37 protein-coding genes (1 of these 37 cut by a window edge) are annotated in these 41,318 nt (G+C 63.5%); 24 read left to right on the forward strand and 13 right to left on the reverse strand.

Annotation, left to right across the window (positions count from 1 at the left end; translation table 11 throughout):
* Together CCOS865_RS05200 and zapE are read left to right on the forward strand one after the other, a co-directional pair.
* On the forward strand, positions 1-697 hold the 3' portion of the coding sequence (locus CCOS865_RS05200; protein WP_119138543.1) for a tryptophan--tRNA ligase. It extends 653 nt beyond the left edge of the window; 697 of the gene's 1,350 nt are visible here — the last part of the coding sequence; the start codon falls outside the window, past its left edge; the stop codon is at positions 695-697.
* An 83-nt stretch (positions 698-780) separates the two neighbouring features.
* Positions 781-1,875 carry a cell division protein ZapE gene (gene zapE, locus CCOS865_RS05205; protein WP_119138545.1) on the forward strand — a complete coding sequence of 365 codons (1,095 nt, stop codon included), beginning with the start codon at positions 781-783 and terminating at the stop codon, positions 1,873-1,875.
* Positions 1,876-1,986: 111 nt separating this feature from the next.
* Here the strand turns inward: zapE and CCOS865_RS05210 are convergent, their stop codons facing one another.
* Positions 1,987-2,883: a GlxA family transcriptional regulator gene (locus CCOS865_RS05210; RefSeq protein ID WP_167469016.1), complete on the reverse strand. Its 897-nt coding sequence runs from the start codon at positions 2,881-2,883 to the stop codon at positions 1,987-1,989.
* A 282-nt stretch (positions 2,884-3,165) separates the two neighbouring features.
* Positions 3,166-4,206: an NADP(H)-dependent aldo-keto reductase gene (locus tag CCOS865_RS05220; protein ID WP_119138549.1), complete on the reverse strand. Its 1,041-nt coding sequence runs from the start codon at positions 4,204-4,206 to the stop codon at positions 3,166-3,168.
* 261 nt (positions 4,207-4,467) lie between these two features.
* Between CCOS865_RS05220 and rplM the strand changes: the two genes are divergently transcribed.
* The 7 genes from rplM to CCOS865_RS05255 all read left to right on the forward strand — a co-directional run bounded on the left by rplM (position 4,468) and on the right by CCOS865_RS05255 (position 9,335).
* Positions 4,468-4,896, forward strand: coding sequence for a 50S ribosomal protein L13 (gene rplM / locus CCOS865_RS05225; protein ID WP_119138551.1), 429 nt, complete (start codon positions 4,468-4,470; stop codon positions 4,894-4,896).
* A gap of 13 nt (positions 4,897-4,909) precedes the next feature.
* Complete coding sequence (gene rpsI, locus CCOS865_RS05230; RefSeq protein ID WP_119138553.1) at positions 4,910-5,302, forward strand: 30S ribosomal protein S9; 393 nt, start codon at positions 4,910-4,912, stop codon at positions 5,300-5,302.
* 262 nt (positions 5,303-5,564) lie between these two features.
* Complete coding sequence (petA, locus tag CCOS865_RS05235) at positions 5,565-6,158, forward strand: ubiquinol-cytochrome c reductase iron-sulfur subunit (RefSeq protein ID WP_119138555.1); 594 nt, start codon at positions 5,565-5,567, stop codon at positions 6,156-6,158.
* The gene (locus CCOS865_RS05240) at positions 6,158-7,369 is read left to right on the forward strand and encodes a cytochrome b (protein WP_119138557.1); all 1,212 of its coding nucleotides are present in this window, start codon (positions 6,158-6,160) and stop codon (positions 7,367-7,369) included. The genes petA and CCOS865_RS05240 overlap by 1 nt, the downstream gene beginning before the upstream one ends.
* A complete protein-coding gene (locus CCOS865_RS05245; RefSeq protein WP_119138559.1) occupies positions 7,369-8,148 on the forward strand; it encodes a cytochrome c1 in 780 nt (259 codons plus the stop codon). Before CCOS865_RS05240 ends, CCOS865_RS05245 begins: the two co-directional genes overlap by 1 nt.
* A 121-nt stretch (positions 8,149-8,269) precedes the next feature.
* Positions 8,270-8,893 carry a glutathione S-transferase N-terminal domain-containing protein gene (locus tag CCOS865_RS05250; RefSeq protein ID WP_119138561.1) on the forward strand — a complete coding sequence of 208 codons (624 nt, stop codon included), beginning with the start codon at positions 8,270-8,272 and terminating at the stop codon, positions 8,891-8,893.
* 10 nt (positions 8,894-8,903) lie between these two features.
* A complete protein-coding gene (locus CCOS865_RS05255; RefSeq protein WP_119138563.1) occupies positions 8,904-9,335 on the forward strand; it encodes a ClpXP protease specificity-enhancing factor in 432 nt (143 codons plus the stop codon).
* Positions 9,336-10,264: 929 nt separating this feature from the next.
* Here the strand turns inward: CCOS865_RS05255 and CCOS865_RS05270 are convergent.
* From CCOS865_RS05270 to CCOS865_RS05280, 3 genes are all read right to left on the reverse strand, one after another.
* Entirely contained in the window at positions 10,265-11,554 is a 1,290-nt protein-coding gene (locus tag CCOS865_RS05270) for a serine/threonine transporter (protein ID WP_119138567.1), read from the reverse strand.
* Between the two features lie 194 nt (positions 11,555-11,748).
* Positions 11,749-12,945: an amino acid aminotransferase gene (locus CCOS865_RS05275; protein ID WP_119138569.1), complete on the reverse strand. Its 1,197-nt coding sequence runs from the start codon at positions 12,943-12,945 to the stop codon at positions 11,749-11,751.
* A gap of 131 nt (positions 12,946-13,076) precedes the next feature.
* Positions 13,077-14,102 (reverse strand): Ldh family oxidoreductase, encoded by a 1,026-nt coding sequence (locus CCOS865_RS05280; RefSeq protein ID WP_119138571.1) that lies wholly within the window; start codon positions 14,100-14,102, stop codon positions 13,077-13,079.
* A gap of 147 nt (positions 14,103-14,249) precedes the next feature.
* Between CCOS865_RS05280 and CCOS865_RS05285 the strand changes: the two genes are divergently transcribed.
* From CCOS865_RS05285 to cobA, 14 genes are all read left to right on the forward strand, one after another.
* Positions 14,250-15,122 carry a MurR/RpiR family transcriptional regulator gene (locus tag CCOS865_RS05285; RefSeq protein ID WP_119138573.1) on the forward strand — a complete coding sequence of 291 codons (873 nt, stop codon included), beginning with the start codon at positions 14,250-14,252 and terminating at the stop codon, positions 15,120-15,122.
* A gap of 27 nt (positions 15,123-15,149) precedes the next feature.
* The gene (locus CCOS865_RS05290) at positions 15,150-15,902 is read left to right on the forward strand and encodes a transporter substrate-binding domain-containing protein (protein ID WP_119138575.1); all 753 of its coding nucleotides are present in this window, start codon (positions 15,150-15,152) and stop codon (positions 15,900-15,902) included.
* A 94-nt stretch (positions 15,903-15,996) separates the two neighbouring features.
* A complete protein-coding gene (locus CCOS865_RS05295; RefSeq protein WP_119138577.1) occupies positions 15,997-16,716 on the forward strand; it encodes an ABC transporter permease in 720 nt (239 codons plus the stop codon).
* Positions 16,713-17,423, forward strand: coding sequence for an ABC transporter permease (locus CCOS865_RS05300; RefSeq protein ID WP_119138579.1), 711 nt, complete (start codon positions 16,713-16,715; stop codon positions 17,421-17,423). The genes CCOS865_RS05295 and CCOS865_RS05300 overlap by 4 nt, the downstream gene beginning before the upstream one ends.
* 16 nt (positions 17,424-17,439) lie before the next feature.
* Positions 17,440-18,684 (forward strand): NAD(P)/FAD-dependent oxidoreductase, encoded by a 1,245-nt coding sequence (locus CCOS865_RS05305; protein ID WP_119138581.1) that lies wholly within the window; start codon positions 17,440-17,442, stop codon positions 18,682-18,684.
* Between the two features lie 25 nt (positions 18,685-18,709).
* The gene (locus CCOS865_RS05310; RefSeq protein WP_119138583.1) at positions 18,710-19,492 is read left to right on the forward strand and encodes an amino acid ABC transporter ATP-binding protein; all 783 of its coding nucleotides are present in this window, start codon (positions 18,710-18,712) and stop codon (positions 19,490-19,492) included.
* A 418-nt stretch (positions 19,493-19,910) separates the two neighbouring features.
* Entirely contained in the window at positions 19,911-20,723 is an 813-nt protein-coding gene (locus CCOS865_RS05315; RefSeq protein WP_119138585.1) for a gamma-glutamyl-gamma-aminobutyrate hydrolase family protein, read from the forward strand.
* Between the two features lie 447 nt (positions 20,724-21,170).
* Positions 21,171-22,082 (forward strand): 5-dehydro-4-deoxyglucarate dehydratase, encoded by a 912-nt coding sequence (gene kdgD, locus CCOS865_RS05320; RefSeq protein WP_119138587.1) that lies wholly within the window; start codon positions 21,171-21,173, stop codon positions 22,080-22,082.
* 104 nt (positions 22,083-22,186) lie between these two features.
* Positions 22,187-23,554 carry an MFS transporter gene (locus CCOS865_RS05325; RefSeq protein WP_119138589.1) on the forward strand — a complete coding sequence of 456 codons (1,368 nt, stop codon included), beginning with the start codon at positions 22,187-22,189 and terminating at the stop codon, positions 23,552-23,554.
* Positions 23,555-23,631: 77 nt separating this feature from the next.
* Complete coding sequence (gene garD / locus CCOS865_RS05330) at positions 23,632-25,185, forward strand: galactarate dehydratase (protein WP_119138591.1); 1,554 nt, start codon at positions 23,632-23,634, stop codon at positions 25,183-25,185.
* Positions 25,186-25,232: 47 nt separating this feature from the next.
* Entirely contained in the window at positions 25,233-26,813 is a 1,581-nt protein-coding gene (locus CCOS865_RS05335) for an aldehyde dehydrogenase (NADP(+)) (protein WP_119138593.1), read from the forward strand.
* A gap of 1,151 nt (positions 26,814-27,964) precedes the next feature.
* Complete coding sequence (locus tag CCOS865_RS05345; protein WP_119138595.1) at positions 27,965-29,176, forward strand: nitrate/nitrite transporter; 1,212 nt, start codon at positions 27,965-27,967, stop codon at positions 29,174-29,176.
* 9 nt (positions 29,177-29,185) lie between these two features.
* A complete protein-coding gene (locus tag CCOS865_RS05350; protein ID WP_119138596.1) occupies positions 29,186-30,856 on the forward strand; it encodes a bifunctional protein-serine/threonine kinase/phosphatase in 1,671 nt (556 codons plus the stop codon).
* Between the two features lie 27 nt (positions 30,857-30,883).
* The gene (gene cobA, locus CCOS865_RS05355; RefSeq protein WP_119138598.1) at positions 30,884-31,636 is read left to right on the forward strand and encodes a uroporphyrinogen-III C-methyltransferase; all 753 of its coding nucleotides are present in this window, start codon (positions 30,884-30,886) and stop codon (positions 31,634-31,636) included.
* A gap of 62 nt (positions 31,637-31,698) precedes the next feature.
* Here cobA and CCOS865_RS05360 read toward each other — a convergent pair whose 3' ends face one another.
* The 8 genes from CCOS865_RS05360 to ppsA all read right to left on the reverse strand — a co-directional run bounded on the left by CCOS865_RS05360 (position 31,699) and on the right by ppsA (position 39,883).
* A complete protein-coding gene (locus tag CCOS865_RS05360; protein WP_119138600.1) occupies positions 31,699-32,733 on the reverse strand; it encodes an OmpA family protein in 1,035 nt (344 codons plus the stop codon).
* A 110-nt stretch (positions 32,734-32,843) separates the two neighbouring features.
* Positions 32,844-33,410, reverse strand: a complete 567-nt coding sequence (sigX, locus tag CCOS865_RS05365) for an RNA polymerase sigma factor SigX (RefSeq protein ID WP_101321319.1) — start codon at positions 33,408-33,410, stop codon at positions 32,844-32,846.
* A 114-nt stretch (positions 33,411-33,524) separates the two neighbouring features.
* Positions 33,525-34,349: a mechanosensitive ion channel family protein gene (locus tag CCOS865_RS05370; protein ID WP_119138602.1), complete on the reverse strand. Its 825-nt coding sequence runs from the start codon at positions 34,347-34,349 to the stop codon at positions 33,525-33,527.
* Positions 34,350-34,351: 2 nt separating this feature from the next.
* Entirely contained in the window at positions 34,352-34,603 is a 252-nt protein-coding gene (locus CCOS865_RS05375) for a CrfX protein (protein WP_119138603.1), read from the reverse strand.
* A gap of 89 nt (positions 34,604-34,692) precedes the next feature.
* Entirely contained in the window at positions 34,693-35,688 is a 996-nt protein-coding gene (locus tag CCOS865_RS05380) for a zinc transporter ZntB (protein ID WP_119138605.1), read from the reverse strand.
* Between the two features lie 27 nt (positions 35,689-35,715).
* Positions 35,716-36,207, reverse strand: a complete 492-nt coding sequence (rraA, locus tag CCOS865_RS05385) for a ribonuclease E activity regulator RraA (protein WP_119138607.1) — start codon at positions 36,205-36,207, stop codon at positions 35,716-35,718.
* Between the two features lie 208 nt (positions 36,208-36,415).
* Positions 36,416-37,411, reverse strand: a complete 996-nt coding sequence (locus CCOS865_RS05390; RefSeq protein WP_119138608.1) for an alpha/beta fold hydrolase — start codon at positions 37,409-37,411, stop codon at positions 36,416-36,418.
* A gap of 96 nt (positions 37,412-37,507) precedes the next feature.
* Positions 37,508-39,883 carry a phosphoenolpyruvate synthase gene (gene ppsA, locus CCOS865_RS05395; RefSeq protein ID WP_119138610.1) on the reverse strand — a complete coding sequence of 792 codons (2,376 nt, stop codon included), beginning with the start codon at positions 39,881-39,883 and terminating at the stop codon, positions 37,508-37,510.
* A 177-nt stretch (positions 39,884-40,060) separates the two neighbouring features.
* On the opposite strand from ppsA, the gene ppsR reads away from it, so the two are divergent.
* Complete coding sequence (gene ppsR, locus CCOS865_RS05400) at positions 40,061-40,879, forward strand: posphoenolpyruvate synthetase regulatory kinase/phosphorylase PpsR (protein ID WP_119138611.1); 819 nt, start codon at positions 40,061-40,063, stop codon at positions 40,877-40,879.
* The last annotated feature ends 439 nt before the right edge of the window (positions 40,880-41,318 follow it).

Genomic DNA, 41,318 nt, shown 5'->3' on the forward strand with positions numbered 1-41,318 from the left:
CGCCAAGGACATGAAAGACGCGATCTCGCGCATCGTCACCGACTCGCGCGCACCGGGCGAGGCCAAGGACCCGGACAATTCGCACCTGTTCACCCTGTTCCAGGCCTTCTCGACGCCGGCGCAATCCGCCGAATTCCGCGACGAGCTGTTGCAGGGCCTGGGTTGGGGCGAAGCCAAGCAGCGCCTGTTCCAGCTGCTCGACGGCCAGTTGGCCGCGCCGCGCGAGCACTACCTGCAGCTGATCGCCCGCCCGGCCGACCTCGAGGACATCCTCCTGGCCGGCGCCGCCAAGGCCCGCAAGACTGCCACCCCGTTCCTCGAGCAACTGCGCGAGGCGGTAGGCCTGCGCTCGTTCCGCAGCAGCGTGCAGAACACCGGCGAAGTGAAGAAGAAGGCCGCCAAGAGCGCCCGCTTCGTCAGCTTCCGCGACGAAGACGGCAGCTTCCGCTTCCGCCTGCTGGCCGCTGACGGCGAGCAACTGCTGCTCTCGCGCAGCTTCGCCGACGGCAAGAGCGCCGGCGCGGTCAGCAAGCAGCTGCAGCAAGGTGGCGACGCCGACGTGCGTGTCGACGGCCTGGGCTTTGCCCTGTGGCTGGACGGCGAGCACGTGGCCGACGGGCCGCAGTTGGCCGACGCCGACGCCCGTGACGCCGCCGTCTCTGCCCTGCGCCAGGCACTGCAACCGCAACAGGACTGAGGCATTTCGCCGCAAGTCTGATTGCCATTATGCGGGCCCGTCGCTACAGTGACGGCCCGCTTTTGTTACCTCGCTAACGAATTATGACGCCCTTAGAACGATATCAAGCAGATCTGAAACGTCCCGATTTCTTCCATGACGCGGCGCAGGAAACAGCGGTGCGTCATTTGCAGCGTCTGTACGACGATCTGATCGCGGCGCAGAACAACAAGCCCGGCATGTTCGGCAAGCTGTTCGGCAAGAAGGACCAGACCCCGGTCAAGGGCCTGTACTTCTGGGGCGGGGTAGGCCGGGGCAAGACCTACCTGGTGGACACCTTCTTCGAAGCGCTGCCGTTCGAGCAGAAGATGCGCACCCACTTCCACCGCTTCATGAAGCGCGTGCACGAAGAGATGCGCACCCTCAAGGGTGAGAAGAACCCGCTGACGGTCATTGCCAAGCGCTTCTCGCAGGAAGCCCGGGTGATCTGCTTCGACGAATTCTTCGTCTCCGACATCACCGACGCGATGATCCTCGGCACGCTGATGGAAGAGCTGTTCAAGAACGGCGTCTCGCTGGTGGCGACCTCCAACATCGTCCCGGACGGCCTGTACAAGGACGGCCTGCAGCGGGCGCGGTTCCTCCCGGCAATCGCCATGATCAAGCAGTTCACCGACGTGGTGAACGTCGACAGCGGGGTCGACTACCGCCTGCGTCACCTGGAGCAGGCCGAGCTGTTCCACTTCCCGCTGGATGCCGCCGCGCACGAGAGCCTGCGCCAGAGCTTCAAGGCGCTGACGCCGGAATGCACCCAGGCCGTCGAAAACGACGTGCTGATGATCGAGAACCGCGAGATCGTCGCCCTGCGTACCTGCGACGACGTCGCCTGGTTCGACTTCCGCGCCCTGTGCGACGGGCCGCGCAGCCAGAACGACTACATCGAACTGGGCAAGATCTTCCATGCCGTGCTGCTGAGCAATGTCGAGCAGATGGGCGTGGCCACCGATGACATCGCCCGGCGGTTCATCAACATGGTGGACGAGTTCTACGACCGCAACGTCAAGCTGATCATCTCTGCCGAGGTCGAGCTGAAGGACCTGTACACCGGTGGCCGCCTGAGCTTCGAGTTCCAGCGGACCCTGAGCCGGTTGCTGGAGATGCAGTCGCACGAGTTCCTGTCGCGCGCGCACAAGCCCTGACAGCAGCTGCACGCTTCACGCTGCAAGCGACAAGAAAAAGCCAGAGCAGTCCGCGAACTGCTCTGGCTTTTTCTTTTCTCTGCCCTTGAAGCTCAACGCTTGGTGCTGCCTTCAAGCCTCTTGCATGAACTGCTGGCGATACTGGTTAGGCGACAGCTCGGTGTGCTGACGGAACAGCCGGGCAAAGAAGCTGGCATCGTCATACCCCACCTCGTAACTGATGGTCTTGATGCTCTTGCGGGTGCTCGACAGCAGGCCCTTGGCCGTCTCGATGCGCAGCCGCTGCAGGTAATGCAGCGGCTTGTCGCCGGTGGCGGTCTGGAAGCGGCGCATGAAGTTGCGAATGCTCATGCCGTGGTTGCGGGCCACGTCCTCGAAGCGGAACTTGTCGGCGAAGTGCTCTTCGAGCCAGTGCTGGATCTGCAGGATGATCAGGTCCTGGTGCAGCTTCTGCCCGCCAAAGCCCATGCGCCCAGGGGTATAGCTGCGCTGCACTTCATAGAGGATGTCGCGGGCCACGGCGCGGGCCACGTTGGCCCCGCAGAAGCGCTCGATCAGGTAGATGTACAGGTCGCAGGCCGATGTCGTGCCGCCGGCGCAGTACAGGTTGTCGGCGTCGGTCAGGTGCTTGTCCTGGTTCAGGCGCACCTTGGGGAAGCGCTCGGCGAAGCTGGTGAAGAAGCGCCAGTAGGTGGTCGCCTCCTTGCCATCGAGCAGGCCGGCCTCGGCCAGCCAGAACACGCCACTGGCCTCGCCGCAGAGCACCGCGCCACGCGCATGCTGCTCACGCAGCCAGGGCAGGACCTGGGGGTACTGTTGCAAGAGGTTGTCGAAGTCGTCCCAGAACGCCGGGAGGATGATCACATCGGCATCGCCCAGGCCGCCGTCGACCGGCACCTGCACATTGCTGAAGCTGTCCACCGGTTGCCCATCGGGGCTCACCAGGCAGATCTCGAACATCGGTTGCAGGCCCAGGCCCAGCTGTTTGCTGTAGCGCAGGCTGGCCAGGTGGAAGAAATCCTTGGCCTGCATCAGTGTCGATGCGAACACGTTATCGACAGCCAGAATGCTGACGCGCCGCAGTGAAGCGGGGGGTTGGGTAAACATCATTGTCATTGTTCTTATAGGGTAGAGTGGTCAATCACCGGCTGGATCGTCTTATTTTTTGGCGATTGTGTCTACCCCGCTGGATCCACGCCGCCTGCTTCGCGGGTAAACCCGCTCCCACAAGGTCTGCAGTCCTCCCTGTAGGAGCGGGTTTACCCGCGAAGCAGGCGCCGCAGTGTTCGATCAGGGCGCCGGGTTTGGCTGATCCTGGTGCACCGCCTCGATCGCTGCCAACAGCTCGTCACTGAGCACCAGTTCGGTACTCGCCAGGTTGCTCTCCAGTTGCTCCAGGGTCGTAGCGCCAATGATGTTGCTGGTCACGAACGGCTGCCGGGTGACGAACGCCAGGGCCATCTGCGCAGGGTCCAGGCCATGCTCGCGGGCCACCTGCACATAACGGCTGCAGGCCGCGACCGTCTGCGGGTTGGAGTAGCGAGAAAAGCGGCTGAACAGGGTCAGGCGGGCGTTTTCAGGTCGTGCACCGTTCTCGAACTTGCCCGAGAGCATGCCAAACGCCAGCGGCGAGTAGGCCAGCAACCCGCACTGCTCGCGGATCGCGACTTCCGCTAGGCCCACCTCGAAGCTGCGGTTGAGCAGGTTGTAGGGGTTCTGGATCGACACCGCACGCGGCCAGCCGCGGCTCTCTGCCAGGTGCAGGAACTTCATCGTGCCCCACGGGGTTTCATTGGACAGGCCGATGTGGCGGATCTTGCCGGCACGCACCTGCTCGTCGAGCACCTCGAGGGTTTCTTCCAGCGGCGTGAAGTGGTCCTGCGGCAGGTGCTGGTAGCCCAGCTTGCCGAAGAAGTTGGTGTTGCGCTCCGGCCAGTGCAGTTGGTACAGGTCGATGCGGTCGGTGTGCAGGTGCTTGAGGCTTTCGTCCAGCGCGGCAACGATGTGCTGGCGGTTGTGCTTGAGCTGGCCGTCGCGGATATGGCTGATGCCGTTGCCGGGGCCGGCCACCTTGCTCGCCAGGATCCAGTCGTCGCGGTCGCCGTTGGCCTTGAACCAGTTGCCGATGATGCGCTCGGTGGCGGCGTAGGTTTCCGGGCGGGGCGGCACCGGGTACATCTCGGCGGTGTCGATGAAGTTGATCCCGCCGGCCTTGGCCCGGGCGATCTGCTCGAAGGCCTGGGCCTGATCGTTCTGCTCTCCCCAGGTCATCGTGCCCAGGCACAGGGCGCTGACGTTGAGGTCGGTACGGCCGAGCTTGCGGTGTTCCATGCGGGTGACGCTCCTTGGGGAAATAAAAACCCATCAAATCAGGTTGAAATTTTTTCCGCAATCTGGATAATTCTGCCCCTCTCCGTTCTGCGGAAGTGATGCACTGCTTAACGAGAGTAACCCCGCCGAATATTGGACGTGCCCGACCCGAGCCCCCAATAGCGTCCGTATCCGGCTGCGCGCTTGCTTGTCAAGCTGTGCACTATCCAGTAAGATTCGCCGTCTATTTTTCGCTGGGCGGCCTCTGAGGCTTTAGAGATAATGAAAACTTTTACTGCTAAACCAGAAACAGTAAAGCGCGACTGGTTCGTCGTCGACGCCGCTGGTCAGACCCTGGGTCGTCTGGCTACCGAAATCGCTCGTCGTCTGCGTGGCAAGCACAAAGCTGAATACACCCCTCACGTTGACACCGGCGACTACATCGTCGTCATCAACGCCGAGCAGGTACGTGTCACTGGTGCCAAAACTACTGACAAGATGTACTACTCCCACTCCGGCTTCCCAGGTGGCATCAAGGAAATCAGCTTCGACAAGCTGCAAGCCAAAGCCCCTGAGCGTATCATCGAGACCGCGGTCAAAGGCATGCTGCCTAAGAACCCGCTGGGTCGCGACATGTATCGCAAGCTGAAAGTGTACAAGGGTGCTGTTCACCCACACACTGCTCAGCAGCCACAAGAACTGAAGGTCTAAGGGGTAGTTCATTATGTCGGCGACTCAAAATTACGGCACTGGCCGTCGCAAGACCGCAACCGCTCGCGTTTTCCTGCGTCCAGGTACCGGTAACATCTCGATCAACAACCGTCCTCTGGACACCTTCTTCGGTCGCGAAACCGCTCGCATGGTTGTTCGCCAGCCGCTCGAGCTGACCGAGAACGTTGCCAAGTTCGACATCTACGTCACCGTTTCCGGTGGTGGTGTCAGCGGTCAAGCCGGTGCGATCCGTCACGGTATCACCCGCGCTCTGATGGCTTACGACGAAACCCTGCGCCCGGCCCTGCGCCGCGCTGGCTTCGTTACCCGCGACGCCCGTGAAGTTGAGCGTAAGAAAGTGGGCCTGCGTAAAGCACGTAAGCGTCCTCAGTACTCCAAGCGTTAATTTCGCTTCGGCAGTCGAAAAAAGCCCGGTTCCTTGGAACCGGGCTTTTTTTATGTCTTGAACTAACCTGTCAGCATGTCGGTGACGCGTTGCCATATAGACGCAGATCAAGCAAAGCGAGGGTTGTAGCCCGGCCAGGGGGTAATCACCTTGTCAGCGTGTGGATTTGTTTCTTACCATGGCGACCACTTTTCAACGCCACAGACTTAACTAAATAGAGGCCTGGTTCAACAGGCCATAGCAGCTGATGGGAGAGGACTGAATGAGTAATGACGGCGTCAACGCAGGCCGGCGCCGCTTCCTCGTAGCCGCCACGTCCGTGGTGGGTGCAGCGGGGGCTGTGGGGGCTGCGGTACCGTTCGTGGGGTCATGGTTTCCCAGTGCCAAGGCGAAGGCTGCCGGTGCACCGGTGAAGGTCAACATCGCCAAGGTTGAGCCGGGTCAGCAGATGGTCGCTGAGTGGCGGGGTCAGCCGGTATTCATCGTGCGGCGAACGGAAGAGATCCTCGGGAATCTCAAGAAAATCGCCGGCGAGCTTTCCGATCCAGAGTCGAAGGCATCGGTGCAGCCGACCTACGTCGACCCGCAAGTCCGCTCGATCAAACCTGAAATTCTCCTCCTCGTCGGCCTCTGTACCCACCTGGGCTGCTCGCCGACGTTCCGCCCTGAAGTGGCGCCGGTCGACCTCGGTCCGAAATGGGTGGGCGGTTACTTCTGCCCCTGCCACGGCTCCCACTACGACCTCGCTGGGCGCGTGTACAAATCGCAGCCGGCGCCCCTCAACCTGCCAGTGCCTCCGCACTCATACGAGACGGACGACATCATCGTCATCGGCGTCGATCAGGAGAACGCATGATGAGCAAGTTCATGGAGTGGATCGATGCGCGCTTCCCCGCGACCAAGATGTGGGAAGACCACCTGAGCAAATATTACGCGCCGAAGAACTTCAACTTCTTCTACTTCTTCGGCTCGCTGGCGTTGCTGGTGCTGGTCAACCAGATCGTCACCGGTGTCTGGCTGACCATGAGCTTCACGCCGTCGGCCGAAGAGGCGTTCGCCTCGGTCGAGTACATCATGCGCGACGTCGAGTACGGCTGGATCCTGCGCTACCTGCACTCCACCGGCGCGTCGGCGTTCTTCATCGTGGTCTACCTGCACATGTTCCGTGGCCTGCTGTATGGCTCGTACCAGAAGCCACGCGAGCTGGTCTGGCTGTTCGGCATGCTGATCTACCTGGCGCTGATGGCCGAGGCGTTCATGGGCTACCTGCTGCCCTGGGGGCAGATGTCGTACTGGGGTGCCCAGGTGATCATCTCGCTGTTCGGTGCCATCCCGCTGATCGGTGATGACCTGACCCAGTGGATCCGCGGTGACTACCTGATCTCCGGGATCACCCTGAACCGCTTCTTCGCCCTGCACGTGATCGCCTTGCCGATCGTCATCCTGGGCCTGGTGGTGCTGCACATCCTGGCCTTGCACGAGGTCGGTTCGAACAACCCCGACGGGGTCGATATCAAGAAGCACAAGGACGAGAACGGCATCCCGCTGGATGGTATCCCGTTCCACCCGTACTACACCGTCAAGGACATTGTCGGGGTGGTGGTGTTCCTTTTCGTGTTCTGCGCCGTGGTGTTCTTCTTCCCGGAAATGGGCGGTTACTTCCTGGAAAAACCCAACTTCGAGCAGGCGAACGCGTTCAAGACGCCCGAGCACATTGCGCCGGTCTGGTACTTCACGCCGTTCTACGCAATCCTCCGAGCGGTGCCTGACAAGCTGTTTGGCGTGATCGCCATGGGCGCCGCCATCGCTGTGCTGTTCGTGTTGCCCTGGCTCGACCGCAGCCCGGTGCGCTCCATGCGCTACAAGGGGTGGCTGAGCAAGGTCTGGCTGCTGGTGTTCTGCGTGTCCTTCGTGATTCTCGGTGTGCTCGGGGTGTTGGCGCCGACGCCGGGGCGGACCCTGCTGTCGCAGGTCTGTACCGTGCTGTATTTCGCCTACTTCCTGCTGATGCCGTTCTACACCAGGCTCGAGAAGACCAAACCGGTTCCGCAAAGGGTGACGGGCTGATGAAAAAGCTGATTGCAGTATTGTTCCTGGCGCTCATGCCTGCCTTGTCCTTTGCCGCGGAACACGGCCTGGAGCTGGACAAGGTCGATGTCGAACTGGCCGACAAAGCCGCCCTGCAAGACGGTGCGCGCACCTTCACCAACTATTGCATGGGCTGCCACAGCGCCAAGTTCCAGCGTTACGAGCGGGTGGCCGATGACCTCGGCATCCCGCACGAGCTGATGCTGGAAAACCTGGTATTTACCGGCGCCAAGATCGGCGACCACATGAAGATCGGCATGCAGCCCGCCGATGCCAAGACCTGGTTCGGTGCGGCGCCCCCCGACCTGACCCTGGTCGCACGGGTGCGTGGCAACGACTGGTTGTATTCGTACCTGCGCAGCTTCTACCAGGACCCGTCGCGGCCGTATGGGGTCAACAACAAGGTCTTCCCCAACGTCGGCATGCCCAACGTGCTGGTCGGCCTGCAGGGCAACCAGGTGATTGGCTGCAAGCAGGTGCAGAGTGTGGTCGATGGCAAGAAGCAATATGACCCGCTGACCGGCAGCCCATTGACCCATGAAGCGTGTGACCAGCTGACCATCGAGCCGAAATCCGGTACCCTGACGCCTGAGCAGTTCGACGAGAAGGTCAAGAACCTGGTGACCTTCCTGGCCTATTCGGCCAACCCGGTCAAACTTCAGAGCCAGCGCATCGGTACCTACGTGTTGCTGTACCTGGCTTTCTTCTTTGTCTTCGCCTACTTGCTCAAGCGCGAATACTGGAAGGACGTGCACTGATCACGCAGTAGTTTCTGGTTAGTTGAACGCGCCCTGGGGCGCTCTTCGCAAACCGCGGAGGGTGCCTCAGGGCGCGTTTGCATTTCAGTTTCACAAGCATCCCCATGCGAGGAGGCGCTTCATGGGCGTAACCAACAGGTTAGCCTGCTATTCCGATCCCGCTGATCACTACTCTCACCGCGTGCGCCTGGTGCTCGCGGAGAAGGGCATCAGCGTGCAGATCATCGACGTCGATCCTGGTCGTCTGCCACCCAAGCTGGTTGAAGTGAACCCCTATGGCAGCGTGCCGACCCTGGTCGATCGCGACCTGGCGCTGTACGAATCGACCGTGGTCATGGAATACCTCGATGAGCGTTATCCACACCCACCGCTGCTGCCGGTCTATCCGGTCGGGCGCGGCAACAGCCGTCTGCTCATGCACCGTATCCAGCGCGACTGGTGCGCGCTGGTCGACCTGCTGCTCGACAAGCGCAGCGCCGAGCCGGCACGGGCACAGGCGCGCAAGGAATTGCGCGAGAGCCTGACAGGCGTGGCGCCGTTGTTTGGCGAAATGGCCTGCTTCATGAGTGATGAGCAAAGCCTGGTCGATTGTTGTCTATTGCCCATACTCTGGCGTTTGCCGGTGATGGGTATCGAATTGCCGCGGCAAGCCAAGCCGCTGCTTGATTATATGGAGCGACAGTTCGCCCGCGAGCCTTTCCAGGCGAGCCTGTCTGCTGCTGAACGTGAAATGCGCAAGCTTTAAGGAGCCGTTGATGAACTCCAGTCGCCCCTATCTGGTTAGAGCACTGTATGAGTGGATCGTCGACAACGATTGCACCCCGCACATGCTGGTCAATGCCGAGTTTCCGGCGGTCCAGGTGCCACAGGGCTTTGCCAGTGATGGTCAGATTGTCTTGAATGTCTCCCCCAGTGCGGTGCGTAGCCTGCACATGGACAACGAGGCGGTCAGCTTCGAAGGTCGCTTTGGTGGGGTTGCCCATTCGCTGTACGTGCCGGTTGGCGCGATCCTGGGGATTTACGCCCGGGAGAATGGCCAGGGCATGGTCTTCGAGCTGGAGCCTTCGCTGATGGAAGGTGACGAGTTCGAGGATGAAGCGGTCGAGCCGGATGACCAGGGTCCCCCGGAAGGTGGTGGGCAACCGCCGCGTCCGACCGGACGGCCTAGCTTGAAAGTGGTCAAGTAACAAAAAAGGCGATCCGCAGGGGTCGCCTTTTTTTGGTTTTTCCACGGATTATCGAGCTTATCCGTTTGCTGTGGTGCGGCCACTGGCCCCTTCCGCCCTTACGGCGGGTCACTTTTTTTCTTGGAAAAAAGTAACCAAAAACCGCTTGCTCCTGCATCCGGCCCTTCGCTGCGCTACGGGTTCCCTCACTCCGGTCTTGCTCCCGTGAGGACCGCGCCGGACGGGCCTTCCTGGCCCGCGGCGCTTGCCGGCCATCCATGGCCGTCACCTCACTCCGCAAGACCTCCGTTCGGCCTCCTGAAGTCGCGGTAGATCAAGATCACAAGCCAGATCAAAGGCCAGATCAAGGGCCAGGGCAACGGCTGGCGAATCGCTGCGCTCTCGCGGGTTTATAAGGGCGGTACAGCGCGTCAGCGCCAAAATTTGCATTGGCAGTTCCGGCCCCATCGCGGGCAAGCCCGCTCCTACAGGTTCTCTGCTGGCCGTAAGGCCGCTGCGGTACCTGTGGGAGCGGGTTTACCCGCGAAGAGGCCAAGCTATCCACCACCATTGCCACTATCGAAGATAACGCCAGCCCAGGCGCTACCCGTAACTTGGCGACCTCAGGAGGCCGAACGGAGGTCTTGCGGAGCGGGGTGACGGCCAGGAAGGCCGGCAAGGGCTGCGGGCCAGGAAGGCCCGTACAGCCCGGTCCTCGCGGGAGCAAGGCCGGAGTGAGGGAACCCGCAGCGCAGCGGAGGGCCGTATGTGGGAGCCAGCGGTTTTTGGTTACTTTTTTCCAAGAAAAAAAGTGACCCGCCGTAAGGGCGGAAGGGGCCATAAGCGCCACCAAATCAAATGGATAAGCCCCCCAACGCCCACCGCACGCGCAAAAAAATGCCCGGATCGCAACACACGATCCGGGCACCTTTGCTAGCCAAGGCTAGCCATCAGCCAAACACGCTGTCCCACAGCGAGTACACCACCGAGCTGATCGCCACCAGCCCGACAAACACCACGAACAGGTTGGACATCGCGCCGCTGTACTTGCGCATCGACGGCACCTTGCGGATGGCGTACATCGGCATCAGGAACAGGATCGCCGCGATCACCGGGCCACCGAACGATTCGATCATGCCGAGGATGCTCGGGTTGAGCGTGGCAACGATCCAGCAGACCACCAGCATCAGCGCCGCGACCATGCGGTCCAGGGCTTTGGCGCCCGGACGCAAGCCGGTCTTGGCGATGATGCCCTTGAGGCCTTCGCTGGCACCGATGTAGTGGCCCAGGAACGACTTGGCGATGGCAATGAAGGCAATCAACGGCGCCGCAAAAGCGATGGTCGGGTTGCTGAAGTGGTTGGCCAGGTACGACAGGATCGACAGGTTCTGCGCCTTGGCCTCGGCCAGCTGGGCGCTGTCCAGGGTCAGCACGCAGCTGAACACGAAGAACAGCACCATCGCCACCATCAGCAGGTGGGCGCGCGACAGGATCTGCCCGCTGCGCTCATCGGCATGCTCGCCATAGCGACGCTTCTGGTCGACGGCGAAGGCCGAGATGATCGGCGAATGGTTGAACGAGAAGACCATCACCGGAATCGCCAGCCAGACGGTGTGCAGGAAGGCCGAGCCCGTCGGTACCTGCATCGCGGTATCGAGGATGCCGCCGCTCCAGTGCGGGACCAGGTACAGGGCCAGCAGCGCCAGGGCGACGATGAACGGGTAGACCAGCAGGCTCATGACCTTGACCGTGGCCTGCTCGCCGCAGCGCACGATCGCCAGCAAACCGAGGATCAGCACGAACGACAGCAGCGCCCGCGGTGGCGGGGTCATGTGCAGCTGGTGTTCCATGAAGCTGGTGACGGTATTGGTCAGCGCCACGCTGTAGATCAGCAGGATCGGGAAGATGGCGAAGAAGTACAGCACGGTGATCAGCGCGCCGGCCTTGAGGCCGAAGTGCTCTTCGACCACCTCGGTGATGTCGCCGCCACGCCCTGAGAGGACGAAACGGGTCAGGCCGCGGTGCGCGTAGTAGGTCATCGGGAAGGCCAGCAGCGCCAGGATCAGCAGCGGCCAGAAGCCGCCCAGGCCGGCGTTGATCGGCAGGAACAGGGTGCCCGCGCCAATGGCCGTGCCAAACAGGCCCAGCATCCAGGTGGTATCTTGTCTCGCCCAGCTGCCAAGGGTGGCGCTGGTGGTTTGTTCGAAGCGTTGTTCGACGCTAGGGGCCTGCTCGTTCATCCGGGTGCAACTCCACTCGCAAGACTGCAACAGGCTGAGAGTGGCGAAACAGACGTATCGCACCCCTCAACCGAAAAAGAGGGGCGCGATTGTGCACTGAAAGGTTGCACTTGCGAAGCCCCGTCCGAGGGACGGTTGCACTTGTCATGACAAGAGAGGTGTGACTTGGGGCTGCTGCGCAGCCCCAATGACGCTTACTGCTGGACCTTGGCGAACGCCTCGGCCACGCGGCGCAGGTTGGCCGGGCGCAGGCCCGACATGCACACCCGGCCGCTGTCGATCAGGTACACGCCAAACTCGTCACGCAGGCGACGGACCTGCTCGACGCTGAAGCCGGTGTAGCTGAACATGCCGCGCTGACGCAGGAAGAACTGGAAGTCCTGGCCTGGCAGCAGCTCGCCGAGCAGGTCGACCAGGCCCTGGCGCATTTCCAGGATGCGCTTGCGCATCACTTCGACTTCCGCCACCCACTGGGCATTCAGTGCAGCATCACCCAGCACGCCGGCCACCAGTTGCGCACCAAAGGCGGGCGGGCTGGAGTAGTTGCGGCGCACGGTGGCCTTGAGCTGGCCCAGCACGCTTTGTGCGCTGTCCTGGTCGTCGCAGACCACCGACAGGCCCCCTACCCGCTCGCCGTACAGCGAGAAGATCTTCGAGAACGAGTTGCTGACCAGGCACGGCACGCCGGCGCGGGCCATTTCACGAATGGCGTAGGCGTCTTCGAGCAGGCCTTCGCCAAAGCCCTGGTAGGCGATGTCGAGGAACGGGATCAGCTGACGCGCCTTGACCACTTCGACCACTTGCTGCCATTGACCCTGGTCGAGGTCGACACCGGTCGGGTTGTGGCAGCACGGGTGCAGCAGGACCACGCTGTTTTCCGGCAGGGTCTGCAGGGTGGCCAGCATGCCGGCGAAGTCGACGCCACGGGTAGTGGTGTCGAAGTACGGGTAGCTGTGGACCTTGAAGCCCGCGCCCTCGAAGATCGCCCGGTGGTTGTCCCAGGTCGGATTGCTGACCCAGACTTGCGACTGCGGGAAGTAACGCTTGAGGAAGTCGGCGCCAACTTTCAGCGCACCCGAGCCGCCCACCGTCTGCACGGTGGCCACGCGACCGCCGGTGACTGCCGGGTGGTCGGTACCGAACAGCAGCGCCTGGATCGCCTGGCGGTAGCTGGCCAGGCCTTCCATCGGCAGGTACAGCGACGCTTCGTGAGGCTGGCCGGCCAGGCGTTTTTCCACCTCGGCCACGGCGGCCAGTTGCGGCACGACGCCGGCCTCATCGTAGTACAGGCCGATACTCAGGTTGACCTTGTCGGCACGCGGATCGGCCTTGAAGGTCTCCATCAGCGAGAGAATCGGATCACCGGCATAGGCATCGACATGTTTGAACACAGCGCACAGCTCCTTGGATCAGGACAGTTCGAAAAAAGGCTTCAGCGAGGATACCCGGAGTCGCGGTGAAGAAACATCACCTGAGTGCAAGAGGGTCAGTGCAAGGCTGCACGACCCCTCCCGCGAAGGCCTCAGACGAGCAGTTGCTTGAGCCCTTGCAACTCGTCTTCGCTCACCGCCACCCCGTCACGCAGCGCCACCTCACGCTCGCGGTAGCGTCGCTCGCCCGGCATGCGCGTCAGGCCCACCGCCTGCATCTGCTCGACCAGCTCACGGCTGCGCTGGGCAAAACGGTCGCCCTCGGCCTTGCTCGGGTCGATGACGATGATCAGTTGCCCGGTCCACGGCGTCTTCGCGCCAGGATGACCCGACCAGTCGAACTCCCACGAGAAGTTGCCACCGGTCAACGCCGCCGCCAGCAGCTCGACCATCATCGACAGCGCCGAGCCCTTGTGCCCGCCAAACGGCAACAACGCCCCGCCCTCGAGAATCGCCTTCGGCTCGCAGGTCGGCTGGCCGTCGGCATCCACGCCGATGCCCGGCGGCAACAGTTGCCCCTCGCGCGCGGCGATCTGCACGTCACCATGGGCCATGGCACTGGTGGCCATGTCGAACACGATCGGATCGCTCCCTGCGCACGGCGCGGCAAAGGCGATCGGGTTGGTGCCGAACAACGGCTTGCGCGCGCCATGCGGCACCACGCAGGTCATGCTGTTGACCACGCTGAGGGCCACCAGGCCTTCATCGGCGAACGGTTCTACATCTGGCCACAGCGCGGCGAAATGGTGCGAGTTGTGGATCGCCAGCACGGCGATCCCCGCACTGCGCGCCTTCTCCACCAGCAAGGCCCGGGCCGCTGCCAGGGCCGGCTGGGCAAAGCCACCACCGGCGTCGACGCGCACATAACCCGAGGCGACGTCGCTCACCTGCGGCTCGGCCTGGCCATCGACCCAGCCACTGGCCAAGGTCGAGACATAGCCGGGAATGCGGAACACCCCATGACTGTGGGCGCCATCACGTTGCGCACTGGCGCAGTTGTGCGCCAGTGCGGCAGCCACCGGCTGGCTGCAGCCGTGACGTTGCAGGATCGCTTGCAACAGGGCCTGCAGCTCGGCCAAAGGCACGCGCACGACAGGGCTGGTGGAAGGTGCGGACATCTGAAGCTCCTTTGTTGAATTTATGGGAAGCACAGCGTTGGCAATGACAAAAACTTTCATGCATGTGACAGCTATCTGTCAAATGTTGACTTGATGACAGAAAAGATCCATTTTCTATTCCACGCCTCACCCAGCCCGGAGCACGCCATGAGCCAATCGATCAAGCAACGCCTGGAAAGCAGCCTGAACAGCGCTGCCGCCTCGGGCCGGACGATCGCCAGCTACATGCTTGCCAACCTCCATGAGCTGCCCTTCCAGACCTCGGCCAGCATCGCTGAAAAGCTCGGCGTCAGCGAGTCCAGCGTTGGCCGCTTCTGCCGCTCGCTCGGTTATGCCCATCTCAAGGCGCTCAAGCAGGACCTGCAAAGCGACCTCGGCGACGGCCCGTGGCTGGTCGGAGACCGTTTGCAGGAATACCGCCAGACCCACGACGAAAGCGCAAGCGCCGGCAGCCTCGAGCTGGAAATCGCCGCGCTGGTGCGGGTTCATGAATACAGCCGCAGCGAAGCCTGGCACCGGGTCGCCGAACGCCTGGCGCAACGGCCGCGGGTGTTTATCGCCGGGTTCCAGACCGAACGCGGCGTCGCCCAGTGCATGACCCACCTGCTGCACTACCTGCGCGATGGCGTACAGAGCGTCGACGGCAGCGCCGGGCACTTCGGTGAAGTGCTCCTGGGCAAGCCCGAGAACAGCGCCCTGGTGGTGTTCGAGGCGCGCCGCTATTCCCGCCACGCCCTGCTGCTGTGCCAGAAGGCACGCCAGGCGGGCATCCCGGTCACGCTGGTGACCGACACCTTCTGCGACTGGGCCGATGCCAACGCCGACGAGGTGTTCCGCATCCCCACCGAGTTCAATCTGTTCTGGGAGTCCACCTCGGCGATGCTGTCGTGGGTACACCTGATGGTCAACGAGGTCTGCAAGAAGCTCGGACCTGATGTTGAAAGACGCCTGGAAGCAACTGCCGCTCTGCATAACGAATTCGTCGGCTACACCTCGTGGCCAGCGGACAAACAACAATAACAATCGTGCAACATCTAGAGGTGCGAGATGAACAAGACCCTGGCTGTGGTGGGCGCGTGCGCCCTGTTGCTGGCCGGCGCCGCGAGCGCCGAAACCCTGCGGTTTGCCACTGAGGGCGCCTACCCGCCCTTCAACTATGTCGATGCCGATAACAAACTGCATGGCTTCGACATCGATATCACCCATGCGCTGTGCGAGCAGATGAAGGTCGAGTGCACGCTGGTCGCGCAAGACTGGGAAGGCATCATCCCGGCGCTGATGGCGCGCAAGTACGATGCCGTGGTCGCGTCGATGATCGACACCGAAGAGCGGCGCAAGAAGATCGCCTTCACCGACCATTACTACCGCACCCCGCTGACCGTCGCCGTGGCCAAGGACAGCCCGATCAGCGATGCCCAGACCGACTTCAAGGGCTACAGCGTCGGCGCCCAGTCATCGTCGACCCAGGCCATCTATGCCGAAGACGTGTACGCCAAGGCCGGCGCCGACGTGAAGCTCTACCCGACCATGGACGAGGCCAACGCCGACCTCGCCGCCGGGCGCCTGGACGGGGTGATCGCCGACAAGTTCCCGCTGCTCGACTGGCAGAAGAAGAACGGCCAGGACTGCTGCAAGATCCTCGGCGACGTCAGCCAGACCAAGGCCGATGCGGCAATCGCCGTGCGCAAGGAGGACGAAGCCCTGCGCCAGCGGCTGAACAAGGCCCTTGGCGAAATCGTCGCCAACGGCACGTACCAGAAGATCGCCGCCAAGTACTTCGAATTCGACATCTATAACTGAGCCGCTGCCAGCTGACGTTCCGCGCAACTACGTGGGGGCGGCACGCCTGCCCCCATGCTAGTCCATACGCGCTCACTTGAAGTGGGGATCCTCCATGCTCGATCAACTGTCCTTGCTGTCCTTCGCCAGCGGCGGCTGGGGCCAGGCGCTGCTCGCCGGCGCCCTGGTGACGATGTCCCTGGCCCTCGCCTGCCTGCCCATCGGCCTGCCGCTAGGGCTGGCGGTCGCCCTCGCGGCGCGCTCGCGCAAACGCCTGCCGCGGGCCTGGGCGACGACCTTTTCCACGGTGTTCCGTGGCCTGCCCGAGCTGCTCACGCTGCTCATCATCTATTACGGCTGCCAGATCGCCGCGCAAAAGCTGCTGGCCGCCATGGGCTACGAAGGTGAAGTGCTGATCAACACCTTCCTGGCCGCGATGATCGCCTTCAGCCTGGTGTTCGCCGCGTTCTCCAGCGAAATCTGGCTGGCGGCCTTCAAGACCCTCCCCAAGGGGCAACTGGAAGCCTGCGCGGCACTCGGCCTGAGCAAGCGCACCGGGTTCTTCAAGGTGGTCCTGCCGCAACTGACGCGCATTGCCCTGCCTGGGCTTTCGAACAACTGGCTGTCGCTGCTCAAGGACACTTCGCTGGTGTCGACCATCTCGCTGGTCGACCTGATGCGCCAGACCAACCTGGCCGTCAGCGTGACCAAGGAGCCGATGTTCTTCTATGGCGTCGCCTGCTTGGGCTACCTGCTGTTCTCGGCGCTGTCGGGGCGGGTCTTCGCCTTTATCGAACGGCGCTGCAGCCGTCACCTGCAAGGAGCACGGGCATGAGCCTGGAACAACTGATCGGCCTGGTGCTCGACCCGCAACTGCTCGAACGCTACGGGCCGCGCTTCATCGATGGCCTGCTGGTGACCGCCAAGCTGGTGGCGATCTCCTTTACCCTGGGCGCCGTACTCGGCCTGCTGCTGGCCTTGGCGCGGTTGTCCAAGCAGCCCCTGGTAAGCCGCCTGGCTGCAGGCTACATCTATTTCTTCCGCGGTTCGCCGCTGCTCGCGCAACTATTCCTGCTGTACTACGGCCTCGGCTCGCTGAAGGGTTTCTGGCAGGACCTGGGGATGTGGTGGTTCTTCCGTGAGGCGTGGTACTGCGCCCTGCTCGCCTTCACCCTGAACACCGCCGCCTACCAGGCCGAGATCTTCCGCGGCAGCCTGCTGGCCATTGCCCCCGGCCAGTACGAAGCGGCACGTGCCCTCAACCTGAAACGCTCCACCACCTTCTTCAAGGTGATCATGCCGCAGTCGCTGCTGGTGGCCATCGGCCCCTTGGGCAACGAGCTGATCCTGATGATCAAGGCCAGCGCGATCGCCTCGCTGGTGACGATCTACGACCTGATGGGCGTGACCAAGCTAGCCTTCTCGCGCAGCTTCGACTTCCAGATCTACCTGTGGGCCGCCGTGCTCTACCTGCTGATCGTGGAAATCGTCCGGCGCACCCTGAAACACCTGGAAGGCCGCCTGGGCCGCCACCTGAACTGACCGAAGGATACGCTCCATGCATTGCCAAACCATCGTACTGGGCGCCGGCATCGTCGGCGTCAGCACCGCGCTGCACCTGCAGGCGCGTGGCCGCCAGGTGATCCTGATCGACCGCGACGCGCCAGGCAGCGGCACCAGCCATGGCAACGCCGGGCTGATCGAGCGCTCCAGCGTCATCCCCTACGCCTTCCCACGCAACGTTGGCGCGCTGCTGCGCTATGGCCTGAACCGCCAGCCCGACGTGCGCTACAGCCTGCTCCACCTGCCCAAGGCGGCGCCGTGGCTGCTGCGCTACTGGCGCCAGTCGGCGCCGGGGCGCCTGGCCGGTGCCGCGGCCGACATGCTGCCGCTGGTGCAGCGCTGCGTCGAAGAGCACGACCTGTTCATCGAGGCCGCCGAGCTGGGCGGCCTGGTCCAGGCCAAGGGCTGGATCGAGGTGTACCGCGACCCGGCGCTGTTCGACCAGGCCAAGGACGAGGTCAAGGGCCTGGCGCGCTATGGCCTGCGCTACGAGATCCTCGAACGCGACCAATTGCAGGCCCGTGAGCAGCGCCTGGGCAGCGACGTGATTGGCGGCATCCACTGGCTCGACCCGAAGACCGTCAGCGACCCCGGCGCCCTGACCCGCGGTTACGCCGCCTTGTTCGTCAAGCGTGGCGGGCAGTTTCTGCATGGCGACGCGCGCAGCCTGCGCCAGCTCGACGGCCACTGGCAGGTCACCAGCCAGCGCGGGCCGGTTAGCGCAGACGAAGTGGTGGCCTGCCTGGGGCCGCAATCGGCCGAGCTGTATGCGCCGCTGGGCTACCACTTCCCGCTGGGGATCAAGCGCGGCTACCACATGCACTACGCGACCCGTGGCGATGCCCGGCTGGAGCATTCGGTGTGCGACACCCAGGGCGGCTACGTGCTGGCGCCAATGGCCCGCGGCGTGCGCCTGACCACCGGGATCGAGTTCGCCGCCAGCGATGCGCCAGGCAACGAAATCCAGCTGCAGCGCTGTGAAGCCCTGGCCCGGCAGCTGTTCCCGGCACTCGGCGAGCGCCTCGACGACACGCCCTGGCTGGGCCGCCGCCCGTGCATGCCGGACATGCGCCCGGTGATCGGCCCGGCGCCCCGGCACAAGGGCCTGTGGTTCAACTTCGGCCATGCCCACCACGGCCTGACGCTTGGCCCGGTCACCGGCCGCCTGCTCGCCGAACTGGTCACCGGGCAAACCCCCTTCACCGATCCTGCGCCCTACAGCGCCGCACGCTTCGACTAAATGAATCCAGCGGGAGAACAACAACATGACCGCCCCTCTCAGCCTTGCCAGCATTGCCCCTGAACCCGACCCGCGCCCGGTGTTGATCCGCATCGAGGGCCTGAACAAGCACTACGGTGCCTTCCATGTATTGCGCGATATCGACCTGCAGGTTCGCGAAGGCGAACGGATCGTGCTCTGCGGCCCGTCCGGGTCGGGCAAGTCGACGCTGATCCGTTGCATCAACCGCCTGGAGATCGCCGAGCAAGGCACGGTGCAGGTAGCGGGTGTCGACCTGGCCAGCAGCCAGCGCCAGGCCGCGCAGATCCGCAGCGAGATCGGCATGGTGTTCCAGCACTTCAACCTGTTCCCGCACATGAGCGTGCTGGACAACTGCCTGCTGGCGCCGACCAGCGTGCGTGGCCTGTCGCGCAAGGATGCCGAGGAGCGCGCGCGGATGTACCTGAGCAAGGTCGGCATCGAGAGCCAGGCGCATAAATACCCCAGCCAGCTGTCGGGCGGCCAGCAGCAACGCGTGGCGATCGCCCGGGCGCTGTGCATGAAGCCGCGGATCATGCTGTTCGACGAGCCGACCTCGGCGCTCGATCCGGAGATGGTCGCCGAGGTGCTCGATGTGCTGGTCAAGCTGGCCGATACCGGCATGACCATGCTCTGCGTGACCCATGAGATGGGCTTTGCCCGGCAGGTGGCGGAGCGGGTGCTGTTTCTCGAGGGCGGGCAGGTGATCGAGGACAGCCCGCCGCAGGTGTTCTTTGGCCAGCCCAAGACAGCGCGGGCGCAGGCGTTTTTGAAGCAGATCCTGCATTGATGTAGGCAGTGATGGCCTCTTCGCGGGGCAAGCCCGCTCCCACAGGATCTCCGCTGACCGAAAGAGCGACACTATCCTGTGGGAGCGGGCTTGCCCCGCGAAGGGGCCGTAAGCGGCGATATATCACTTGGATCATTGCACGGCTGCAATGATCCAACTGCGTCGTTCAATATATTTACCAAAAACCCCGCCAAACCCTTGCCAGCCAAGGCCCCGCCGCCCTACACCCCCCGAAAACCGGCGCCAAACCGCGCGCCACTCGTTTGACATATTAAACGGCTCTGGCAAGCTATGAGTAAGCCCCGACCGGCATCGTCTCCCCTGCGAGCCGGCAGTGCTCGGGGCCCCAGGTCGTACACGAGGCCAAGGCCGTGCGCCTGCACAACAACGACAGGAAGCACCTGTCCCAAGGTGACATATGTCCAACAGCAACATTGGCAACAAGCAACCTTCCCTGCGCAAACCCGTCGTCCTGATGACCATGGGCAGCCAAGAGCGCAAAGGCCATGACTATCAGGTCATGACCCACAAATACATCACCCCGCTGGTCGACTTCGCTGACTGCATGCCCGTCCTGGTACCGACCTGCTGCGGCACCGAAGACCTCGAGCGCTACCTCGACCTGGCCGACGGCGTATACCTGACCGGCGCGGGCAGCAACATCGACCCGGCCCTCTACGGCCAGGAGAACGAAACCCCCGGCAAGGCCCAGGACAAGAACCGCGACCTGTTCGACATCCCCCTGGTGCAACTGGCCCTCGCCCGTGGCCTGCCGATCTTCGGCATCTGCCGTGGCATGCAGGAAATCAACGTCGCGCTGGGCGGTGACATCTACCAGAAGGTCTACGCCGAGCCAGGCTTCAACGACCACCGGGAAAACCCCGACGATCCGGTCGACGTCCAGTACCAGCAAGTGCACGCGGTGAAGATCAAACCCGGCAGCTGGCTGCGCGATGCCCTCGGCACCGACGAGATTCGTGTCAACTCGCTGCATGGCCAGGGCCTGCGCAACCTCGGTGAAGGCCTCGAGCCGATCGCCGTGGCCGAAGATGGCCTGGTCGAGGCGATCCACGCGCCGAGCATTTCGCCCTTCCTGTTTGCCGTGCAATGGCACCCAGAGTGGCAAGCGGCCAAGAACCCTGACTCGATCAAGATGTTCCAGGCCTTTGGCGATGCGTGCCGCGCCCAAGTGCGCAAGACCCAGGTGAACAAACGCCACCAGGCGGCCTGAACCCTCGTTTCGTTAGTTTGATCGCGGGGCAGCGCAAGGCTGCCCCTGCTTCTCCGGTCACCCTCTGCTGGTCCCAGAACACCTCCCGTTGAAGCGGGTGGCGGGCTTGTGCCTGTCCCTGCGATCCTTTTTTTGCCCCCACTCAAGACATACGACGACTGATTTTGATCAGCCGTCGTTTTTTATTGCGCCTGCAAAATCCTCCCTGACTGTACCGACGCAATCGCGGGCAAGCCCTCTCCTACGGGGTTTCGCGCCATTCTTGAATGACTGCGCGGTACCTGTAGGAGCGGGCTTGCCCGCGATTGCGTCGCTGCCTGCCGAACACAAAACTACCTCCATCCAAGAAAAATATGCACGAGGGGGCTAGTCATCGTACAAGTTGTACGATAACTTACCTCTCACATTGATTCTCCACCCCCAAAGCGCCATAGGATGCCAATAACAATGAATCCACTTGAACTGCAATCCATCCTCTCCCACGGCCTGCTGTCGTTCCCGGTGACCGACTTCAACGCCCAGGGCGACTTCAACAAGGCCGGCTACATCAAGCGCCTGGAATGGCTCGCACCCTATGGCGCCACTGCCCTGTTCGCTGCCGGCGGTACCGGTGAGTTCTTCTCCCTCGCCGCCAGCGAATACAGCCAAGTGGTCAAGACCGCAGTCGATACCTGCGAGCACTCGGTGCCAATCCTCGCCGGTGTCGGTGGCTCCACCCGCCAGGCCATCGAGTACGCTCAGGAAGCCGAACGTCTGGGCGCCAAAGGCCTGCTGCTGCTGCCGCACTACCTGACCGAAGCCAGCCAGGACGGCGTTGCCGCCCACGTCGAAGCCGTGTGCAAATCGGTCAAGATCGGCGTCGTGGTCTACAACCGTAACGTCTGCCGCCTGACCGCCCCGCTGCTGGAGCGCCTGGCCGAGCGTTGCCCGAACCTGATCGGTTACAAGGACGGCCTGGGCGACATCGAACTGATGGTGTCGATCCGTCGTCGCCTGGGCGACCGCTTCAGCTACCTGGGTGGCCTGCCAACCGCCGAAGTGTATGCTGCTGCCTACAAAGCCCTGGGTGTACCGGTGTACTCCTCGGCGGTGTTCAACTTCGTGCCGAAGACCGCGATGGACTTCTACCACGCCATCGCCCGCGAAGATCACGCCACCGTTGGCAAGCTGATCGACGACTTCTTCCTGCCGTACCTGGACATCCGCAACCGTAAATCCGGCTATGCCGTGAGCATCGTCAAGGCAGGCGCCAAGATCGCCGGCTACGACGCAGGCCCGGTGCGTACGCCGCTGACCGACCTGACCGGCGAAGAGTACGAAATGCTCGCTGCCCTGATGGACAAGATGGGCCCGCAATAAGCGACCCCCGCGACCTGTAAAGGCCGCAAGCCGGAGCCGGGATGTCCCCCGCTCCGGTTACAACTCGTTAGCCCGCACAAAAATAATTAGTGGGAGTACCCCGCATGCAAGCGACCAAAAAGACGCATAAACGCTACCTGATCCTGTTCATGCTGTTTCTGGTGACCACGATCAACTATGCAGACCGAGCCACCATTGCCATCGCAGGTTCAAGCCTTCAGAAAGACCTAGGTATCGATGCAGTAACCCTTGGATATATCTTTTCTGCCTTTGGATGGGCTTACGTGGCTGGCCAGATTCCTGGCGGCTGGCTGCTGGACCGGTTCGGTTCAAAAAATGTCTATGCGTTCAGTATCTTCACCTGGTCGTTGTTCACTTTGCTGCAGGGCTTTGTCGGCGGGATGCCGGTAGCCTGGGCGGTGGTCACCCTGTTCACCCTGCGCTTTCTCGTCGGCTTCGCCGAAGCGCCTTCGTTCCCGGGCAATGCGCGCATCGTCGCAGCGTGGTTCCCTACAGCGGAACGCGGCACTGCATCGGCGATCTTCAACTCGGCGCAATACTTCGCCACCGCACTGTTCGCCCCGATCATGGGCTGGATCGTGTTCAGCTTCGGCTGGGAGCATGTATTCGTGGTCATGGGTGCGCTCGGTATCGTGTTCTCCATGGTCTGGCTGAAGACCATCCACAACCCCAAGCAGCACCCAGGGATCAGCCAGAGTGAACTCGAGTACATCGAGCAGAATGGCGGCCTGGTCGACATGGACCAGAAACGCGGCAACGACGGCCCGAAATGGGGCTACATCAAACAACTGCTGACCAGCCGGATGCTGCTCGGCGTCTACCTCGGCCAGTACTGCATCAACGCCATTACCTACTTCTTCCTGACCTGGTTCCCGGTGTACCTGGTGCAGGAGCGTGGGATGACCATCCTCAAGGCCGGCATCATCGCCTCGTTGCCCGCCATCTGTGGCTTCATCGGCGGCGTGCTGGGTGGGGTCCTGTCGGACTGGCTGCTGCGTCGCGGCAACTCGCTGACCTTCTCGCGCAAACTGCCGATCGTCTGCGGCCTGATGCTCTCCACCACCATGGTCTTCTGCAACTATGTTGAGGCTGAATGGATGGTGGTCGGCTTCATGACCCTGGCATTCTTCGGCAAAGGCATCGGCGCGCTGGGCTGGGCGGTGGTCGCGGACACTTCACCCAAGCAGATCGCGGGTCTGTCCGGGGGCCTGTTCAACACCTTCGGCAACATCGCCTCGATCACCACACCGATCGTCATCGGCTACATCATCAGCGCCACCGGCTCGTTCAAGTGGGCCCTGGTGTACGTCGGCGCCAACGCCCTGGTAGCGGTGTTCAGCTACCTGGTGATCGTCGGCCCGATCAAGCGGATCGAGCTGCGTGACGTGCCCAATGACGAACCGCTTGCGACGCCACCGGCCAGCAACCAACTGGCCAGCTCGCGCCACTGAGTGAACACGCCTGCGCCGACTGACCGAGGCGCAGGCGTTTGTACCAAGCCTGATAGAACTACAAGAAGGGCCTGACCATGCAGTTGATCGAACATTCCGACTCGCCCCGCTACGTCCGCCTGCACGACGACGACAATGTGGTCGTCGTGGTCAATGACGGCGGCCTGGGCGAAGGCGCCCGCTTCGCCGACGGCCTGACCCTGGTCGAAGGGGTCCCGCAGAGCCACAAGGTCGCCACCGTCGACATCCTCAAAGATCAGCCGGTACGCCGCTACGGGCAGATCATCGGCTACGCCCTGGAAGACCTGCGCAAAGGCAGCTGGGTCCAGGAGAGCCAGCTGGCCATGCCGGCCGCACCCGAGCTGGACAGCCTGCCGCGTTGTGACGCCGTACCCGACCCTCTGCCGCCGCTGGAGGGTTTTACCTTTGAGGGCTACCGCAACGCCGACGGCACCGTTGGCACGCGTAACATCCTCGGCATCACCACCACCGTGCAGTGCGTGACCGGCGTGCTCGACCATGCGGTCAAGCGCATCCGCGACGAACTGCTGCCCAGATACCCCAACGTCGACGACGTGGTCGCCCTCACCCACAGCTACGGCTGCGGCGTGGCGATCAACGCCCGCGATGCCTATATCCCGATCCGCACCGTACGCAACCTGGCGCGCAACCCCAACCTGGGCGGCGAAGCGCTGGTCATCAGCCTTGGCTGCGAGAAGTTGCAAGCCGGCCAGGTGATGCACGACAACGACCCGTCGGTCGACCTCAGCGAGCCTTGGCTGTACCGCCTGCAGGATGCCAGCCTGGGCTTTGTCGAGATGATCGAGCAGATCATGGCGCTGGCCGAAACGCGCCTGATCAAGCTCGACCAGCGTCGCCGCGAAACCGTGCCCGCCAGCGAGCTGATCCTGGGCATGCAATGTGGCGGCAGCGATGCCTTCTCCGGCATCACCGCCAACCCGGCGCTGGGCTATGCCTCCGACCTGCTGGTCCGCGCCGGCGCCACCGTGCTGTTCTCGGAAGTCACCGAAGTGCGTGACGCCATCTACATGCTCACCTCACGCGCGGAAAACCCGGCCGTCGCCGACGCGCTGGTGCGCGAGATGGACTGGTACGACCGTTACCTGGAACAAGGCGCGGCGGACCGCAGTGCCAATACCACGCCGGGCAACAAGAAAGGCGGCCTGTCGAACATCGTCGAGAAGTCCCTCGGCTCGATCGTCAAGTCGGGCAGCGGCGCTATTCAAGGCGTGGTCGGCCCGGGCGAGCGCATCGAGCGCAAGGGCCTGATCTTCTGCGCCACACCGGCCAGTGACTTTGTCTGCGGCACGCTGCAGCTGGCGGCCGGGATGAACCTGCACGTGTTCACCACCGGCCGCGGCACGCCGTATGGCCTGGCCATGGCACCGGTGGTCAAGGTCTGTACTCGCACCGAGCTTGCCCAGCGCTGGCCCGACCTCATCGACATCGACGCCGGGCGCATCGCCAGCGGCCGGGCAACCATCGAGGAGCTGGGCTGGGAGTTGTTCCACTACTATCTGGACGTCGCCAGCGGCCGCAAGCAGACCTGGGCCGAAAAGCACAAATTGCACAACGACATCACCCTGTTCAATCCCGCGCCGATTACCTGAACACCGGTATCGACGCCTGCTCACTTACCTTTCCACAGGAGCACACAATGCCTGAGATCCTCGGCCACAACTTCATCGCCGGCCAGCGCAGCGCCGCCGGCCCGAAACGCCTGCAGAGCCTCGACGCCACCAGCGGCGAAGCCCTGCCCTACAGCTTCGCCCAGGCCACCGAAGGCGAAGTGGACCAGGCCGCCCGCGCAGCCGCCGGCGCCTTTGTCGAATTCCGCCAGCTGCCGCCAGCGCGCCGTGCCGAGTTCCTCGACGCCATCGCCGCGGAACTGGACGAGCTGGACGACGCCTTCGTCGCCATCGTCTGCCGTGAAACCGCCCTGCCCGCCGCCCGTATCCAGGGCGAGCGCGGCCGTACCAGCGGCCAGATGCGTTTGTTCGCCCAGGTCCTGCGCCGCGGCGACTTCCTCGGCGCGCGCATCGACCAGGCCCTGCCTGATCGCCAGCCGCTACCACGCGTCGACCTGCGCCAACTGCGCATCGGCGTCGGCCCGGTCGCCGTGTTTGGCGCCAGCAACTTCCCGCTGGCCTTCTCCACCGCCGGTGGCGACACCGCCGCGGCCCTGGCCGCCGGCTGCCCGGTAGTGGTCAAGGCGCACAGCGGCCACATGGCCACCGCCGACCTGGTCGGCTGCGCCATCAACCGCGCCGCCGAGCGTACCGGCATGCCCAAGGGCGTGTTCAACATGGTCTTCGGCGGTGGCGTCGGTGAGTGGCTGGTCAAGCACCCGGCGATCCAGGCAGTGGGCTTCACCGGTTCGCTCAAAGGCGGCGACGCGCTGTGCCGCATGGCCGCCGAGCGTCCGCAGCCAATCCCGGTGTTCGCCGAGATGTCCAGCATCAACCCGGTGATCATCCTGCCGGGCGCGCTGGCCAAGCGTGGCGAAACCATCGCCCGTGAGCTGGCCGGTTCGGTCTGCCTCGGCGCCGGCCAGTTCTGCACCAACCCGGGCCTGGTGATCGGCCTGCAGTCGGCCGAGTTCAGCACCTTGCTGGCCAATGTCGGCCAGGCACTGGACGCTCAGGCGGGCCAGACCCTGCTCAACGCCGGTGGCCTGCGCAGCTACGTCAGCGGCCTCGAGCACCTGCAGGCACACGCGGGCATCGAGCACCTGGCAGGCCAGCCGCAGGAAGGCGCACAAGCCCGTGCCCAGCTGTTCAAGGCGGACGCCCGCTTGCTGATCGACGCTGACCCACTGCTGCAGGAAGAAGTGTTCGGCCCTACCACCGTGGCGGTCGAGGTCAAGGACAACGCTCAACTGCGCGACGCCCTGCTGGGCCTGCGCGGCCAGCTGACGGCGACGCTGATCGGCGAGCCGGAAGACTTCGAAGCGTTCGCCTGGCTGGTGCCGCTGCTGGAAGAGAAAGTCGGGCGGATCCTGGTCAACGGGTACCCGACCGGTGTCGAGGTGTGCGATGCGATGGTGCATGGCGGGCCGTACCCGGCGACGTCCGATGCGCGTGGGACGTCGGTGGGCACCTTGGCCATCGATCGCTTCCTGCGGCCGGTGTGCTACCAGAACTACCCGCAGGTGCTGCTGCCTGAGGCGCTCAAGGACAGCAACCCGCTGGGGCTGCGGCGCTTGGTCAATGGGCAGTGGAGTGAAGGCTCGCTGTGATGCTCGACGGATAGGTTTACGCCTGTTCGTCTAGGCCTCGAGGCGCCTGGTGCACTGCATCAGGCGCTTTTTTATGCTTCACGGCTTGGGCTTGGGCTTGGGCTTGGGCTTGGGCTTGGGCTTGCAGATTGTGGGCTTATCCATTCGATGTGCGGGCGCTTATGGCCCCTTCCGCCCTTACGGCGGGTCACTTTTTTTCTTGGAAAAAAGTAACCAAAAACCGCCGGCTCCCACATACGGCCCTCCGCTGCGCTGCGGGTTCCCTCACTCCGGCCTTGCTCCCGCGAGGACCGGGCTGTACGGGCCTTCCTGGCCCGCAGCCCTTGCCGGCCTTCCTGGCCGTCACCCCGCTCCGCAAGACCTCCGTTCGGCCTCCTGAGGTCGCCAAGTTAGGGGTGGTGCCTGGGCTGGCGTTATCTTCGATAGTGGCAATGGTGGTGGATAGCTTGACCTCTTCGCGGGTAAACCCGCTCCCACAGGGACCGCAGTGGCCTTACAGTCAGCAGAGAACCTGTGGGAGCGGGCTTGCCCGCGAAGAGGCCGGAACTGCCCATGCAAATTCTGGCGCTGACACGCTGTACCGCCCTTATAAACCAGCGAGAGCGCAGCGATTCGCCAGCCGTTGCCCTGGCCCTTGATCTGGCTTTTGATCTGGCTCGTGATCTTGATCTACTGCGACTTCAGGAGGCCGAACGGAGGTCTTGCGAAGCGAGGTGACGGCCAGGAAGGCCGGCAAGGGCTGCGGGCCAGGAAGGCCCGTACAGCCCGGTCCTCGCGGGAGCAAGACCGGAGTGAGGGAACCCGCAGCGCAGCGAAGGGCCGGATGTAGGAGCAAAGAATTTTTTGGTTACTTTTTTTTTCGACTGAAAAAAAGTGACCCGCTGTAAAAGCGGAAGGGGCCAGTAGCCCCACCACAACCAATGGATAAGCCCACCACTCCCCCACCCCCTAAAAAACACCTCACACCCCCGAGCAAAATTGGCCCGGCTCTTGCTCACTAAATCCCCCAGGTAGCCAACGGCGGTTGCCCCCCTTACCGACAAAGACGTCGCTCCCCCCTCCACCCACGTGGACCGGGTAGCGGCGTCTTTTTCGTTCCGGCCCTGCGCAGACAGGGCATGACTACCGTTGCAAGCCGCGCGAGGTGTTCGATGAGTACCAGTTTCTGGAAGTCCGGGCATGTGCCCACCCTGTTCGCCGCGTTCCTCTACTTCGACCTGAGCTTCATGGTCTGGTACCTGCTGGGCCCCATGGCGGTGCAGATCGCCGCTGACCTGCAACTGACCCCGCAACAGCGCGGCCTGATGGTCGCCACGCCGATCCTGGCCGGCGCCCTGCTGCGCTTCGGCATGGGCATGCTGGTCGATCGGCTGTCGCCCAAGACCGCCGGCCTGATGGGCCAGGTGGTGGTGATCGTCGCGCTGGCCTGCGCCTGGTACCTGGGCGTGCACAGCTACGAACAAGCCTTGTTGCTCGGGGTATTCCTCGGCTTCGCCGGCGCCTCGTTCGCCGTGTCGCTGCCGCTGGCCTCGCAATGGTACCCGCCACAGCATCAAGGCAAGGCGATGGGCATCGCCGGCGCCGGCAACTCCGGCACCGTGTTCGCCGCCCTGCTGGCACCGGCCCTGGCCGCCGCCTATGGCTGGAACAACGTGTTCGGCTTCGCCCTGATCCCGCTGCTGCTAACCCTGCTGGTGTTTGCCCTGCTCGCCCGCAATGCACCACAACGGCCCAAACCCAAAGCCATGGCCGACTATTTCAAGGCGCTCGGCGACCGCGACAGCTGGTGGTTCATGTTCTTCTACAGCGTGACCTTTGGCGGCTTCATCGGCCTGGCCAGCGCCCTGCCCGGCTACTTCAGCGACCAGTACCAACTGAGCCCGGTCACCGCCGGTTACTACACCGCCGCCTGCGTGTTCGGCGGCAGCATGATGCGCCCGCTCGGCGGCGCCCTGGCCGACCGTTTTGGCGGCATCCGCACCCTGCTGGGCATGTACGGCGTGGCCGCGGTATGCATCGCCGCGGTGGGCTTCAACCTGCCCAGTGCGACGGCAGCACTGGCGCTGTTCGTCAGTGCCATGCTCGGTCTGGGCGCCGGCAACGGCGCGGTGTTCCAACTGGTGCCACAGCGCTTCCGCCAGGAGATCGGCGTGATGACCGGGCTGATCGGCATGGCCGGCGGCATCGGCGGCTTCGTCCTCGCCGCCGGCCTGGGCATGATCAAGCAACACACCGGTGACTATCAGCTCGGCCTGTGGCTGTTCGCCAGCCTTGGCCTGCTGGCCTGGTTCGGCCTGCACGGCGTCAAGCAACGCTGGCGCACCACCTGGGGCTCGGCCGCAGTGACTGCGGCGCGGGTCTGAGGCCGACTGATGAGCCTGCACCTGAGCTTCGCCCACGCCACTGCCACCGGCCCGCGCAGCGAGAACCAGGACGCCCTGCGCCTGGTCACGCCAGCGCCGGAGCTGGCCGCCAGCAAGGGCTACCTGTTCGCCCTCGCCGACGGCGTCAGCCAGTGCGCCGACGGTGGCCTGGCGGCGCGGGCCAGCCTGCAGGCGCTGGCCCTGGACTACTACGCCACGCCCGCCACCTGGGCAGTGGCGCAGGCACTGGATCGCCTGCTGCTGGCGCAAAACCGCTGGCTGCGCGCCCAGGGCAGCGGCCAACCGCTGCTGACCACCCTCAGTGCGCTGGTCATGCGCGGGCAGCGCTTTACCCTCGCCCACGTCGGCGACTGCCGCGCCTATCGCTGGGCCGACGGGCGCCTGCAATGCCTGAGCGAGGACCACGTCTGGGACCAGCCCGGCATGCAGCACGTGCTCAAGCGCGCCCTGGGCCTGGACCAGCACCTGCTGGTCGACTACCTGGAAGGTGAACTGGCTGCCGGAGAAGCGTTCCTGCTGGTCAGTGACGGTGTCTGGGCCAGCCTTGGCGACCAGGCCATTCTGACCATCCTGCGCGAGCAGCCCGACCTGCAGCAGGCCGCCGACACCCTGGTGGCCAGCGCCCACCACCGTGGCAGCCAGGACAACGCCAGCGCCGTGTTGGTGCGTGTCGACCAGCTGGGCCCGGCCAACCTGGGCGACACCCTGGCGCAATTGCAGCAATGGCCGGTGCCCGGCCCGTTGCGCGCCGAGCAACTGATCGACGGTTGGCGGGTCGCGGCGCAGCTGTCGCGCAGCCGCCAGTCGTTGCTGTACCGGGTGCATGACGCGCAGTCCCAGCCGTGGCTGCTGAAAACCCTGCCGAGCGGTCACGAAACACAGCCCGGCGCCGTGCAACGGCTGCTGCAGGAAGAGTGGTTCCTACGCCGCGTGGCGGGCCGGCACTTCCCCGAGGTGCATGCGGCCACTCACCGCCAGCACCTGTACTACCTGATGCGCGAATACCCTGGGCAAACCCTGGCCAGCCTGCTGGCCGAACACGGCCCGCTGCCGCTCGCGCAGTGGCTGGAGATCGCCCGGCAGCTGCTTCAGGCGGTTGGCGTGCTGCACCGGCGCAACCTGCTGCACCGCGATATCAAGCCCGACAACCTGCACCTGGGCAGCGACGGCCAGGTGCGCCTGCTCGACTTCGGCCTGGCGTACTGCCCGGGGCTGTGCGAGGACACCGCGCACGAACTGCCCGGCACGCCCTCGTTCATCGCCCCGGAAGCCTTCGACGGGCAACCCCCCAGCCCACGCCAGGACCTCTATGCCGCAGGCGTGACGCTGTACCAGCTGCTCACCGGGCACTACCCCTACGGCGAAATCGAAGCGTTCCAGCGACCGCGCTTTACCAGCCCGGTGAGCCCCGCCCGCTATCGCCCCGACCTGCCGGAGTGGCTGCAACACAACCTCGAACAGGCCGTGGCCGCCAACCCTGCCCAACGCTTCGAAACCGCCGAGCAGTGGTTGCTGCTGCTCGAACGTGGCGAGTTGCAAGCGCCCGCCGGCCGCCCCCGGCCGCTGCTGGAGCGCGAGCCGTTGAAGGTCTGGCGGACCTTGGCCCTGCTGTCCCTGCTGTTCAACCTGATACTGCTGTTCGTCCTGTTCAAGGGCTGAGCGGCGCTGCTGATGAGGAACGCCCCAATGCGTGCAAAAGTCTGGCTGGTAGGTGCTGGCCCTGGCGACCCTGAACTGCTCACGCTCAAGGCCGTGCGCGCCTTGCGCGAAGCGCAGGTGGTGATGATCGACGACCTGGTCAACCCGGCGGTGCTGGAGCACTGCCCTGCGGCGCAGGTGATCGCGGTGGGCAAGCGCGGCGGATGCCGCTCGACCCCGCAAGCGTTCATCCAGCGCCTGATGCTGCGCCATGCGCGCCAGGGGCGCTGCGTGGTTCGGCTCAAGGGTGGCGACCCGTGCATCTTTGGCCGCGGCGGCGAAGAGGCCCTGTGGTTGCAGGAGCAGGGCATCGAAGTGGAGCTGGTCAATGGCATCACCGCGGGCCTGGCCGGCGCTACACAATGCGGGATTCCGCTGACCTTGCGCGGTGTCAGCCGCGGCGTGACGTTGGTGACTGCGCATACCCAGGATGACAGCCCGCTCAATTGGGTGGGGCTGGCCCAAGGTGGGACCACCTTGGTGGTGTACATGGGCGTGGCGCGGCTGGAGGAGATCCGCCAGGGCTTGCTGGCGGCCGGCATGGCGGCCACGACGCCGGTGGCGATGATCGAGAATGCTTCGCTGCCCAGCCAGCGGGAGTGCCGTAGCCAGCTGCAACGGATGGGCACGGACGCCGCAGCGTTTGCCCTGCGCAGCCCGGCGGTGCTGGTGATTGGCGAGGTGGCAGGTGGCGTGGCCAGCGCAGTGCTGGACCCGGTCGTGGCCCAGGCGAGCGCCTGAGCACAAATCGCAGGCAAAGAAAAACCCGGCCTAGGCCGGGTTTTTCGTGAACCTCAAACCAATTACTTGGACTGAGCTTCAACCTGCGCTTCAACGCGACGGTTTACAGCGCGACCTTCTTCGGTGGCGTTGTCAGCAACCGGACGGGTCTCACCGTAGCCAACCGATTCAACACGGTTGGATTCAACACCGTACTGCTGGGTCAGGACTTGCTTGACAGCACCAGCACGACGCTCGGACAGCTTCTGGTTGTACGCGTCTGGACCGACGGAGTCAGTGTGACCTTCCACGGTGGTGGTGGTCGACGGGTACTGCTTCATGAAGTCAGCCAGGTTCTTGATGTCGCCGTAGCTGTTAGGCTTGACGACCGACTTGTCGAAGTCGAACTTGACGTCCAGCTCAACACGTACGACTTCGGCAACAGCCGGGCAGCCGTCAGCGTCAACGGTAACGTTGGCAGGGGTGTCTGGGCACTTGTCGACGTTGTCGCACACACCATCGTTGTCGCTGTCGGAGCACACTTCAGCTACTGGAGCTGGAGCGACTTCGGCTTGCTTCGGGCTACCGCCGAAGTTCAGGCCGATACCGACGCTTGGTGCCCACTCGGTGTCACCTTGGTCGATGTTGTACTGGGCTTCAACGCCAGCACGGGCGTAGAACATGTCGGTGATGTACCACTTGGCACCGGCGCCAACGTTGGCGAAGGTGGAGTGGTTACGACCGCCACGGCCGGTCTGGCCCAGGGACTGGTGCGAGAAACCAGCGGAAACGTACGGACGGATAGCGTCGTACGGGTTGTTGAAGTGGTAGAGGGCGTCCAGGGCGGTGTTCGAGCCCTTGATGTTCTTGCTGTCTTCGCCACGAGCGTTGTGCACTTCGTCGTAGCCCAGACGCAGTTCAACGTCATCGGTCAGGAAGTAACCGATCGAACCACCGAACAGGTTGCCGTCGTTCTTGAAGTCGCGCTGGCTGTCGAAGAATTCTTTCTTGTAGAAGCCTTCGACTTCCACGGCGCCTGTGCCTTGTGCCATAGCGCCAATCGAGGTGGCGGCTACGAGCGAACCAATGGCCAAGCCCAAGGTGTTTTTCAATTTCATCCGTTAAATCCCCATCTGGTGATAGTTAAGCGGTCCCACCACAATCCGGGGGACAACTCGACGGCAAGTCTAGCAGAACTCGCCGGTGGTTTAGAGACATTTGCAGACGACTAAGTTTCAACCTCACCCGCAAATTTCTCTCTAAGCTTGTCGAGCGCACGCTTGTAACGCATTTTGGTTGCGCTCAAGCCCATGTGCATGATATCGGCGATTTCCTGGAACTCCAGCTCTGCGACAAATCGCAGCACCAGGATCTCCCGGTCGATCGGATTGACATGCACAAGCCATTTGTCCAGGCCACCCTTTTCCTCAGGTTTCGGTGCCTTGTCTTCTGACGCCTCTTCAATAGGGTCAAGACTCAGGGCATCCATCAGCCTGCGTTTACGACGCTCCTTGCGGTACTGGGTAATGCACTCGTTGTAGGTGATGCTGTAGAGCCAGGTCTTGAACTTGGATTTACCCTCGAAGTTCTTCAACCCGTACAACACCTTCAGCATCACTTCCTGACAGACATCGTCAGCATCCCGGTCGTTCCCCAAATAACGCGCACAGACGTTGAACAGGGTCCGCTGGTAGCGCCGCATGAGCTCCTCATAGGCGCGGGTAACGTGAAACAGCTCCTCATGCGAACGCGCCACCAACTCCTCGTCGGTGAGTTCGTGGGGGTCGTAGCGCATGGGCGGCGAATGAACTTTATTCAAAACGGATCTGGCCGACAGTCGGGTCAAGTCGCCACTCGGCCCCCCAGGGACCGGTTTTCGCGGCGGCATACATTAACAGCTTTTGCGCGGTTAGCGGCTATCGACTCGCTGCTCGAGCAGTTCCCGATTGGACAGCGACACCAGTTCGCCATCATCGGTGAGCAAGGTCGTCTTGACCGTGCCGATCTCCTCGATCTGCCCTTCGACCTCTCCAATCCGGACCTGCTGGCCGACCTGGTAGAGTTCGCGAACGTAGATTCCGGCGAGAATCTGGCCGGCGATTTCCCGACTTCCCAGCCCCATTGCCAATGCAATTGCCAGACCAACGGTTATCAGACCAATTACGATCACATGGTTCAACAGATCGGTCTTGACCTCGAGCTGGCTGATGGCCACCGAGATCGCGATGATGATTACCAGGCCCTGGGCGATACGCCCGACGCCGGCGGCATATTCCAGCCCGATCCCTTCGGCGGCGCCGCGGGTCAGGCCGTTGACCAGTTGCGCGAGCATCACCCCGGCCAGCAGCACCAGCGCCGCACCGAACACTTTCGGCAGGTACAGGGCGAGCATGTCGAGGGTGGCCGAAACCCGCTCAAGGCCGAGCGATTCCGCGGCCGAGACGAGGAAGATGAGCAGCACGAACCAGTACACGATCTTGCCGATCAGGGTCGAGATCGGCACCTGGATGCCGGCCCGGCTGAGCATCTTGGTCATGCCGGTGCCTGCCATCAGGCGGTCCAGGCCGAACTTGGCGAGCAGCTTGGAGAGCAGTGTGTCGAGCAGCTTGGCCACCACGAAACCGAGCAGCACCACGACCAGCGCGCCGAACAGGTTGGGGATGAAGTTCGCTACCTTGGTCCAAAGGGCGGTCATGGCCGTGACCAGGCTCTGGGTCCAGAGATCGAGTTCCATATTCAATCAGCCTTATCAGCTTTGCTGCCAGCGGCAGGGTTGCGGCGCACCGGCGCGACATGCGCCGAGCCATTATTGACGGCGATCATCAGCGCCTGGCCCCAGCGGCCAAGCATGCTGAACAGGTCGCCCGCACCAACCTGGCGGTTGGCGGTCTTCAGTACGCGACCCAGGCATGCAGCGTCGTCCCGGTCCTGGCCGGACGGCGACGCGTTGAGCAGGTCACGCAGGGATTGTTCAAACGGATCGTGCATAGGCACCTCGCGCAATGTCAGTCAAAGACGAGGGCGCCACGCGATGGGTCACACGCGTGAGCGGGGCAAGTGTTTCCAAATGCACGCGATCAGACCCAACGCAGCCGGCGGAACAGCCACCACTGGCCCACCGCGAGCCCCAGCACCAGCAGGCTGGCGAACAGGAAGCCATACGGGCTGCTGGAGCCAGGGATACCGCCGACGTTGATCCCCAGCAAGCCGGTGACAAAGCTCATGGGCAGGAAGATGCAGGTAATGATGCCGAAGCGGTACATGGTCCGGTTCATCCGCTCGCTGCGCCGTCGGTCCTCGCTCTCCAGCACCAGCGCCGCGCGCTCGCGGGCCAGTTCGAGCTCTTCGAGGTAGCGAATCAGGCTGTTGTTCAGCTCGTTCCAGTAGTCGGCGTCGGCCTCGGCGAACCAGCTCCACTTGTTGCGCGTGAGCTGCACGTAGATTTCGCGCTGGGGCGCGAGAAAACGCCGCAGCCCGGCGGCACGCCGACGGATCTGCTGCAGGCTGCCATGCTCCGGGGTATACCGTTCGTCGGATTCAACCTTTTCTTCTTCGAGATCGACCAGTTCGGACAGGTCGCTGACCAGTGCCTGGACCTTTTCGGTCAACAGCTCAGCCATCAGCAAGAGCAGCTCGGACGCCGATTTCGGCCCCCTGCCCTCGTCCAGCAGCTGGAGAATCTCGTCGCTGGCACGCAACGGCCGCAGGCGCAGCGAAATCACCCGCTGGGCCTCGGCGAAAATGCGCACCGAGACCATGTCTTCAGGTTCGGCGCCGGGGTTGAGGTTGACCCCGCGCAAGAACAGCAACATCTGCTCGTTGACCAAGGGCAACAAGCGTGGACGGGTGTTTTCTTCCAGGAGCAGGTCGCAACTGAACTCGCTCAGGCCACTTTCACGCAGCAACCAGCTGCGGGTCTGCGGGTGGCTGCGGTCCCAGTGCAGCCAGAGGCTTTGCTCCGGCTGCAGGTGCAGGTCATCCAGTTCGGTCCGAGCGATAGAACGCGCGCCACCTCTACCATCGAGCACCAGGGCATGGACCAGCCCCCACTGCGCGTTGTCTTCCTCGAACATTCAAGCTCCATCAGCGCGCGCGGCGCATCACTCCGGCATTTTCAGCGGGCTTGGCGAGACGATCACGCCATTGTTGTCGGCATACACGTACTCGCCTGGGCGGAAGGTCACGCCGGCGAACGTCACCACGACGTTGAGGTCGCCCAGGCCGCGCTTTTCGGTTTTCAGCGGGTGGCTGGCCAGCGCCTGGACGCCGACGTCGGTCTGCACCAGGACATCCACGTCACGCACGCAGCCGTAGATCACCAAGCCTTCCCAGCCGTTCTTGGCGGCCTTCTCGGCAATCATGTCACCGAGCAATGCACAGCGCAGCGAGCCGCCGCCATCGACCACCAGCACCTTGCCGGTGCCGTCGAGTTCAGCCTGGGCCTTGACCAGCGAGTTGTCTTCGAAGCACTTGATGGTGACGATCTGGCCTCCGAACGAGTCGCGGCCACCGAAGTTGCTGAACAGCGGTTCGAGTACCTGGACCAGCTCGGGATAGGCATCGCACAGGTCGGGCGTTACGTAATGCTGCATGGCAGAGCTCCTGTCAGACATAACGAAAGCAAGGGGTGCCTGCAAGGCTACACCGGGGAAGGTGGTGCAGTCATCCGGGACCGGTCGGTCAGCTTGCTTTTCGCCCGTTCGGGCCTCTTCGCGGGTAAACCCGCTCCCACAGGGTTCGGCGCACGTCCCTGTGGGAGCGGGTTCACCCGCGAAGAGGCCCGAGCAGGCGCTGTACAGTTCAGGCCACTGGGACAGGTGATTCGGAAGCCAACGTCGCCCCTCGCACCGGCGCCTCCGGATCACGCAACCAGCCCTCGACCAACGGCCAGACCTGCGCCTGCGCCGCCTTGCTCACCAGCATGTCGACATGCCCGAACGCCTCGAAGCCCTCCTCACGCCCCAGCCGCAGGAACTGCTTGCGCTCACCGCCCAGCTGATCGAACAGCTTGCGACAGGCCCACACCGGGTCCTGGAAGTCTGCCGCGCCCGCCACCGCCAGCACCGGCACATCGACCTCTGCCAGCCCCGCCCACCAATCGCCATCCTTGCCACCGAAACGCCCGAACAAGCCATGCCAGCGCATGCTCTCCAGGGCTAGGCCGATCGGCTCGTCTTCCGGCCCGCGCTTGAGCCGCGAGCCGGAGATCTGCGCGAAGCGCTTGAGCACGACCCGCGCGCCCCACTCCACCGTCGGCACCTTCAGCGGCCAGTACACCCGGCTGACCTGGGTGCCGAAGAACGCCGCGCTGGCGACCCACTCAGGCTCCAGGTAACCACCGCCCAAGGCTGCGGCCAGGGTCGTGCCGCCGAGCGAATGGCCAATCCAGTGCGGCGCCTGCCCGGCCTGTTCGTGGACGAACGCGGCAATCAGCGGCAGGTCGTAACGGGCGTAGTCGGCTACACGATTGTGCCGCCACTGGCGGTTGCGCGGTGACAGGCCATGGCCGCGCATCTCGGGGATCCACACATCGAACCCGGCCCGGGCGAGAAACGCACCGAGGCCGATGCCCTTGGGTGAAAACCAGAAACGCCGGTTGGAAAAACTGCCGTGCAAGAGAATCACCGGCACGCCGGGCGCACGGTTCAGGTCCGCCAGGCCCAGGCGGGTCAGGGCCAGCTCGACGCTGGGGTCAGGGCTGTTGCCGGCCTTGATCCGGTACACGTCTTCGCTGAGGTCGCCGCGGCGTTCGGCACTTTGCAAGGCCACGGGGAAAAGTGTGCTGCTGCTTTGCATAAAGGACTTGTATGAAAAAGGGCGGGAACCATCGCTGGAACACGCCCCGAAAAAAACGGGCGCAGGCACGCAACGCGTGCCTGCGCAGTGGCTGGATCAGGCCGGGCTTTGCCCTTCGGCCAGGAAGAACCAGGTCTCGAGTACCGAATCCGGGTTCAGCGACACGCTTTCGATGCCCTGCTCCATCAGCCACTTGGCCAGGTCCGGGTGGTCCGATGGGCCCTGGCCACAGATGCCGATGTACTTGCCGGCCTTGTTGCACGCCTGGATGGCGTTGGCCAGCAGCTTCTTCACCGCAGGATTTCGCTCGTCGAACAGGTGGGCGATGATCCCCGAGTCACGGTCCAGGCCCAGGGTCAGCTGGGTCAGGTCGTTGGAGCCGATCGAGAAGCCGTCGAAGTACTCGAGGAACTCTTCGGCGAGGATCGCGTTGGACGGCAGCTCGCACATCATGATCACGCGCAGGCCGTTGTCGCCACGCGCCAGGCCGTTTTCGGCCAGCAGGTCGACCACTTGGCTGGCTTCGCCGAGGGTGCGCACGAACGGCACCATGATCTCGACGTTGGTCAGGCCCATTTCGTTGCGCACACGCTTCAGCGCACGGCATTCGAGCTCGAAGCAGTCTCGGAACGACTCGCTGATGTACCGCGAGGCGCCGCGGAAGCCGAGCATCGGGTTCTCTTCTTCCGGCTCGTACAGCTTGCCGCCGATCAGGTTGGCGTACTCGTTGGACTTGAAGTCCGACAGGCGCACGATGACCTTTTTCGGGTAGAACGCGGCAGCCAGGGTGCTGATGCCTTCGACCAGTTTCTCGACATAGAAACCGACCGGGTCGGCGTAACCGGCAATGCGCTTGTCGACGCTGTCCTTGAGCTCCGGCGGCAGGCCGGCGTAGTTCAGCAGCGCCTTGGGGTGCACGCCGATCATGCGGTTGATGATGAACTCCAGGCGCGCCAGGCCGACACCGGCGTTGGGCAGCTGGGCGAAGTCGAAGGCGCGATCGGGGTTGCCGACGTTCATCATGATCTTGAACGGCAGCTCAGGCATGGCGTCGACCGAGTTCTGCTTGATGTCGAAGCCCAGCTCACCTTCGAAGATGAAGCCGGTGTCGCCTTCTGCGCAGGACACGGTAACGCCCTGGCCGTCCTTGAGCAGCTGGGTGGCGTTGCCACAACCGACCACGGCCGGGATACCCAGCTCACGGGCGATGATCGCCGCGTGGCAGGTACGCCCGCCACGGTTGGTGACGATGGCGCTGGCGCGCTTCATGACCGGCTCCCAGTCCGGGTCGGTCATGTCGGACACCAGCACGTCGCCTGGCTGGACCTTGTCCATCTCGGACACGTCCTTGATCACGCGGACCTTGCCGGCGCCGATGCGCTGGCCAATCGCACGGCCCTCGACCAGCACGGTGCCCTTCTCTTTGAGCAGGTAGCGTTCCATGACGTTGGCGCTGGCGCGGCTTTTCACGGTCTCAGGGCGTGCCTGGACGATGTACAGCTTGCCGTCGTCGCCGTCCTTGGCCCACTCGATGTCCATCGGGCGCTGGTAGTGCTGCTCGATGATCATGGCCTGCTTGGCCAGTTCGTTGACTTCGTCGTCGGACAGGCAGAAGCGCGCACGCTCGGCACGGTCGACTTCGACGGTCTTCACCGAACGACCGGCCTTGGCTTCATCGCCGTAGACCATCTTGATCGCCTTGCTGCCCAGGTTGCGGCGCAGGATCGCCGGGCGACCGGCCTGCAAGGTGTGTTTGTGGACGTAGAATTCGTCAGGGTTGACCGCACCCTGCACCACGGTTTCGCCCAGGCCGTAGGCGCCGGTGATGAACACCACGTCACGGAAGCCCGACTCGGTGTCGAGGGTGAACATGACGCCGGCGGTGCCGGTTTCGGAGCGGACCATGCGCTGCACGCCGGCCGACAAGGCGACCAGCTTGTGGTCGAAGCCCTGGTGCACGCGGTAGGCGATGGCGCGGTCGTTGAACAGCGAGGCGAACACTTCCTTGGCCGCGCGGATCACGTTGTCGACGCCACGGATGTTCAGGAAGGTCTCTTGCTGGCCGGCGAACGAGGCGTCCGGCAGGTCTTCGGCGGTGGCCGAGGAGCGCACGGCGACGGCCATGTTGTCGTTGCCCGCGGCCATTTCGGCGAACGCCGTTCGGATTTCCGAATCCAGGCGAGCGGGGAACTCGGCTTCCATGACCCACTGGCGGATCTGCGCGCCGGTCTTGGTCAGGGCATTGATGTCATCCACGTCCAGCGCATCGAGTGCGGCATGGATACGCTCGTTCAGGCCGCTCTGGTCGAGAAAGTCGCGGTACGCCTGCGCCGTAGTGGCAAAGCCGCCCGGCACAGAAACGCCGGCACCTGCGAGGTTACTGATCATCTCGCCGAGGGATGCGTTCTTGCCCCCCACATGCTCCACATCATGGACGCCGAGCTTATCGAGGGAAACTACGTACTCTACCAAGGTGATCTCTCCACTAACTGTGTTGGATAAGCTCAAGGGCGCCCGCCTGACGGTTCAGACTGGGCCGGGCGCTTGTGGCCTGGACCTGGAAAATAAGTGAGAATGCCGAAAGCCGCATTCGGCAAACCGAACCTATCATATCCAAGAAACGTCATCAGCTTAAGGCCTAGGGTGCAAATGAAACGAACCGCGTTTTTCATCTCCGACGGCACCGGCATCACTGCCGAGACCCTGGGTCAGAGCCTGCTCGCGCAATTCGATAACATTCCGTTCAATAAATTCACCCGTCCGTACATCGACAGCCCGGACAAAGCGCGGACCATGGTCCTGCAGATCAACGCGGCGGCCGAGCGCGACGGCGTGCGCCCGATCATCTTCGACACCATCGTCAACCAGGACATCCGCGAGATCCTGGCGACGTCGAATGGCTTCATGATCGACATCTTTTCGACGTTTTTATCCCCGCTGGAGCAGGAATTGACCGCCCATTCGTCGTATTCGGTGGGGAAATCCCATTCGATCGGCGGTAACTCCAACTATATGGAGCGGATCGAGGCGGTCAATTTTGCGCTGGACAACGACGATGGCGCGCGTACCCATTACTACGACAAGGCCGACCTGATCCTGGTGGGTGTGTCGCGTTGCGGCAAGACGCCGACGTGCCTGTACATGGCCATGCAGTTCGGCATCCGCGCGGCCAACTACCCGCTGACCGAGGACGACATGGAGCGGCTGCAGTTGCCGGCGGTGCTGAAGAAGCACCACAGCAAGCTGTTTGGCCTGACCATCGACCCGGACCGGCTGACCGCGATCCGCCACGAGCGCAAGCCCAACAGCCGCTACGCCAGTTTTGCCCAGTGCGAGTTCGAGGTGCGCGAGGTGGAGAATCTGTTTCGTCGGGAGAACATTGCCAACATCAACTCCACGCATTTTTCGGTGGAAGAGATTTCGGCGAAGATCCTGGTTGAGAAAGGTGTTGAGCGGCGGTTCAAGTAGCGTTTGGGCGGGTGAATGTGGGCTTATCCGGTTGGTGTGGGGGCGCTGATGGCCCCTTCCGCCCTTACGGCGGGTCACTTTTTTTCTTGGAAAAAAGTAACCAAAAACCGCTTGCTCCTACATCCGGCCCTTCGCTGCGCTACGGGTTCCCTCACTCCGGTCTTGCTCCCGCGAGGACCGGGCTGTACGGGCCTTCCTGGCCCGCAGCCCTTGCCGGCCTTCCTGGCCGTCACCTCGCTTCGCAAGACCTCCGTTCGGCCTCCTGAAGTCGCAGTAGATCAAGATCAACGGCCAGATCAAGTGCCAGGGCAACGGCTGGCGAATCGCTTCGCTCTCGCTGCTTTATAAGGGCGGTACAGCGCGTCAGCGCCAGAATTTGCATTGGCAGTCCCGGCCTATTCGCGGGGCAAGCCCGCTCCCACAGGATCTCCGCTGACAG

Origin of the sequence: Pseudomonas reidholzensis (genome assembly GCF_900536025.1) — a bacterium.
GTDB lineage: Bacteria > Pseudomonadota > Gammaproteobacteria > Pseudomonadales > Pseudomonadaceae > Aquipseudomonas > Aquipseudomonas reidholzensis.

What these genes read in the sequence shown, in the direction of transcription:
- zapE (WP_119138545.1), top strand. Translation starts at nt 781, where the DNA reads ATGACGCCCTTAGAACGATATCAAGCAGATCTGAAACGTCCCGATTTC.
- CCOS865_RS05220 (WP_119138549.1), bottom strand. Translation starts at nt 4,206, where the DNA reads ATGGAACACCGCAAGCTCGGCCGTACCGACCTCAACGTCAGCGCCCTG.
- rplM (WP_119138551.1), top strand. Translation starts at nt 4,468, where the DNA reads ATGAAAACTTTTACTGCTAAACCAGAAACAGTAAAGCGCGACTGGTTC.
- rpsI (WP_119138553.1), top strand. Translation starts at nt 4,910, where the DNA reads ATGTCGGCGACTCAAAATTACGGCACTGGCCGTCGCAAGACCGCAACC.
- petA (WP_119138555.1), top strand. Translation starts at nt 5,565, where the DNA reads ATGAGTAATGACGGCGTCAACGCAGGCCGGCGCCGCTTCCTCGTAGCC.
- CCOS865_RS05240 (WP_119138557.1), top strand. Translation starts at nt 6,158, where the DNA reads ATGAGCAAGTTCATGGAGTGGATCGATGCGCGCTTCCCCGCGACCAAG.
- CCOS865_RS05245 (WP_119138559.1), top strand. Translation starts at nt 7,369, where the DNA reads ATGAAAAAGCTGATTGCAGTATTGTTCCTGGCGCTCATGCCTGCCTTG.
- CCOS865_RS05250 (WP_119138561.1), top strand. Translation starts at nt 8,270, where the DNA reads ATGGGCGTAACCAACAGGTTAGCCTGCTATTCCGATCCCGCTGATCAC.
- CCOS865_RS05255 (WP_119138563.1), top strand. Translation starts at nt 8,904, where the DNA reads ATGAACTCCAGTCGCCCCTATCTGGTTAGAGCACTGTATGAGTGGATC.
- CCOS865_RS05270 (WP_119138567.1), bottom strand. Translation starts at nt 11,554, where the DNA reads ATGAACGAGCAGGCCCCTAGCGTCGAACAACGCTTCGAACAAACCACC.
- CCOS865_RS05280 (WP_119138571.1), bottom strand. Translation starts at nt 14,102, where the DNA reads ATGTCCGCACCTTCCACCAGCCCTGTCGTGCGCGTGCCTTTGGCCGAG.
- CCOS865_RS05285 (WP_119138573.1), top strand. Translation starts at nt 14,250, where the DNA reads ATGAGCCAATCGATCAAGCAACGCCTGGAAAGCAGCCTGAACAGCGCT.
- CCOS865_RS05290 (WP_119138575.1), top strand. Translation starts at nt 15,150, where the DNA reads ATGAACAAGACCCTGGCTGTGGTGGGCGCGTGCGCCCTGTTGCTGGCC.
- CCOS865_RS05295 (WP_119138577.1), top strand. Translation starts at nt 15,997, where the DNA reads ATGCTCGATCAACTGTCCTTGCTGTCCTTCGCCAGCGGCGGCTGGGGC.
- CCOS865_RS05300 (WP_119138579.1), top strand. Translation starts at nt 16,713, where the DNA reads ATGAGCCTGGAACAACTGATCGGCCTGGTGCTCGACCCGCAACTGCTC.
- CCOS865_RS05305 (WP_119138581.1), top strand. Translation starts at nt 17,440, where the DNA reads ATGCATTGCCAAACCATCGTACTGGGCGCCGGCATCGTCGGCGTCAGC.
- CCOS865_RS05310 (WP_119138583.1), top strand. Translation starts at nt 18,710, where the DNA reads ATGACCGCCCCTCTCAGCCTTGCCAGCATTGCCCCTGAACCCGACCCG.
- CCOS865_RS05315 (WP_119138585.1), top strand. Translation starts at nt 19,911, where the DNA reads ATGTCCAACAGCAACATTGGCAACAAGCAACCTTCCCTGCGCAAACCC.
- kdgD (WP_119138587.1), top strand. Translation starts at nt 21,171, where the DNA reads ATGAATCCACTTGAACTGCAATCCATCCTCTCCCACGGCCTGCTGTCG.
- CCOS865_RS05325 (WP_119138589.1), top strand. Translation starts at nt 22,187, where the DNA reads ATGCAAGCGACCAAAAAGACGCATAAACGCTACCTGATCCTGTTCATG.
- garD (WP_119138591.1), top strand. Translation starts at nt 23,632, where the DNA reads ATGCAGTTGATCGAACATTCCGACTCGCCCCGCTACGTCCGCCTGCAC.
- CCOS865_RS05335 (WP_119138593.1), top strand. Translation starts at nt 25,233, where the DNA reads ATGCCTGAGATCCTCGGCCACAACTTCATCGCCGGCCAGCGCAGCGCC.
- CCOS865_RS05345 (WP_119138595.1), top strand. Translation starts at nt 27,965, where the DNA reads ATGAGTACCAGTTTCTGGAAGTCCGGGCATGTGCCCACCCTGTTCGCC.
- CCOS865_RS05350 (WP_119138596.1), top strand. Translation starts at nt 29,186, where the DNA reads ATGAGCCTGCACCTGAGCTTCGCCCACGCCACTGCCACCGGCCCGCGC.
- cobA (WP_119138598.1), top strand. Translation starts at nt 30,884, where the DNA reads ATGCGTGCAAAAGTCTGGCTGGTAGGTGCTGGCCCTGGCGACCCTGAA.
- CCOS865_RS05360 (WP_119138600.1), bottom strand. Translation starts at nt 32,733, where the DNA reads ATGAAATTGAAAAACACCTTGGGCTTGGCCATTGGTTCGCTCGTAGCC.
- sigX (WP_101321319.1), bottom strand. Translation starts at nt 33,410, where the DNA reads ATGCGCTACGACCCCCACGAACTCACCGACGAGGAGTTGGTGGCGCGT.
- CCOS865_RS05370 (WP_119138602.1), bottom strand. Translation starts at nt 34,349, where the DNA reads ATGGAACTCGATCTCTGGACCCAGAGCCTGGTCACGGCCATGACCGCC.
- CCOS865_RS05375 (WP_119138603.1), bottom strand. Translation starts at nt 34,603, where the DNA reads ATGCACGATCCGTTTGAACAATCCCTGCGTGACCTGCTCAACGCGTCG.
- CCOS865_RS05380 (WP_119138605.1), bottom strand. Translation starts at nt 35,688, where the DNA reads ATGTTCGAGGAAGACAACGCGCAGTGGGGGCTGGTCCATGCCCTGGTG.
- rraA (WP_119138607.1), bottom strand. Translation starts at nt 36,207, where the DNA reads ATGCAGCATTACGTAACGCCCGACCTGTGCGATGCCTATCCCGAGCTG.
- CCOS865_RS05390 (WP_119138608.1), bottom strand. Translation starts at nt 37,411, where the DNA reads ATGCAAAGCAGCAGCACACTTTTCCCCGTGGCCTTGCAAAGTGCCGAA.
- ppsR (WP_119138611.1), top strand. Translation starts at nt 40,061, where the DNA reads ATGAAACGAACCGCGTTTTTCATCTCCGACGGCACCGGCATCACTGCC.